The sequence below is a fragment of the Melioribacter sp. Ez-97 genome (genome assembly GCF_051488665.1).
In the GTDB taxonomy this organism is placed as follows: domain Bacteria; phylum Bacteroidota; class Ignavibacteria; order Ignavibacteriales; family Melioribacteraceae; genus Melioribacter.
On sequence record NZ_JBPSEG010000013.1, the window covers coordinates 57672 to 102925 of the forward strand.

Consider the following 45254-nt stretch of genomic DNA (forward strand, 5'->3'; position numbering starts at 1 on the left):
ACTTAAAAAGTATCGACATCACATTCGACTTCGAACCTTTCATCGCTCTGACTGCCCTGATACTGTTGATACTTTTTGCATTTTATACATATAAATACACGCTCCCGCCGTCGGGTAAATTTACAAGATATTTTCTTGCTTCGGTAAGAAGCGCAATCTTTATTTTGCTCGTTCTTCTATTAATCGATCCTGCAATAAAAGTTACTTATCAAAAAATAAACAAACCGTCGATAAAAGTGTTCGTCGATAATTCCAATTCGATGACAATGCCCGACAGCGCCGCAAACGTAAAAACAGTCCGCGATATAATTGAAAAAATCACGGACAGAATCGGAGCTTCGGCGCAACTTTATACGTTCGGAGAAAGAATAAAACCGTTGAATGCCGATTCTCTCGAGGCAATAGATTTTTCGGAATACACAACGGATTTTAAGCCGATAACGTCAAACCTCGATATCGATTCGACTGCGGCTTCCGTAATAATTAGCGACGGAATAATAACCGCCGGAACAGACAACATAAAATCGGAATCCGTTCCTCTTTTTACCGTAGGCATAGGCGATTCGGCAGCGCGCCCGGATATTTATATCGAAAACATTTATTATAACAATATCATTTACTCCGGAACGGAAACCGAAGCCGAAGCAATCGTAAGAAACAATAACGCAGCCGGCGTTTCAAAAGTCGTAGAGTTTTATATCGACAATGTTCCGGCGTCCCGTAAACAGATCGAGACGGATAACTCGGGAATCAACAGAGTTAAATTCGCTTTTACTCCCGCCGCTCCCGGTAAACATAAAATTACGATAAACGTTCCGCCCGAAGAAAACGAATTCAATAAAAACAATAATACGAAAACCGCATTCATCGACGTTCTCAAGAACAAGACGAAGATTTTTTTAGTAGCCGGCAAACCTTCGTCCGATTTTACAATCTTAAATCTGGTTCTGAACGGCAACGAGAATTTTGAAACGAAAAAAATAGTTTTCGTATCGCCCCGGAAAATTTACGGTTCGGAGAATATCTCCAAAATCGACAGCAGCGAACTTTTCATTCTTATTGACTTTCCTTTGAAATCGACACCTGAAAATTTTGTAAAGCAGGTTTATGAAACAATAAAGAAAAAGAACGTTCCCTTTTTGCAATTCATTACTACGAACACGGACATTACAATACTGAACAAATATCCGTATATAATGCCTTTTAAAGCGGAGAAATTGGATCCCGAGAAACTTGAGATAAACGCATTAAACAATAATTCTTTTTTCTTCGATTGGGACGAACTTCAATCTTTACCGCCGTTGATAACGAACGGGAATCTCTACCGGTTATCGCCGGATACGGAAACGCACCTTACATATTCGCTCAAGAACAAATCGTTCCCATTGTTTATTACGCGTTCAACATCGGGCGGCAAGAGCGCTTTCTTTCTTGCAGAAGGAATTTGGAGATGGCATCTTACTATTGCGGAACGTTCAAATGTTTTATTGCCGGGATTTATAAACAAACTTGTCAAGTGGCTGACGGCGGATAATTCTAAAAAACTTTTCAAGGTAATACCGCAAAAAGAATTGTTCTCTTCGGTTGAAGAAGTCGATTTCGTTGCCGAATTATACGATCCGACATTTATACCGGTCAATAACGCAAACATTAAAATGGAAATAAAGTCGGGGAACAGAATATCGGAATTTCAATTTCTTCCCGTTCAAAACGGCATTTATTCGGCAAAGGTTTCCGGACTCAATCCGGGTGATTATAAATTTACGGCTGACGCGGCATATGACAATATTACATTGTCAGACTCAGGACGCTTTACGGTAGTCAACGCCAATCCCGAAAAAATAACTACTCGAATGAACGCAGAACTGCTCAAGAGGATAGCTTACAATTCCCGCGGCAAGTATTATTCCCCCGAAAAGATTTCGGAATTACCGGATGAACTCGGCAAATTAATCGAGAATCACAAAAGCGAAGAACTGATTACCGACACCGTTGATTTAAAGTCGAATTACGTTGTCGTTTTATTGCTGATATTTTTATTCTCGATCGAATGGTTTTTGCGAAAAAGAATCGGTATGTTATAGTATAATTTGCCGGTTTATAAGAGGGCAAATTGATGCTCAAAAATTATATCGATTTTCTGCTTCCCCGATTTTGTTTGCACTGCAATATTAAACTGAACGCCGGCGAGGACTATCTTTGCAACGGTTGCGCGGAGTCTTTACGTAGAGCGGATAAACCATCTTCATACCGCCTTAAGAGAAACAAATCCTTATGCGACTTCCGCTCGCTCTATCTTTTCGAAAAAGAGACTCCAGTTCAATCCCTGATTCATAATTTGAAATACAACGGTAATTTCCGTATCGGAATTTATCTCGGCAGGCTATTAGGAAATGAATACAAAAATTTATTTCTCAATGAATGGAATATTGAAGGCATCGCGCCTGTGCCGCTCTATCATGCAAAACAAGCGGAACGCGGATACAATCAATCGTATTATATTGCAAAAGGAATTCACATCGCAACAAAAATAAAAATAATCGGAGCGCTAAGGCGAATCCGATACACGCAATCACAAACGGAATTAACTCTATCGGAACGGATGTTGAACGTTCGCGGCGCGTTTGAAATTAAACGTTTTAAGAAAGTCGACGGTAAAAAATTACTGCTCGTCGACGACGTCATCACGACAGGTTCAACGGTCGACGAGTGCGCCGCTGTTTTGCTTAAAGCGGGAGCTGCCGATATTTATGCCGCTTCTGTTGCAATTGCCGTATAACGATTACATTCTGTCGGGCGCGGAAACGCCGAGCAATGACAATCCGTTTTTAATTACTGTTTTTGTAGCGACGATCAGAGCGATTCGAGCTTCGGCTAAATCTTTCGGACTTCCGATAACCCTGCAAACAGTATAGAATTTATGAAAGAGCGCTGCGAGTTCTTCCAGATAAACGCAGATTCTGTGCGGCTCATAATTTTCCGCGCTCAGCATCACTTCGTCCGGATACTGATACAATTTTTTGAGCAAACGTTGTTCTTCGTCGGTTTCAAGCAGATGAAGATTTTCAGTCGACATTTCGAGCCCTTCATCGCGAGTCATCCTAAGAATTGAAGAAATTCGGGCGTGGGCGTATTGCAGATAAAAAACGGGATTTTCGTCTGATTGCTTTTTTGCAAGATCGATATCAAAATTAAGATGGCTCGTTATGCTTCTCATATTGAAAAAGTATCTTACCACGTCGGAGCCCACTTCGTCAATCAATTCATCGAGAGTAATATAATTAGCTTTACGCGTGGACATTTTTACAATTTCGCCGCCCTGCATAATCGTAACGAACTGATGAATCAGAACTTTTATTTTGTCCGTATCGTATCCCAAAGCTTTTAGAGCAGCCATTACGTCGGGATAAGTGGCATTGTGGTCGGAGCCGAACAAATCCACAATCAAATCGTATCCGCGCTCAAATTTTGTGATATGATAAGCAATGTCCGGAAGCCTGTACGTAGGCTCGCCTGTCGATTTGACTATTACTTTGTCCTGCTCGTTGCCCAGCTCGGAAAATTTGAACCAGACCGCGCCGTCTTTTTCATACGAAAGTCCTTTTCGATTAAACAAATCGAGCAAGTCTTTAATTCTTCCTTCTTCATAAAGACTGTGTTCGTTGTAATAATTGTCGAAAACGATATTGAGGCGTTTCAGAGTTTGATTAATTTCAACGAAAATTTCTTTTTCGGCTCTTTCTTTGAATATACCTTCCGCGCTTTCGTTTTTTAATTTGTCCCCGTACTCATCGTACAATTTTCTTGCAATCTCTTTTATATATTCACCCTGATAATACTCTTCGGGGAATTCAACTTTTTCGCCGAGCAGTTCCAGATACCGCAGTCGTACCGAATCGCCGAGCACGCGCATTTGTCTGCCGGCATTGTTGAAATAATATTCCCTGTCGACCTGATAACCGATTGCGTTGAGAAGATTCGCAACCGTATCCCCCGTAACCGCATTGCGTCCGTGCCCAACGGTCAAAGGACCTGTCGGATTTGCCGATACGAATTCGACCTGAGCTCTTTTGCCTTTATATTTATCCGACTTTCCGTAAGACCCGCCCGCTTCGATAACAGTTTTTACAAGATTACTGATATAGTTTTTTGCGAAGAAGAAATTGATAAAACCTGCGCCTGCGATTTCGGTCTTTTCAATTACGCTCTTATCTACTTCCAGAGCTGACAAAATTTCTGCTGCTATTTCCCTCGGATTCTTTTTAAGTTTTCTGGAAAGGAGCATTGCAATATTCGTCGAAAAATCGCCGTGACTTTCCTGTTGAGGCACTGTAAAAATTATATTAACGTCTTTTAAATATTCGAGCTTCCGAGCCGCTTTGTCGAATAACGAGTAAAGGTAGTTTCTCAATTTTTCTTCTCCTTAATTTTTTTTGCGGACGGTTTCGATTCCGGGATAATCGCCGGGGCGTCTCCCCACAATTTCTCGAGTCCGTAATAATCTCGCACGTCGTATTTGAAAACATGCACAATTACGTCGAAGTAGTCGAGTATAACCCACCTCAACGTTTCGTATCCTTCCCTGTGCAAACATTTAATGCCCTGTTCGGATAGCTTTTTGTCGATTTCGTCCGCAATTGCTTTAACCTGTTTGTCGGCTTCGGCGGAACATATAACGAAGAAATCCGCTATTCCCGATAACTTTCTCAAGTCGAGAATTTTAATGTCGTAACCTTTTTTCGATTCTATAATGGAAGCAATCTTTTTCGAAAACGTAAGCGAATTCACATTTACCTCTTTGTTTCTGTTGGTTTTAATGAATAATAATCGCGTCCGATTATTATCGATACATCGAGAAAATAATCTTCATTCAGCTGCTGTATTATATTTCCTTTTTTGACTCCGAGCGCGTCGGCGACTTTCAGTGCATTGGCTTTATTTCCGATGCGATCGATTACTATCGTTTCGTCGATGTCGAATCGAATATAATTGTCCACGTTGACAACGTCGAATCCGTTGTTCCTGAGATAATCTGTAAATCTTTCCCCTACTCCCGATATGCCGCACCCGTTCAGCACTTCCACCTGAATAATTTCCGAAGGCTCTCCTGTTGCCGCGCTTGAATTAAATCCGTCTCCGCCTTTGTGAATCTTAACGTAGATCGAATAAATCATCAGTATGATTATCGCAATCAGAAGAAAGTTGGCTATGTTCAGAAACAGATTCTTTACCGAAGATACCGTATTTTCTTTTTTTCCCGGCAATTTATTATTCTTCTTTATTTTTTTACCGCTTTAAGGAAATTTACTGAAGACGAAAAATAATAAAAATCATCAACTAATTCTTTACGTAAATAACCGGCGGGGAATATTACGGCATAATTTTAAACGTAATACTCTTGCCGTATTAGAAACGCGCTTGATGTTTTCCGAAGGTCAATAACCGTAATAATAAAAAGGCGAATAATAATTTCTGAAAGGCGAATAGTACGAATACGGTATATTCCTGTATTGCAGTATGACTGACATATTTTCGGTAGGTCTGTATGTAAGTTGAGCTCTGCTCAGATAAATTCCGTTGATGTTTTGAGTAAAGCCCGAACCGAATGTGTTATAAGGGGTATTTACAATGCTAATATCAGCGGAGACGTCCAATTTATCGTTGAATTTATAGAACATACTGTTTGTATAAGTCGTAAGAGCAAGATTGCCCGCCGAACCGAAAGAGCTGAAAGAAACATCGATAGTATGATTCATCTTAAAATTGTTCGGACTAAAAAAGCCGAATATATTCGATTGCGAGTTGTTCAATATGCCGCTTTTAATGTCGGGCGCCGGCTGATCTTTGAACTGCCCGAATAACGTGGAAGCAGCAAAAATCATTAAGATTACTATCGATCTTCTCATTTCCGCTCCGATTTTTGAATGTTAGACATCACGGCATTCAATTTGGTTTCAATTTTCAACGTAATATTAAGATTAGTTATCTCAATTGTCAAGTCAATTATACGGATATTTCCGCAATCATTTCGATTTCAACGGGCGCATTGATCGGTAATTCGTTGACGCCGACAGCGCTGCGCGCATGTTTGCCTTTATCGCCGAATAAATCAATTAAAAATTCCGACGCTCCGTTTGCCACTTTCGGCTGCCCGGTGAAATTATCGGAGGAATTAACGAACACAGTAATTTTGACAATCTTTTTGATTTTATCGAGACTCCCGATTTCCGCTTTGATTACGCTGAGACAATTTAGAGCCGCAATTTTCGCGCACTCGGCGGCTTTTTCTTCCGTTACATCCGCGCCTACCTTTCCTTCGGCTAATAATTTACCGTCGACTGTCGGAAGCTGACCCGCAGTAAAAATAAGGTTACCAGTTACTTGAGCCGGCACATAAGCCGCCAGTGGTTTTGCCGCCGCCGGCAAATCGCGCCCCGTAAGTTCTTTAATTTTTTCTTCTATCATTTTTTCCCCATTTTTTTTACCAAATATACGAAGTACGGATATTTTTTGGTAACCTCGACATTTCAATTTATTTTTGCGTAATCAATTTCAAAGGAAGCAGAATGACAAATTCCAAATTCGAAAAACTTTACGAAATAATGAAACGCCTGAGAAAAGAATGCCCCTGGGACAAAGAGCAAACCCACGATTCTATAAAAGGCGCAACCATAGAAGAAACATACGAATTGGTCGAAGCCATCGACGAAAAAAATTACGAAGAAATGAAATCGGAACTGGGCGATTTGCTTCTTCACATTGTTTTCCATTCGGCTATTGCAGAGGAAAACGGCAAATTCGATATTAACGACGTTATTGATACGATAACGGAAAAACTGATCAGACGGCATCCTCACGTTTTCGGGGAGGTAAAAGTTAACGGGACGGACGAAGTAGTAAAAAATTGGGAAGAAATAAAGCTCGCCGAAGGAAGGGATTCCGTATTGCAAGGCGTGCCCAAAAATTTGCCCGGATTAGCCAGAGCCTACCGCTTACAGGAAAAAGCCTCTAAAGTCGGTTTCGACTGGAACGATAAAGAAGACGTCTGGAAAAAGGTTCTGGAAGAAATCGAAGAATTAAGGGAATCCGAAAAAGAGGGAGACATCAAAAAAACGGAAGAAGAGCTCGGGGATTTGCTTTTTGCCATAACAAACTACGCGCGATTTTTAGGGGTAAATCCGGAAAACGCGCTCAGACTCACTAACGAAAAGTTTATCAAAAGATTCAATTACGTCGAGCGGAAGATAAAAGAATCAGGCAAATCGATAACCGATTCCGATTTAAATGAGATGGACAAATTCTGGGAAGAGAGTAAAAACAAAGAGTAGTTTCATTCTCCGTTCTTTTTGTTTTTGCCGTTATTCTCGCTGTAATGTTTTTCGTAAGCGTCGATAATATCTTTTACGAGTTTATGACGCACTACGTCGGCTTTGTCGAAATATACGAATGCCACTCCGTCCACATTCTTTAATATTTCCTTCACCTGCACCAAACCGCTCTGAGAATACGACGGCAAATCGATCTGAGTAATATCTCCGGTAATAATGGCTTTGGAATTTGGACCGAGTCGCGTGAGAAACATTTTCATCTGCATGGTCGTCGCGTTTTGAGCTTCGTCCAATATAACGTAAGCGTTATTCAACGTTCTGCCTCTCATATATGCCAGCGGCACGATTTCGATCACTCCCCTTTCGATATAATTACGGAGTTGTTCGGCGGGCAACATATCTTCGAGAGCGTCGTAAAGAGGACGCAGATACGGATCGATCTTTTCGCGAAAATCGCCTGGCAAAAATCCGAGGCTTTCGCCGGCTTCAACTGCCGGACGCGACAATATAATTTTCTTAACGCTTCCTTTTTTCAAAGAAGCCACCGCCGAAGCGACCGCAAGAAAAGTTTTTCCCGTGCCCGCGGGCCCAATTGCAAAACAGATATCGTTTTCTCTTACGGCTCTGATATAACTTATCTGATTCGGCGTTTTTGCTTTGATGGCGTCTTTTTTCGAATAGAGTACAATGTTGTCGTATTCATTGTCGTTTATAATTTCCTTGCCCTGGAGCGTAAGGTCAATAATAGTTTCAACGTCTTCGCTCGTAAGTCTGCCCGTCGTGTTCAATACAAAAACCATCTCTTTAACGATTCTTTCAATCGTATCGACTTCTTCGTCATTTCCTTTTAAAATTATGTTATCGCCTCTGACAATAACGTCGGAGGAAAACCTCGCTTCGATCGGTTTGATATTCTTATCGTTAAACCCGAAGAGGGATATTAAATCCACATTTTCCAGTTTCAAAGTTTTTTCTTTCAGAATTACCGCCTCCTTACTGATAAATAAAAAAAGCCCTCTTCATCTCAGAATGAAAAGGGCTTTATGAATTTTAAATAAACTTCACTTATACTTACAGACTCCGATTATTGAGCCGATTGAGCCGGCGGAGCCGGTTTGTAATTTCTTCTGATCTTGTCGTATTTGGCTTTTTCTTCTTCCGTCAGATTCGGAATTTTGAAAACTTGTTTCGGATAAATCAGATCCGGATTTTTGATCTGATCTCTGTTGGCTTTGTAAATCATCGGCCAAGCGAACGGATTGTCGTAATGTTCTTTTTTCTTGGCAATGTTCCAGAGGCAGTCGCCTTTAACAACAGTATAGTTGATTTCTTTCGGCGGCTCTACCCATGCATCGAGTTTGCGCTGCAATTGATTGTGAACTTTATCAAAGAATTGCGGCAATGCCGAAATTTTGTTCTTTTTGAGAGCGTCCAGCTCAGCCTGACGATCTGCTTTTGGGGATTCTTTAGCGTCAATCTTTTTTTCTAAAGCAGCGACCTGTTTTCCGAAATTATCTACGTCTGCTTTCGTAGCTCCGACCATTTCGTATAATTCCTTCATGCAGTCGTCGTAGCTCTGCAATTTTTCGCTTGTAGCTTTCAAGTTTGCTACTTCTTGTTTGAGAGAGTTCAATTCGGTTGTAAGAGCAGCTTTCTTTTCTGTCAGACGATTAATTTCGTTCTGCCACTCCTCTTTAGTCATTTCCTTTTCCTGCGCAAAAACCGTGGCAGAGAGGAGTAATACGGATAATACTACCATTAAAGTTTTGTGAATTTTCATCTATTCCTCCGATTTTATTTTTAAACTTTTGGGTTAAAAAAGAAATTACATGCCGAGTTTCTCGAGATTTTTCTTAGTTTCGGCTTTTGTTTTTGCGCATTCATCCAATTTAGCATTCTTTTCCGCAATTTCTTTTTCGAGCGCAGCTTTTTCACTCTTCAAGGAATTGACTTCTTTTTCGAGCGCTTTAACTTCGGAACGGAGCGCTTCGAGTTCTGCCATCTGTTCTTCGGATACGCCGCTGCAGGCAGTAATTCCAATTAAAGATGCAAACAGAACTACCATAATTCCTGCATTTAATGCTTTTTTGATTTTAATCATAGTCTTTACTCCTCAGTTTGTTGATTATATGAAACGTAATTTTCTATGTTAAATATAAGGAAAATTTTCCCTAAAAAATCAAGAATATTGATTAAACAAGTCTTTTTTCAACCAAACTTGTGTAATTGTTCCCCGCAATAATCAAGTGATCGAGCACCTTTATGTTGAGCAATTTGCCGGCGTCGATCATCCTTTTGGTCAGTTGAATATCCTCGCGACTCGGTTCAGAATTTCCGCTCGGGTGATTATGAACGAGTATTATACTGGCAGAATTGCTTTCTATTGCCACCTTGAAAACTTCTCTCGGGTGGACGACGCTCGAATTAAGACTTCCTTCCGATATCAAGTGATATTCTTTTATTATTTTATTAGAGCTGCTTAAACATACAACATAAAATTTTTCTTTGACTTCGTCGCGAAGCAAGGGAATCATATACTCCGCGATATCTGACGGAGAAACGATTTTTTTATCGGAACGCCATCTGCGTTTGGCGTCTATTCTTCTGCCCAGTTCAAAAGCCGCCAATAATGTAGCCGCTTTGTCTTTGCCTATTCCGTGTTGATTTTTCAATGAATCGAAAGTCTGGATTGACAATACGCTCAAATCCTTAAAATTTTTCAGCAGATTCCTCGCTATCTCTACCGCGTTTATTCCTTTGGTCCCGGTTCGAAGAAGTATAGCAAGCAATTCTGCGTCGGAAAGACTTTGAACGCCCTTGGTAATAAGTTTTTCTCTCGGGCGGTCGTCGGGCGGCAAATCTTTTAAATTAGCCATCCCTTTATCTCCTCTTTTTTACTTATTCCCACTCGATAGTGGAAGGAGGCTTGGAACTGATATCGTAAACTACGCGGTTGATTCCTTTGACCGAACGGATTATTCTGTTGGATACTTTTTCCAGGAAGCGGTGATCGAAGCGGTACCAATCCGCAGTCATACCGTCTGTCGAAGTGACTGCCCGTAATGCCAGAACGTTTTCGTACGTGCGGGCGTCGCCCATAACTCCGACGCTTTGAACCGGCAGTAAAACAGCAAAAGCCTGCCAGATATCGTCGTAGATCCCGTCTTCATGAAGGGCTTTGATAAAAATGTCGTCGGCTTCCCGAAGAATGTCGAGGCGTTCTTTTGTAATTTCTCCCAGCACCCGCACTGCCAGACCGGGACCCGGGAACGGGTGCCGTTTAATAAATATTTCCGGAATGCCGAGTTTCAAACCGATTTCCCGCACTTCGTCTTTGAAGAGTTCGCGGAACGGTTCGATCAGTTTAAAGTTCATCCTTTCTGGCAGTCCGCCAACGTTATGATGCGTTTTGATTGTTACGGATTTTCCTTTTACGGAGACCGATTCGATTACATCCGGGTAAAGCGTTCCCTGAACGAGAAATTCCGCGTCTTTGAATTTCTTTGCTTCCTTTTCGAAGACTTCAATAAAAGTATTTCCGATAATTTTTCTTTTTAATTCCGGGTCGGTCACGCCCTTAAGTCGTTCCAGAAAAAGCTCGGAAGCATCCACGTGAATCAATTCAATATCAAAATTTTCTTTGAACATCTTCACAACGTCGTTCGACTCGTTTTTGCGCATAAGTCCGGTATCGACGTGGATGTTAATCAAATTTTTACCGAGAGCTTTGTGCAACAGAACCGCCGCCACCGATGAATCGACGCCCCCGCTCAAGGCGCATATCGCCTTTTTATCGCCGACAAGTTTTTTTACTTCTTCAATCGTATTTTCTATAAAATTGCCCGGAGTCCAATCGGGTTTGCATTCGCATATATCGAATAAAAAATTGTCGATTATTTTTTTGCCTTCTTTGGTATGAACTACTTCCGGATGAAATTGGAGTCCGTATATTTTATTTGCGGGATTACTAACCGCGCAAATCGGCGAATTTTCCGTGCGTGCAATTATTTTGTAATCATTCGGCAGCTCGGTTATGTAGTCGCCGTGACTCATCCAGACCACCGAATTATTTTCCACACCCTTCAAAAGTTCGTCGTCCCCGATAACGTTAATCTCCGCTTTGCCGTATTCCCTGTTCGAAGCCGGTTCGACCTTACCTCCGTTATACTTGGCGATCAACTGCATTCCGTAACAGATTCCGAGGATTGGAATGCCGAGTTCGAAAATCTTTTTGTCGACAGCGGGAGCGTCTTCGTCGTAAACGCTCATCGGGCCTCCCGAAAGTATTATGCCTTTCGGTCGTTCTTCGATAATTTTATTCAGATCATAGTGATGCGGCTGAATTTCCGAATAGACTTTCGATTCCCTGATACGTCGAGCAATAAGCTGCGTATACTGCGACCCGAAGTCGAGTATGATTATTTTTTGAGGATGTTCCATTTGCAATCAGGCTATTTGATTTTTGTAAGCTTCGGCATCGAGAAGTTGATTTACCTGATCGGGATTAGTTAATTCAATTTTAATCAGCCAGCCTTCCCCGTAAGGATCGGAATTGACAAGCTGCGGCTCGTCCTGCAATTTGGGATTAATTTCGATTACTTTTCCGTCAACCGGCGCATAAAGCTCGCTAACGGTTTTAACCGCTTCAATGGTTCCGAATGATTCGGACATTTTAATTTCTTCCAGTCCCGGATTAATGTCGACGAAGACTATATCGCCCAATTCGCTCTGGGCGTAATCGGTTATGCCGATAATCCCGGTATTGCCTTCCACTTTAATCCATTCGTGGTCTTTGGTGTAATGTAATTCTGCTGGTACGTTCATGACATCCTCATTAATTTATTTAAGTTTTTGTCGAGAAATGAAGTATCGAAATTTCCGTTGACAAAATCGTCATTTTCCAGGATTCTCTGGTGAAAAGGGATTGTAGTTTTAATTCCCTCGACTGCAAATTCTTCGAAGGCTCTTCTGGCTCTTGCAATCGCATGTTTTCTGTCGGTTCCCCACACAATCAGTTTGGCAATTAACGAATCGTAATAAGGAGGTATTACATATTGATTATAAACGTGCGAATCGATTCTTACTCCGAATCCACCCGGAAAGTGTAAGTATTCAATTTTCCCCGGGCTCGGACGGAAATTGTGTTCCGGATCTTCGGCATTAATGCGAAATTCCATCGAATGACCTCTCGGCTCTAAGGGCGGAGAATCGAGTCTCTCTCCGGCTGCAACGAGTATCTGCTGCTTGATAAGGTCGGTATTTCTAACCATTTCGGTAACGGGATGTTCGACCTGTATTCTAGTATTCATTTCGATAAAATAGAAGTTCAGATATTTGTCGACAAGAAATTCAACCGTGCCGGCGCCTTCATAATTGACGGCATGCACGCCGAGCAAAGCTGCTTCGCACATTTTCTGACGCACTTCTGGAGTAATTAACGGAGAAGGCGATTCTTCAATCAATTTCTGGTGTCTGCGTTGAATCGAGCAGTCGCGCTCGCCGTAGTGATATGCGTTGCCGTATCGGTCGCTCATAATCTGAATTTCAACATGATGAGGATTTTCGATAAATTTTTCGATATAAAGGTCAGGCACGCCGAAAGCAGCTTCCGCCTCGGTGCTGGCGGTTTGAAACATCTTTTCGATTTCTTTTTCTTCCCAGACGATTCTCATGCCTTTGCCGCCTCCGCCTGCCGACGCTTTCAGCATTACGGGATAACCGATCCGAGCGGCGATTTCTTTTGCTGATTTTACGTCTTTAACTACGCCGTCGCTGCCGGGTACAACCGGCACGCCGACTCTTTTCATGGTTTCTTTGGCAAACGATTTATCGCCCATGTTTCTGATGGAATCGGGCGAAGGACCGATAAATTTAATATTCGATTCTTCGCATATTTCGCTGAATTCGGCATTCTCGGCAAGGAATCCGTAACCCGGATGAATCGCTTCGGCTCCGGTTATGGCTGCCGCCGACAAGATATTCGGAATTTTCAAATAGCTGTTGCCGCTTTGAGGTGGACCAATACAAACGGCTTCGTCCGCCAGATATGTATGTAAAGAATCGCGGTCGGCTTCGGAATAGACGGCAACAGTTTTAATTCCCATCTCCTTGCATGTACGAATAATACGTACGGCTATTTCGCCGCGATTTGCAATAAGGATTTTCTTAAACACTTTTTCCTCTTTTACGAAGTTTCGATTAAAAAGAGCGGCTGATTGTATTCAACCGGGGTTGCGTTCTCAACGAGAATCTTAACAATTTTACCGCTGACGTCGCTCTCGATTTCGTTCATCAGTTTCATCGCTTCCACTATGCACAATACCGTGCCGGGACTGACTTCGTCTCCTACTTTAACATACGGGTCGGCATCCGGAGCGGGAGCTCTGTAAAATGTGCCCACGATAGGCGATCTGATTTCGTGAAGATTAGACTTTGTGGTTTCTTTTTCGATTTGTTTATCGGCTGCCGGTTCCGCCGCCGACGGATTTTGAACAGGAACTGGAGCAGGAGCCGGAACGCTATGCGTGAATGCAACTTGAGCCTGCGAATCCGAATTTTTCGATATTTTTATTTTTACATCTCCCTCCTGAATCGAAATTTTCGATATATCGCTTTGCTCAACAATTTTTATTAGTTTTTTAACTAAGTTAATGTCCATTTTCGCCCACTGTTTAATTTTTGACTCTTTCGACGTATTCACCGGTGCGTGTATCTACTTTCAGTATATCCCCTTCGTTAATGAAAAGGGGCACGTTAATAGTAGCTCCGGTTTCAACTTTAGCCGGTTTAAGCGCAGTGTTTGTAGTATCGCCTTTGAATCCCGGCTCGGTTTCGACCACTTTAAGCGTAACAAATATCGGAATTTCGGCTGAAATAATCTTTTCGTCGTCGTCGACGAGAAGCTCTATTTCCTCGCCTTCCTTCAGGTAGAGGACTTTTTCTTCCAGCAATTCTTGTGGAATTGTGATTTGCTCGTATGTTTCGTTGTCCATCAATACGAGCCCGGCAGTTTCTTTATAGAGGAATTGATATTTTCTTCTTTCTACACGAACTACGTCGACGGATTCGCCCGAACGGAATGTATTGTCGAGCACTCTACCTGTTCGCAGATTCTTCAGTGTCGTTCTGACAAAAGCGCCGCCTTTGCCGGGTTTAACATGCTGAAATTCAACTATAACGTAGGGTTCTCCTTTGAACTTAATAATTAGGCCGTTTCTGAAATCTGATGTATCTGCCATTTATCGCACCTTCGTTTGTTAATTAATATTAACCTTTTTAATTCCAATATAGTTAATTTCCCGCAAGCGCCAAATATCTGTTTACTTCCTGCATTTGCGGGTAGTCTTTGTATTCTTCCTGAATTTTCAAAAACAATTTTTTGGCGTCTTCTTTTTGATTTGCATTCAAAAGAGCGATTCCGGCTTTCAACAAATATTCGGGATTCGAAGGATTCTCTTCTGTAACCGACGCGGCTTTTCTGTAAAATTCTGCGGCGTCTTCATATTCCCCTTTAGCTTCGTAATATGCGGCTTTGCCGGCTAAAGAAGTCGCCGTCAGCAAAGGATTGCTTCCGCTGTAATCGTCATACAATTCATAAGCTTCGTCAAGTTTGCCCGTCAGCAGATAACAATTAGCCAAATAAATTTTCGCGGTTTCCCCCTGCTCGGTGCCTTCGTATCTGTCGACTATCTCTTTCAATCCTGTTATATTTTGAGCTTTGTCTCCGGCTATAGCCTGCTCGTACTGCGCCGCATCGTAAAGCGGAACAACTTTAGTGAGAAGCGTAGCGGCCATTAAATTATCATTCTCTTTTTTATTCGAATAAAGCACTGCTGCCACAACTATCAGCGCCAATACCGCCGCGCCGATATAAATTTTCATCTGGTTTTCCTGGAAAAAAGTATTGAACTTATAAAAGGTTGTAACGAGTGTGTCTTGTTTAATTTCTTTTTTCGTTATTTTTTTCTTTTTCTGTAACACATTAACCTCACAATATTTTTTAAATCGAAGTAGAAATTTAGTAAATATTAGACTCCAATTCTAATATGATTTGAAAAAATCCATCCGTTATGTCCTGTAAAAACTTCGGCTCTGTAAACGCCCGGTTTGTCAACTTGTAATGACAATTCTTCCGTTTCCAGGGAGCGGTAAATCTCTCCGTTACGAATAATTTTTACCGGGGCAGGCTTTCCGGGTATCTTCAAATGTATTTTCACATCAGAATGGCTGTCGATCGAATCTCCCATAAAATATTTCTCATTTCCCTTTTCCGCATAGAATTCAAATCCTTTTGCGTCTCCTCTGTAAAAGTTGGAAACGAAACATCTTCCTTCTTTCAAAGCGTTAAGAACAATCTCTTTATTTTCAGAGACGCTTTTGGAGGGTTCGAGAGGTTCTTCGGTAAGAATATGCGTTCTGATAGATTTAAACAATACTTTGTAGGGGAATACCTCGACTTCGAAGAAACCGAGCAGGTTGACCTTGTGTGCGTGAGCGTCGACGCCGCCTATACCAACTACTTTTCTTTTCAAATTCAGTTTATCCCACAATTCGATAGTTTCTCGCGGAGGCACCGAAATAGACCTGAGCGGATGTACAAAATAATTGTATTTGTTTTCTTCGGTCAAACCTTCCATCCATTCGGACATATGATTCCAAATTTCGATGCCGTGAAAATCATCGGTATCCCATTCCGTCCACGGGTATGGAGGGTGTTTTTCCATCGAATTTCTTTTTTCGTGCGGATGAGCGATAATACCGATTCCGCCGGCGTCTTTGACAAGTTTAACGTATTCTTTAGCGTTCAACCGCGTGGAATAAGCTTCGTCAATTCCGATTGCCAGAAGATGGTTTTTATTTTCTTTGTCGTTTATTTCGCAGCCTACCAGAACAAGCGTTTTATCGTACCATCCTTCGTAGCCTTCGTGAAGAGCCCTGAGCGTATTATGATCGGTAATAATTATAAAGTCGAGTCCGGCTTCGCCGGCGAACGACGCAATTTCTTCGACAGTGCCCGATCCGTCCGAAAAATTCGAATGGATATGGATTGCGCCCGTGTATTCATACATAATACGCCCGGTAATTTTAACCTTCCACTTCGACGAGCGTGGTGTACTGAGTAGTTTGTTCTTTTATCAGGTCGGATAATTTAGTCATAAGCAGATCGATGCGTTCGTCCTGATTGTCGTCGAAATTTTCAAATGCTTCTTCGGAATTAAAAATATAAACTTCTTCAAAATAGTTCGATTTATTTTTTTGTTCATAAACCGAATAACTTTCCAGACCTTCCGCCTGAACAAGATTTTTTAATTCTTTTACAACGTTAAGATATTCGCTTCTTTTTTCGGGAATAATACTGTAACGGATTGAAAAAATAACTCTACTCATTTATTTCCTCTTTATAAGTTTAATAATTCGCCTTTATAAATAATTTTTGCAGGTCCGGTTAATGAGACGTCTGCAATTTTATCATCGGTTTTGAAATCTACTATAAATTCATCGCCGCTTCTGGGATGCAAAACTACCGGCGGATTGTAATTGAAAATTTTATGAGCCACAATAGCCGCCGCAGCGCTTCCCGTACCGCACGAAAGAGTTTCGTCCTCTACTCCTTTTTCGTATGTTCTTATTTTTAATCCGGAGTCTCTGAATTCGATGAAATTCACGTTAATTCCTTCCGGTTTGAACCTTTCGGAATATCTGAGATTTCTTCCGAGTTCAACTACCGGGAAATTATCGAAATCCTCAAGCGACGATTTTCTAACGTCATCAATATTTATTACGAGATGTCTGGCGCCCGTGTTTATTTCGTAAGCAACGATTTTATTACCGGCTATTTCCAGGTCTTCTATTATATTAATTTCACCGATATCCGAAAAATAAAATTTGATTGCGGTTTCGCTTATAATATTGCCTTTATACCGTTTTCCCCCAGACTCGAAAACAATATCGTCCTTTTTAACTTTGCCTGTAGAGCGGACGTATTTCAGAGCTGTTCTTGCGCCGTTTGCGCACAGCATACCTCCCGTTCCGTCGGCATTATAATAAAGCATTTCAAAGTCTGCATTGTCGGAATTCTTAATAAATATTATCCCGTCGGCGCCGACGCCTAATCGTCGGTCGCAAATTTTCCGGATAAAATATTCGTTTAAATTTAACTCCGGCGTAATATCAGCATCAAAAAGAACAAAGTCGTTTCCCGCAGCGGAACATTTAAAGAAATAAATTTGATACATAGCGATTTCAAATTTAATTCAATATGAAAATGAAAGCAATCAAAAAAGTTATTTTACCACACTCGAAGTATCGCTCCTAATTTTATCGAAAAATTTATTATCTTACCAGGTAATATAAATCGATAATTAAGATGAATTTATTGAATAACATACATAATAATAATTACAAATTAATTCTCGGCGATACATATAAAATTCTTTCCGAATTTGAAAAAAATAAGTTTGATCTCGTAATCACTTCTCCACCTTACAACATCGGTAAAGAATACGAAACAAAAAAATCGATAGAAAATTACTTAAGCGAACAAGAAGAAGTAATAAAAGAAATTATAAGAGTAACTTCTGAAAACGGAAGCATCTGCTGGCAAGTAGGGAATTATGTTGAAAAAGGAGAAGTTTACCCTCTTGATATTTACTATTATCAGATATTTAAAAAATTTGGACTAAAACTAAGGAACAGAATTATCTGGCATTTTGGACACGGTTTGCATGCCAGCAAAAGATTCTCGGGTCGCTATGAAACAATATTATGGTTTACTAAAGGTGATAATTACATATTTAATTTAGACAATGTGCGTATTCCATCCAAATATCCAGGCAAAAAACACTTCAAGGGACCACGTAAAGGACAATTATCAGGTAATCCTAAGGGAAAGAATCCCTCGGACGTCTGGGAAATTGTAAGTAACGATTGGATTAATGAAATATGGAATATACCAAACGTTAAATCAAATCATCCGGAAAAAACAGAACACCCCTGTCAATACCCAATTGAATTGGTAGAAAGGTGTATCCTCGCTTTAACAAATGAAAACAGCTGGGTGTTAGACCCTTATGTAGGCGTAGGTTCTACTATTATTGCAGCTATAAAGAATAACAGAAATGCTATCGGAATAGACAAAGAAAAAAAATATTTAAATATAGCAGAAGATAGGATTAAAATGTTGTTGGAAGGTTCATTAAAAATACGTCCCATTACCAAACCGATTCATGTACCTTCTCCAAACGATAAAGTAGCGCAATTGCCGGAAGAATGGAAAAACTCTAATTTATTTGGGGAATAAATTGTATGAAAATAACCCAAAAATATTCGCACCTAAACGGAGAAGAATTTCTTATAGTTCATCATAAAAAACTGTATAAAGAAATAAAAGAGTATATTTCAAGTATTGACGCCAGTGAATACTTAACAAAAATAAGTAAAGAAAGAAAAATGTACGGGAAAAAATTATATAGCCCGAAAGAAATAAATAAAGCATTGAAAGATAAATTCACATCGGGTAATTGGCGAGAAAGCCGATACCAATATTACATTACATTAAATAGAAATTTAATGGAAAGAAGCCTAACTATGCCTTTCGATAAACAAAAAGACTTTTTAGAAAAACAAGGCGAAAAAAATATAATTTATTCATATAATCAAACTGACTTTGTTAAAGATAATGTGGCTGTTGAAGTACAATTTGGGAAATATGCATTTGTAGCTTATGATATTTTCGTAAAACATATGCTTTTTTATTCAGGTGGACTCATTAACTTGGGAATAGAAATATTACCTACAAAGAAAATGCAATCTATGATGTCGTCAGGAATAGCTTATTATGAAGGAGAAGTATACAATATATTACGTCAAGGACGCAACAATCCACCAGTTCCTTTATTGATATTGGGTATTGAACCTTAGTAATCACTCGTATCTGAGCGCTTCGATCGGGTCTAAATTAGCCGCTTTGTACGCCGGGTATGTGCCGAACCCCACACCTATAAGCACGCATAAAAAGACGCCAATAAGCACCCAATCGACAGGAATTACAGCCGCCGCGTCGAGAAAGGATCCTGCAAAGTTGCCGACAATTATACCGAGAACAATACCAACGATACCGCCCAGCAAAGAAAGTGTTACTGCTTCGAAAATAAACTGTGTAAGTATATTAACTTTTTTTGCACCGATAGCTTTTCTGATACCGATTTCGCGCGTGCGTTCCGTAACCGAGACGAGCATAATATTCATAATGCCCACTCCGGCCGCAAGTAAAGCTATTGCTGCAACGACAATCGAACCGATTCTCACTCCCGACGTAATATCGTTGATTTGAGACAGAACCTGTTCGTTAGACCAGATCTCGAAATCGCTGTCCTCGCCCGGAGGCACTTTTCTTATTAACCGGAAATAACCCTCGGCAAGCTCAATGAGGCGGTTATACGACTCTTTATCGTGGGACATAACAGTAATATTAACGCTCCTCGAACGTTTGCCGTAGAACGATTGAAACGTTGTAATCGGCATAATTGCAAAGTTGTCCTGGCTCTGTCCGAAAACGTCGCCCTGCGATTCCAGAACTCCAATTACTCGTAATTTATGACCGTCGACCTTTACGTATTGGTCTATCGGGTCCGTATTGGGGAAAAGGCGTTTTGCAACGTCCGGTCCGAGCACAATATAATGTTCGTATCTCCGGACGTCGCGTTCATTAATAGCTCGCCCGGATTCAATTTCCCATTTATTGTTCGGAAAAGCTTCGGGAGTAACGCCCGCCACGGGCACATTCGGATTTGTTTCGAGATTTCCCGCTTTCAATTGTTTTCCGAATTGCCATTGTTCCGCGCCCACATATTTGGCTTCGGTCAATTTTTCTTTAAGACGATAATATTCCTCGAGAGTAATATCAGGCCGGTTTCGGTATTTCATTCTTTCGGCTCGTCCGCCGGTTTGAACCGCAGGCCACTTTTGAATCTGAAAAGTATTCTGACCCAATTGCGACACGCCTTTTTCGATGCTGGTCTGCAGCATTTCGATTATTGTACTGATTGCAATAATCGAAAAAATACCGACGATAATTCCGACTATTGTCAATATCGAGCGCAGTTTGTTAGCTTTCAATGAATTTAATGCCACTTTAATAATTTCGATAAATTCCATTATTCATACCTCAATGCTTCTACTGGATCCAGTTTAGCTGCAGTGTACGCGGGAGCAAACCCCGATATTACGCCCGTTGCAATCGATATAACAATTGCGAGAATTATTGTATCGACCTGAACGGAGGTGGGCAAAAATTGATTGACCACAAGGCTCAAAATCAACGCAATTATTAGTCCTAAAAAACCGCCAATCAGGCATATAATAGCGGATTCCGTAATAAATTGACTCAGTATGGTTCGTCTTTTTGCTCCGATTGCTTTTCTGATGCCGATTTCTTTTGTGCGTTCTTTTACAGAGACGAACATTATATTCATAATTCCGACGGCGCCTACAAATAGCGCAAGTCCCGTAATAAATAATCCGGCTATTTGAATTACTCCGACCGTCTGATTAATCGTGTTAAGAAGCCCCTCCTGCTGATTTATAGAAAAGTCGTCGGGTTCGTTATATTTAAGTCCTCTAATTCTGCGCATAATGCCGATGGCTTCTTCTTTAGTAGCTTCCACCATCATACTGTTTCGGGCTCTTACGTTTATCGTAAGACTTCTGAAATTCTGTCCCTGAAAATATTTGTAGATATTTTGCAGGGGCATAAAAATCTGTTTGTCCGGATTAAAGTTGCCCATAACCCAGCTTCCCTGTTCGTCTAGAACTCCGACTACCTTGAACTTATGTCCTTTTACTCTGACAAATTCTCCCACAGCGTAGCCGTTCGGAAAAAGATTCTTGGCAATTTCGTAACCGAGCACTACTACGTTTCTGCCACCTTTACTTTCGAATTCATTGAAAAACCTGCCTTCTCTAAAAGTTAAATTGGTAGTTTTAATATACTCGTCGTTGGTACCCTGAACGATTATCGATTCGACTACTCTGTCTTTGTATTTTACATTTTGATACGACCAAACGGTCGGAGCGGTAGCCAGAGGCAGCTTAGCCAATTCCTTAAATCTTTCATAATCCTCCAGCGTCAAATTTCTACGGTTCCGCAGCTCCCACCACGGCGTATCGTTGTTGAACCATTTCCATTTATCGATATAAAGATTATCGGAGCCTAACGAAGAGACGCCCTTTTGGAATGCGTTGTCAATGCCTTTGATAGCCGTCGACATAAGCACAACAGACGTAACGCCGATAATAATGCCGAGCGTCGTCAGTATGGAGCGCGCTTTGTTGGAAGCGATTGCTCTAAACGAAATAATCAATCCTTCTTTCAGTTCATATATAAACTCTTTCATGTCGCATCCTTTATAATTTAGAAGCCCCGTTCTTTTGAGGTACATAACGGTTAACGACTTTTTCGTCTTTCTCTATCAGACCGTCTCGAATTCTTATAATTCTTTCTGCGTGTTCCGCGATATATTCTTCATGAGTAACAAGAATAATAGTATTACCCTGTTCGTAGATTTCGTTGAAGAGAGCCATTATATCTTCGCCTGTTTTAGTATCGAGATTGCCGGTCGGTTCGTCGGCGAGAATAATTGCCGGGTCGGTTACAAGCGCTCTTGCAATTGCAACACGTTGACGCTGTCCGCCCGAAAGTTCGTTCGGTTTATGATGAATCCGGTCGGCAAGTCCGACATGCTCCAGAGCCATTCGGGCGCGTTCCTTCCTTTCATGAGCCGGAACTCCGGCATAAATCAAAGGCAGTTCCACATTGTGCAAAGCGTCCGACCGCGGCAGCAAATTAAAAGTCTGAAACACGAAACCGATTTCGCGATTTCTGATTGCCGCCAGTTCGTTGTCGCTCATTTCGCTTACGTTAACGCCTTTGAATTCGTACAAACCTTTCGTAGGCGTATCGAGGCAGCCGAGAATATTCATCAAAGTCGATTTACCGGAACCGGACGGACCCATAATTGCGACATATTCCCCTTTGTCGATTCGCAACGATACATCCCTTAGAGCGTGCACTTCTTCGCTGCCAACCTGATATATTTTTGCAATATGTTCAATATTGATTATGTTCATAACATTACCGCCTTATTTTTCGTTTTGCGCCAATTTTGATTTGCCAGAAGTTACCGTAACCGTTTTACCGTCTTCAAGTTCTTTCGAAATTGCGCGATAAGGTCCGCTGATAACTTCTTCGCCGCCTTTCAGCCCTTCGATAATTTCGATATAATTATCGTCGCTTATTCCCGTTTTCACTTTAACCATCTTGGCTTTTCCGTTTTCGACAATAAACACAACTTCCTGCGGTTTATTCTTCCTGTTGTTTTCTTTAGCGACTCCTTCCTCTCCTTCTTCCTGTTTTTCAGGTTTGGGCACTCTGGCTGTTACGCTTTGAATCGGCACGGCAAGAACGTTTTCTTTGGTTTCAGTTTCAATGTCTGCGTCGCACGACATTCCGGGTCGTATTTTATCGTCTTTATCCGTCAAACGGATTTTAACTTCGAAATTGACGACCTCATCCTGAGTGCCGAGTCCGGAAGTGATTGCGCTGTTGCCTATTTGCGTAACAATGCCTTTGAATACTTTGTCGCCGAAAGCGTCGATATTAATTTTAGCCGTATCCCCGATTGAAACCAGTACAACGTCGTTTTCATCCACTTCTACAGTAGCTTCCATATTATTCAAATCGGCAACAGTAAGCAGTTCCGTGCCCGTAAAGCCGCTGCCTATAACTCTTTCGCCCAGTTCGACGTTCAATTTGCTTATTGTGCCGTCCATAGGAGAATATACATAAGTTTTATTCAAAGTTTCGATGGCTTCTTTCAAGGCTGCTTCCGCCTGGGAGACCATCGATTTTTGGGATTCGTAGTTTCCCAGAGTTTGTAAATAATTTGAACGAGCCGCTTCGAGATCGGCGTCGCTTGCCAAACCTTTTTGAGTCAATTCCTGAACTCGTTTATAATCCGATTCAACTTTTTCGAGCAATGCTTTTGTGGAATTCAAAGAAGCCCTTGCCTGCTGAAGACGTGCTTCGGCGCTGTTTTTCTGAGCTTCGTAAATATCGGGCTTGATACGTAAAAGCAGCTGCCCCTTTTTGACGTTGTCGCCTTCTTTAACCAACAGACTTACAATTTCGCCCGTAGCTTCGGCGGCTATTTTAACCTGAAATTCGGGATTAATTTTTCCCGTTGCCGTTACCACCTGCGTAATTGTTCGCCGGGATACTTTTTCGGTTTGCACCGGAATTATTTCTTCTTTGTTACCTGCAAATGCAACCAGGAGAATTACAACAACAAGCAACAGTCCCAGTCCGCCGAAAACAAATAATTTTTTTCTGGATTTCTTATTCCCATTAGCCATTTTAATTAACTCCTTTTATTCAAATTTTTTGTAGTCTAATTTACCGAGAGAATTTTGAAGCTTGTCGTACTTCGTATAGAAGTCGTACAACGCGTTTATTTTGCTTCTGACCGCGTCGATATAATCCCTGTCAGCCTGGAGAACGTCGAGAATTGTGCCTGCGCCAAGATTGTAACGTTCCTGATTCAACTTGCGATTTTCTTCCGCAGCCAGAACGTTTTTAGTAGCCACGTCGAGGCTCTTTTTTGCGGCGGTAAGGTCTAAATAACCTTGTTTAATTTCGATCTTAATTTGTCGTTCGAGCGCGTTCAAATCTTCGTTGACGTTTTTAAGATTAACTTCCGCCAATTGGATTTGATTTTCCGTCGACCAATTGGAGAATATCGGAATGCTCAGAGTAGCTCCTACATAAAACACTTTTCTGTCGAATAATTTATTTACGTCGACAGAAGAAGTAGACCAGGAATAATTAGCCGAAAGCGTAGGGAACAATCCCGAACGCGCGATATTAAGACCTTTACGCGCCGAGCTCAAATTGAATTCCAGGCTTTTATAATCGTACCTGTTCTCAAGCGCATAATTGACCATTGTTTCTATATCGTCGAAATCTTTCATATAAAAATCCGTATCGATACTTTTCATCCCTTCGAACGGATCGACCAGGTCATAATCTTCAAGCACGTCGAGCCCAAGATAATTCAGAAAATTGCTTAAAGCCGTTTCGTAAGTGTTGCGAGCCTGTATCAATTGAAGTTCGGCATTCCCGAGCTGCACCTGAGCCGTATAGACGTCGGCTTTCGCGACTGAACCCAACTTGTTTTTTTCATTGACCGTTTCGTATAACTTCTCGTAATATTTAACGTTTTCTTCGCGTACCTTCATCAGTTCGCGGGCGTTCAGCACCTGATAAAAATAATCGGTTGTTTCGTAAACCACATTTTGCTTAACTTTTTCGAGATTATACTCGGCCGCTTTCAAATTGTATTTCTTCTGATAAATGTTGGACACATTGGCGAGACCGTCAAACAGCACCAGATTTCCGCCCATGCCGACAGAGTAATAACGGCTGTCGGTTTGAGACGGGGGAATTTCAACAACATTGCCAAAGAAGTCTCTTTGAGTTCCGCCTACGTCGTTAACGCGCTGCCAGTTCCACTGAGCCTGCAAACCGAAAGAAGGCAGAAGTTCGCCGTATGCGTTTTTGAGTTGAGAATAATTTGATTCGAGATTATTCCGCGTTTTAATAAGCGCCGTGTTTCGATCGAGCGCTATCGATATTGCCTTATCGAGAGTTAATTTCTTCTGAGCCGTTATAGGGATGGCGGTCAGAATAATTAATAATGGCAGAATTACTTTTTTCATTATCACTCCTTTTTGTGCTCTTTATTTGCACCGAATTTACATTGATTACGACGCAATATTAAAAAGAAAGTTTCAACATGTTTAAAATTATTTTACTTTCTTTAAATATTCGTCCTTTATTTCCAAAAAATAATTATATGCGTCTTCATAAGTATTTTGAATTTTGCCGTCGAGAATAGCTTCTTCGATAGCCTTCTTTATTTCGCCTACGGTTTTAGACGGCGGTATACCGCAGACTCTCATAATTTCGTCTCCGCGTACCGGCGACTGAAAGGCTCTCAGCCTGTCCTTCTCCTGGACTTCTTTAACTTTTTCCATCACGCGGTCATAATTCGATAGATATTTACTTACCTTTTCGGGATTTTTACTTGTAACGTCGGCGCGGCATAATGTAATCAAATCGTCGAGGTCTTCGCCCGCCGCCGCGGCAAGTCTTCTTAAAGCGGAATCGGTAACGTGTTCTTCCGCAAGAGCTATGGGACGCAGGTGAAGCCGAACGAGCTTTTCGACGTAATGGAGTTTATTCATCGGCAATTTTAACTGATGAAAAATTTTTTTCATCATTCTGGCGCCTATTTCTTCGTGACCGTGAAATGTCCATCCGATTCCTTCAACAAATTTTTTTGTCCTCGGTTTGGCTATATCGTGCACCAAACCGGCAAACCTGAGCCAAATATTATCCGTTGCTTTTGCGAGATTATCGACGACTATACATGTATGATAAAAAACATCTTTATGATGAAAATCCTTGCGTTGTTCCACTCCGCCCAATTCAGCTATTTCGGGAAATACAACTTCCATAATGCCGTTTTCATACATCAATTTAAGTCCGATCGAAGGAACGGGAGCCGCAAGAATCTTAAAAAATTCTTCGGTAATTCTCTCCTGAGAAACAATTTTAAGACGTTCCGCCATCTGGGAGGCAGCCTTCAAAGTGTTATCTTCTACATTAAATTGCAGTTGCGCGGCAAATCGTACTGCGCGCATAATGCGAAGCGGATCGTCGTTGAAAGTGGTCTCCGGATCCAACGGCGTTTTGATTATCTTGTTTTCAATATCGTTCAGACCGCCGAATTTATCGATCAATTCTCCGAAAGAATCTTTATTTAATGATAAAGCCAGTGTATTGATTGTAAAATCCCTGCGATTCAAATCGTCTTCCAGAGTTCCGGGAGTTACTTTCGGATTTCTGCTGTGTCTGTTATACGATTCTTTACGCGCCCCGACAAATTCGAAAGAGACGCCCTGATAATTAAAATGCGCTGTACCGAAATTCTTATAAATGGTGACCTTACCCACGTTAAATTCATTTGCGAGTTCTTTGGCAAATTCGGGACCGTCGCCGACGACCAAAAAATCCATTTCCTCCCTGCTCCTTTTCAAGATAATATCTCTTACAAATCCTCCGACGAGATATACTTTCTCGTTTCTCTTATCGGCCAATTCAGTAAATTTTGTCAAAAATTCGTATTTGGATAATTCTTTTTTGAAATCAATCATAATCCGGAATATTTGTTTTGAATTTTGTTTCGCTTGAAAAATTAACGAACCAATTAATCATCCTGAGATTCTCGGATGTCATTTCCCTCCAATAAATGTTTTGGATTCCTTTAGCGGCTTTAACCGCAATTTCCTTGGCAATTTTCAAATAACCGTGTTTTAATGCGCTGCGGGACAATTTCATTAACAGAAAAATATTATTTTCATTCGAGTTATCCATATTGTCGGCGCACTTTAATACAAGAATAAAGTCGTCTTTTTTGTTCATCAAATCGCATAATTCGTATAAAGCTTCGTAAACTCCGTTTTGCAGCGCATCGAATAATATTTTTTTCTTTATAATTTTATCGCCTTTCAAGTACTCGCCGATACTATTTTGTTCGACCAAATAGATTTTCAACGAAGAGTTGAAATAGTATCCGGGATTGATCTTTCTATTTTTAATTTCCTTGTACAAACCGAGGGCGCCCTCAAAATCATTTTCCAATGCAGAAACATCCGCATAAAATATTTTCAATGCGTAAATATAAGGAGATTCCTTAAAGTATTTAATTTCTTTTGAAAGAATTTTTCCTGCCTCCGAATATTTTTCGAGCGCTATGTAAGATCTGACAATTCCCAACAGCGACGCATACGATTTAGTCCCGGAATAAACGTTTTCGAATATTTGCGCCGATTTTAAAAAATCTCCCTGATTATAGTATCGGTATCCCCTGTTTGTTTCACGCGCCGCATAACGGACGCAAGTTTTCTTGAAAATCGGTTTGCCGCCGAAATAAAGTTGCGCCGCTTCTTTATTTTTCGCACCGGGAAGACTTTGAAGAAACTCATAATATTCTTCGATTGCTTGGTCGAGCGGCTTGCCGAACGTTTTTATAAAATCGTTCGCGCCGTAATATTCAATCGCGCTTTTAATGCCGTATTTGTCCATTAAATATTTAACGAAAGAACCGGCATAGACGTAAGAAACGCCGGCGTAATTTGAATAAAAAGAAAAATCGGTAAATAATTTTTTTATATCCGCGCGAAATCCGTTATCGTATGCGGTCTTTGCCATATAATGCACAGGATAACCGTAATAATTATTATCGAGAGCGGAGGCGACGCCTTCCAGAAGAGCCGGATTCAACGGAATATAAAAAGGCGGATTTGAATATTTCGCCGTCAATGCGTGCACTATTTCATGTTTCAGCGTCGATTCGAAACTGTTTATATCGGTAAATATCTGATTAGCCCACGGTTTTGTTACGTCCGCATTCCCGCTCCCGAACAATTCTTTTTTCTGCTTGTTGTCCTTGAATATATAAACCTGAATCCGTTCATCTTTAGATTCGAAAATGTCATTGAGTCGTTCGTAATAATATTCGAAAAGAAGCGCGGCATACTTCCCGTATCGGTAATCCGCCGGCGCATATATTCGAGCATGCTGCGTTTCTATCCGCAAGCCCAATTCTTTTTGCAATAAATACCGGCTGGTTGCAAAACCGAAAATCGGTTTGAACATCCAAATCGTAAACAACAAGCCTACAATTACAATCGCCAGAATCTTATTGTTTAGTAATCTCCGCTTCTTTGCTTGCACCGCCGTCAATAGAATTACAAAACCCGTTAATAAATTGAACGCCCTGTAATAAATAAGTTTATTTGTGACCGTAATACTCTCGTCGTAAATTGTGCCGGAGAAGTATCCGAAAAGCGGATTATAAAAGTAAATTTGAGGGTAGAAGTAAAACTCAATTAACGGTAATGAGAGTAACATTATCGAAAATAAAATGAAGATAAGAATTCGATATTTTTTAAATATTAATTTAATTACATATGCCGAGGTTGCGCCAAGTAAAAGAGAAGGCGCGGTGATAATTAAATAAAAAGCAATCCCGTATTCTACGGGACACCTGTTGACAAACAGATAGAGCATAAAGCCGGAAATCAGAACAAGAAGCGCAATGCTCGACAATTTGATTGCTGCGCGGCGGTATGCGGCAATAACGTTGTCTGATTCCCCGGAATATTTCAGAAAAATAAAACCGCCGGCAAAAAATAATATAATGCCGTTCAACGCCGAGAATTCATAATCAAAAGTATTGAAAAGCGGGAACCGGGAAAGGAGCGCTTCACAGAGAGCAAGCAATGTAAATATGACAATAAAAAACCGATTGCCGTAAAAACTCTTTTTAAAACTCATCTGTTTTTACTCTTTCGATGTCTGCTCCGAGCGCTCTTAATTTTTCTTCGATTCTTTGATATCCTCTGTCGATATGATAAATACGCAAAATTTCTGTCGTGCCTTCGGCAGCCAGACCCGCAATTACCAAAGACGCGCTGGCTCTCAAATCAGTGGACATTACTTTAGCGCCTGTCAATTTTTGCACGCCTTTAACTACGGCGCTGTTATTGACCACTTCGATATCGGCGCCCAGTCGTATTAATTCCGGCACGTGATTGAAACGATCGGGATAAATCGTATCCGTAATAGTAGAAGTTCCATATGCTTTCGACATTAACGCAATCCATTGAGCCTGCATATCCGTCGGAAATCCGGGATATACGTCTGTCGTTACATCCACATTTGAAATCGAACCGGTCGACAGGAGCGTTATTTCATTTTCATTGCTTTCGATACGGAAGCCGGCTTCTTCCAATTTAATTAAAATAGTATCCACATGATTGGGTATAACGTTGCCGATAGTAATATTTCCGCCGGTAATTCCTGCTGCAATCAATAAAGTTCCTGCTTCAATCCGGTCCGGTATGTTATAATAATCTGCCGGATTTAGCGTATCGACGCCTTCAATTTCAATCATTTTGGTGCCGACGCCGTTAATCTTAGCGCCCATTCTAAGCAGATATTCGGCTAACGATACAATCTCCGGTTCGGTAGCGGCATTGGAGATAAGAGTAGTTCCTTTTGCCAGCGCGGCAGCCATAAGAGTATTTCCTGTGGCGCCAACGGACGGTACGTCAAAATGAATTTTTGCTCCGTGAAGTCGTTTTGACTTTGCGATTATATAACCGAGTTCGAGTTCAATCTCAGCTCCTAATTTTTTCATCGACTCCAGATGCAGATTTATCGGGCGCGGACCCCAGGCGCACCCGCCCGGCATCGATACTTTGGCGTAACCGAAACGCGTCAGTAAAGGACCCAGCACATAAATAGAAGCTCTCATCTTCTTTACCAATTCATAGGGAGCCACTTGACTGTTTATATTCGAATTGTCGATTGTAAGCCTGTAATTGTCGAAGACAATGCCCGAGCCCAATTCTGTCATTAACTTAATCATTGTATAGATGTCGTTAACTTCGGGCGTGTTTTCTATTTCATTAATACCGTCGTTCAAAAGAGTGGCTGGCATAAGAGCCAGGGCAGAATTTTTTGCGCCGCTTACATCGACTTTCCCCTCGAGTCTTTTTCCGCCTCTTATTATAAACTTTTCCACATTTCCTCTAAAATATTTTAAAAATCATTCCGTTAACGCCGACGATAAATAACTCTCTCTCCGGACTCAGTTCCAGATCGTTCATATTGGAATAGATTCTGCTGTCGAGCTGATTCCAAGTATTGCCCCTGTCTTTCGAAAAGATTATCATACCCTTGCTTCCCGTTGCCACTGCGTAATTATCCGAAATGAAGAGAACTTTTTGCAAGCCTCCCAATTCCGCAACTTTTTCCATTGTCCAATCTTTACCGTAATTGACCGATCGCAGAATGGTAGCGTCGCCGCCGGCTGCCAGACAATATCCTTGTTTTGTAATATCGACCGATTTAATGTAATTGTCGAATTTTACGTTTTCAATCGGCTTCCAGCTTTCGCCGCCGTTTTCGGTTTCCAGCATAAGCCCGTTCCAGCCGACGGCAATCCCTTTTTTGTCGTCGGCAAAATCGAGGTCGAAGATCAAATCTTTTGTATTGGTAACGACTTTATACCAGCTTATACCGCCGTTGACAGTTTTTAGAATGAGTCCGTTGTTTCCCGTAATAAATCCGGTTTCTTCGTCGATAAATTTAACTCTGAAAAAAGTATGACCGCCTCGCACCTGGACTGTGCGAATCGAATCGAGGAAATTTGAGCTGTATAAAATCGTAGAGGAATCGCCCACAATTATGGTCTTACCGAGAGGAGAACAGTATACATCGCTCAAATTTACTTTCATATCGTAGTCGACAAGTTTCCAGTTTTGCCCGTTATCATTCGAGGTCAGTATAGTCCCCGAATCCCCCACGGCAACGGCAAAGGTGTTCCCCGAAAATGAAATCGCGTTTAAATTTACGTCGACGGGCGACTTGATTCTTACAATTTCCTTGAAACTAAATTCGTCTTCGGGCGACGAAAAGAGAGCCTCTATATTGTATTTTTTCAATTCTTCCAGCGCGTTGCTTTTAAGCAGTTCGTCCACCTGGGTATAAACGAAATATGAGATTCCGATCAGCGCGATAAAAAAGAGAGCGAAAGCCGAAGCTGACATAAATTTATAAGTGGCTGAACGCGCTTCGGTTTTTCTGAAATAATTCGTATAAAGCTTAGCCACCTGCTGGTCAACGCGTTGAACTTCGTCATACATCTCTTCGCATGTAGCATACCTGTCATTCGGATTTTTAGCCATTGCTCTCAAAATCAATTCGTCGACAATTTCAGGTATTCCCGCTATTGCAGTCGAAATTTTCGGCGGCGATTTTTTGAGGTGGCTGTCCATAATTTCGTATTCGCTTTCGTAATCGAAAGGCGGTCGTCCGACAATCATTTCGTATGCAGTGCATCCCAATGAATAGATATCGCTCCTGTTAGTTACGTCGTAACCTTTAATCTGTTCCGGGCTCATATAATAAACCGTGCCTATTTTGGCGCCGGTTTTCGTTACTGCGGAATCGTCGAATAACGATTTCGATATGCCGAAATCCATCACCTTGGCAACGCCTTCTTTGTTCAGAACTATATTTGAAGGCTTGATGTCGCGGTGCACAAATCCTTTCGAGTGAGCATAACCGAGTCCGAGCAATATCTGTTTAAGAATATAAAACACGTCGTAAAGATTGAATCTGCCCTGTCTTCTTATAATTTTATCCAGGCTTTCGCCTTCGACGTATTCCATTACGATACCGAGCAGATTGTCGTATTCGATAAAACCGTAAACAGTAACGATATTCGGATGCGACAATTTTGCCTGGTTCTTCGCTTCCCTTTTGAAACGTTCGATAAACTTAAGTCGGTCGTACATATCGGAATTCAACATTTTAATGGCTACAAAGCGGTCGAGTTTCGTATCATAAGCTTTGTACACAATGCCCATGCCGCCCTTTCCCAGAACGGAGACGATTCTGTAATTATCAATCTGAATTCCGATAAGATTTTGCATAAGCCCGTTAAAATTGACTAATTAATATAAAAAATTATTGACATAACATTCCTTTTCATCTTTTTGCAAGCCGAAGATTTTTCGAGAAGTATTTAGAATTTCAACAAACAAGAGGGCTGAATTCTCTTTTATTTTTAACTTTATTTGCATATTTTTGCAAGTCATTGCGAGAGTGGCGGAATTGGTAGACGCGCTAGACTTAGGATCTAGTGTCGCTTAGACGTGGGGGTTCGAGTCCCCCCTCTCGCACTATTTTATAACAAAAGATCAGAGGTATATTTGGACTTCAAAGTAAATCAATTATCCGATTCGTTACAGGAACTCGAAGTAAATTTAACTTACGACGAAATTAAGCCCGAAATCGAAAAGGCTTACGAGGAAGAAAGAAAACATATTGCAATCGACGGTTTCAGAAAGGGTAAAGCTCCCCTTTCGATCATAAAAAAACTCTACGGAGAAGCTATCGAATATAAAGCTTCCGAAAAAATTGCCACTAAAAAATTCTGGGATATCGTTGACCGGGAAAAACTTCAACCTATTAGCGCTCCTCAACTTACCGATATCGATTTTAATATAGGCGAAAAGCTTTCTTTCAAAATTCAATACGAGATTATGCCCAAAGTCGACGTTAAAGACTATAAAGGGCTCGAAATCGAAAAACCCGTATTCAAAGTAAAAGAAGAAGAAATCGAAAAAGAAATCGAATATCTGCTGAAACCGCACTTCAAATACGAAGAAGCCGATACGGTTGAATCGAAAGAATACAGAATTACAGTCGATCTGCAACAGCTCGACGAATCAAAGAATCCCGTTCCAAATCAAAGGAGCGAAAACGTAACTATCGATCTGAACGACGAAAAAGTTAATCCCCAGATTTTCGAAAACGCAAAAGGTAAAAAGGCAGGCGATAAATTCAATTTCAGTTTCGTAGACGAACATTATCACGGCGAAGAACTTCATCGCCAGGAATATAACTACGAAGTCGAAATCAAGAAGATTGAGAAACTGGTAAAACCTGAACTCAACGAGGAATTAATCAAGAAAATCTCAAACGACAAAGCTTCTACTATCGAAGAATTGCGCAATTTGATGAGAGACAATTTCAGAAAATATTACGATAATCAATCCGAACAAATCTTCACTAATTCACTGCTGAACAAAGTAGTGGGAAATAACGACTTCACTCCACCTTCGGGCTTGGTTGAATCGCTGCATAAACGCTTTATCGAAATGGAAAAAGAGAACGCGCGTCGTTACGGTCAAAAAAATGTAGACGAGAAACAACTTGCCGAATACCTAAAACCAAGGGCAGAATGGACCGCAAAATGGCAAATAATTATGACCAACATAGCCGAAAAAGAAAATATTAAAGTTGAAGACTCTGAATTGGAACAGCTTGCAAAAGAGGAATCCGAAAAGACGGGCATCAGCGTCGAAAAACTTGTTAAGTATTATAAAGACACAAACAGAGCCGACTACCTGCTCGAAGACAAAGTAATTAAATTCCTGAAAGATAATGCGGTAGTCAAAGAAGTTGACCCTGAAGAAAAGAAGAAAAAAGAAGAAGGGGAAAAAGCAAATGAAAAATGATTTTTTCACTGATATCGAAGCGGTAAAAAAACACGAAATATTTAATCAATTGGTGCCTTATGTAATCGAACAGACCGGACGCGGCGAAAGAGGTATGGACATCTTTTCCCGCCTCTTGCGCGAACGGATCGTATTTCTCGGAACCGCCATAGACGACCATATTGCGAGTCTTATAATCGCCCAGTTGTTATTCCTCGAAGCAGAAGACCCCGACAAAGACATCTATCTCTATATAAATTCGCCGGGCGGCAGCGTATCGGCAGGATTGGCAATTTACGATACTATGAAATATATCCGCTCGAAAGTATCGACAATTTGCGTAGGACTTGCGGCAAGTATGGGAGCGGTTCTGCTGGCAGGCGGCGAAGCCGGCAAACGTTCCGCGCTTCCCCACTCGAAAATTATGATCCATCAACCCTGGGTCGGAGGTCTGCAAGGTCAAACCACAGACATCGAAATTCACGCCAAGGAAATGATTAAAACGCGCGATACCATCTATAAAATACTTGCTGAACACACAGGCAAATCGTATGAACAGATTGCCAAGGACTGCGACAGGGATTATTTTATGACTGCAGAAGAAGCCAAAGAATATAATCTGATAGACAATATTTTAACTCACCGTGTTAATCCATCGGACAATAAATCTAAAAAATAAAAAAAGGGGTTTTATAACCCCTTTTTTGTTATCCAAACATTAAGAGGTGACTATGTCCCGCTTTAAATTAATTGCAATCTATCTTCTTTTAATTCCCGCATTCATTTTTTCGCAGAAGAAAAATTTTACCGTCGAGGACGTTATAATTAACGCATATTCCAAACTGATGCCGGAGAATCTGAGACAGCTTCAATGGATTCCCGACGGCAGCTATTTCTCGTTTGTGAAAGATAACTTTATTATCCGGGGCTCCGTCGAATCGGAAAAATACGACACGGTTGTGTCTCTGGACAATATTAACGCTCTCCTTTCCGGGAAAAGTATCGATCGAATTAACTATTTACCGTCCGTCTCCTGGATTAACGAAAACGAATTCAATTTTATCTACGACAATAAACTAATACGCGTAAACACGGCGGCTAACAGCGCTGAGGTTATTAACAGCGCTCCCGAAGAGGCGGAGAATCTGACGATTGCGCCAAATAACCGCTATCTGGCTTTTACCGTTAAAAATAATTTATACGTTAGTCTCGACGGCAAAGAGTATAAGGCAATTACGAACGAACAGGACAGCAACATCATTTGCGGGCAATCGGTGCACAGAAACGAATTCGGTATTAACGGCGGTATTTTCTGGTCGCCTAATTCGGATTTTATAGCATTCTATCGTATGGATCAGACAATGGTTACAGACTTTCCATTGCTCGACATTTCATACAAGCCGGCGCGGGTAAAAAACATCAAATATCCGATGGCAGGTCAGGCAAGCCACCACGTTACCGTCGGAATCTATAGGCTAAACGACGAATCGATTACGTGGTTAAACACGGGCGAACCGAAAGACCAGTACCTTACGTCGTTGACATGGTCGCCCGATCAAAAAAATTTTTTCATAGCGCATCTCAACAGAGATCAGAATCATCTTCAGTTAATTAAGTATGACGTCAGTTCCGGGGAAGCCGTAAAAACACTCTTCGAAGAAAAGAACGATAAATACGTAGAGCCGGAGACTCCTCTTTATTTTATTCCCGGTTCGCCGAATAAATTCGTCTGGTTATCCGAACGCGACGGTTACAAACACGCTTATCTTTACGATACAGACGGCAATTTGATAAAACAATTGACAAAAGGCGAATGGGTTATTACCGATTTCGACGGATTCGACAAAGACGGAAAATTTTTATTCTTCACAGCCACTAAAGAATCGCCGCTCGAAAGACATTATTATCGTCTCGAATTAAAGAGCGCCAAACTCGAAAAGATAACCGGAGAGCCCGGCTCCCATTACGTTCTGCACAGCGACGACGGCGTCTATTTTATCGACAATTATTCAAATTACGACACTCCGAGAAAAATTTTATTGACCGATTCAAAAAAATCTTTAAGAAATTTGCTGACCGCAGATAATCCGTTGTCGGGATACAATCTGGGCAAAACGGAAGTATTTTCGATAAAAAACAAGGAAGGAGTCGATTTGTACTGCAGGATGATTCTTCCCCCCGATTTTGACCCGGCGAAAAAATATCCGGTAATCTTTTACGTATACGGCGGACCGCATGCTCAGTTGGTTACAAATTCCTTCGGTTACGGCAGATATTTTATCTGGTTTTATCTGATGGCTCAAAAAGGTTATATTGTATTTACCTTAGACAATCGCGGGTCGGACAATCGCGGACTCGAATTCGAACAAGCCACTTTCAGACGGTTGGGGACTGTTGAAATCGAAGACCAATTATGCGGCGTAGAATATCTGAAAAAATTGTCGTACGTCGACACTTCCAGATTCGGAGTGTTCGGATGGAGTTACGGCGGATTCATGGCAGCTTCTTTGATGCTGAGAACGGGCAATCAATTCAAAGTGGGAGTAGGCGGCGGAGCGGTTATCGACTGGAGCCTCTACGAAGTAATGTACACCGAGAGATATATGGATACTCCGGAAACGAATCCAGAAGGCTATAAAGAATCTTCCCTTCTGAATTACGTTGAAAATTTGAATGGCAAATTGCTCCTTGTTCACGGCACGTTCGATCCAGTGGTCGTTTGGCAGCATACGCTCCTCTTTGCCGAAAAAGCGATGCATTTGAATAAGCCGCTCGACTATTTCCCATATTTAAAACACGAACACGGAGTCAGAGGCAGAGACGCTCTTCATCTTTATACTAAAATTACCGGTTATTTCGTCGATAATTTATAGAGGAACTCTCTTCGGGATGTTCTTAAAAGATAATTTTGTTATTTTTATTAAAACTTTTCGGACAGTATAGATGAATCAGCTTATCAACGGTATTAACGAATTGGTTGAATTTGCAATTTCGGGCGACGAATCTTTTTACAACGAAATATGTCGTTTTTTTGTTCGTAATTTTAATCTGCATTCGGTTTCATTGTTCAGTATTTCGGATAAAACAAATCTAAAGCTAATCGGTAAATCCGATAATGTAGCGCTTGACGGAAACGGAAATTATTCGTGTACGAATTGCCGCGTAATCAACAACAATCTTATTAATACGCTCAATTTCGACAGCAACTGCGGAATTCCCGCCGACACTTCGAAATTCAACGCCTGTCTGATGGCGAACGATAATTCGGGAAACCGTTTTATATTATCGATTTCGAAAAAATCACCCATCGATAAAAATGATAAGCTGAATATCGAATCAGCGTCGGCATTAATCAGTCGTCTGCTGTCGCTCAGAGCGCCGGCAAACAATTTCAAACCGTCGAACGCGGAGATGTACGAATTAATAAACAATTTCTCGGACGACATAAGAAATATTACAAACACCATTATCGGCAGCGTTACTCTGTTGTCGGAAAAGTCGGACGCGGGATTGAAGCCAGAAAATTTTTCTCCCATAAGGCGATCGGCTCAAAGCATTCTCCTCTATTTAAATGACCTGAAAGAATCGACAAGAATTTTATCCGGCGATTTTTCCGTGAATAAAAAAGAGGTCGACGTAACTTCGATACTGGAAGATTTAATTAAATTGTTCCGGCATCGTTCGAACAATAAATTCACCTTCGATACGAGCCTGAAAATAGAGGGAAAAATTAAGTCCGACGAATTCAAGTTGAGATACGTATTCAGTAATTTGATATATACCGCTTCCCTTCTCTCCACATCAGGAAATTTTACAGTCAAAGGATTCAACAAACAATCCGGCGGTATTGAAATTACTTTAACGGCTAACGACGCTGTCGATATTCCGGTTGATATAATAAAGAATTTCTTCAAACCTTTTGTAATTAAAAAAATAAATGAAATTAAGAATTCCAACTTAACGGGATTAAGCTTATATTTAGCAAAAAAATATCTGAATCTCTTGAACGGAGATATAAGCATTGTTCATTTTAACAATCAACTTATATTCAAATTAACAATCGATGGAGCAATAATGTCTGAAATCGACAAAACATTGAGCAGTCTTCCCAAACCCGATACGGAAAATAAAGTTCTGGTTATCGAAGACGATTATGCCACCTCCAAATTGTTGAGCAATTATTTGAATAAATGGGGGTACAAGCCGATAATTGTCAGTACGGAACAGGAAGCGTTCGATTTCATCAATTCCGAATCGCTGCTTGCAGTCATTTTGGACATCGAACTGCCGAATACCAACGGTCTCGAGTTATTGCGTAAAATCCGCGAGCACGAAAAAACGAAAAACGTGCCTGTGATTGTCTGCTCTATCGAACATGAACAACAGAAAGCTTTTATGATGGGAGCGGTGGAATATTTCGTAAAGCCGATTAATTACAACTATCTCGTGGAAGTTCTGACAAGCTATAAACTGAGAAAAGATTCGAATATATTGTGCGTAGACGACGACGTTCCGACGCTCAATTTGGTCAAGCAAGCAATTGAGTCTGCCGGATTTAAACCGGTAGCCGAAAACGTTTCGGCTAATGTAATGGATTTGATTAAAGACAAGGATATCGATCTGGCAATAATCGACCTCGACATGCCTCATCCGAACGGTTTCGAATTGATAAAAATGATTAAATCGGAACCGAAATTCGCTCATCTTCCGATTATAATTTATACGGGCAAAGAGAACTACCAGGAAGACCTCAAAAATATCGAAGGACTTTTCGACGACCTGCTCGAAAAGAGATCGACTAACATAGAAGACCTTGCAGATACAATCAGCAAGATGATAAATCAATACGAAGTTCCTCCTCCGGAAGAAGAGGTGCTGACCAAAAAAGGCGTTAAGAAAATATTGCTGGCGGAAGACTACAAACATTCTCAAATAATCGTAACGCGTTTACTGAAGAAAAACAACTTCGAAGATATAGTCGTTGTCGAAAACGGCGAAGACGCAGTCAATATGGCTAAAAAGGAAAAGTTCGATTTGATTCTGATGGATATGCAAATGCCGATTATGAACGGATTCGAAGCCACTGAAAAAATAAGGCAGATGCCGGAATATAAGAACGTACCGATAATCGCTTTGACGGCATTTGCAATGAAAGGCGATAAAGAAAAATGCCTCGAAGCCGGCGCGACCGATTATATCCCAAAACCGATCGACAGCAAGGAATTTATCGACAAAATTAAATACTACACGAACAGTTAATCTAATCGCCAATTTTTTAGGGGTACGTTATGAATATCAGGGTACGATTTGCTCCGAGCCCTACGGGATATTTACACGTGGGCGGACTAAGAACCGCATTGTATAATTTTTTATTTGCTCGCAAAAACAACGGCAAATTTATTCTGCGCATTGAAGATACCGACCGCAACAGGTATGTCGAAGGAGCCGTCGAAAATTTGATAAATTCTCTTAAATGGTGCGGACTCGACTATGACGAAGGACCGGATGCGGGAGGAGATTTCGGTCCTTATATGCAATCTCAGAGGCTCGACATTTATAAAAAATACGCCGACGAATTGATTTCGAAAGGTCACGCTTATTATTGTTTCTGTACGCCCGAACGCCTCGAAGAACTGCGCAAAGAACAGATGGCTAAAAAACTGCCTCAGGCAAAATACGACAAACATTGTCTCCGTCTTTCCAAAGAAGAAATCGAACGTAAGCTTAGCGAAAATATTCCGCATGTAGTGCGGCTTAACGTTGAACCCGGGAAAAAAATAATATTCAACGACGTTATTAGAGGCGCCGTAGAATTCGATTCCGACAATATCGACGATCAGGTATTGATAAAGAGCGACGGCTTTCCTACTTACCACATGGCGAATGTAGTGGACGACCATTTAATGCAGATAAGCCACGTAATCCGCGGAGAAGAGTGGCTTTCCTCAACGCCCAAACACGTTTTGCTCTATAATTTTTTGGGATGGGAGCTCCCGGTTTTTGCGCATCTTCCCCTTTTACTAAATCCCGACCGTTCAAAACTAAGCAAACGCCAAGGCGACGTGGCGGTGGAAGATTACAGAGCCAAAGGCTACCTTAAAGAAGCGCTGATCAACTTTGTCGCCCTGCTCGGATGGAACGCCGGCGACGACAAGGAATTTTATTACATCGACGAATTAATCGAAAAATTTTCACTCGATCGCGTCAATAAATCGGGCGCAGTTTTCGATATAGAAAAATTGAATTGGCTTAATGCGGAACACCTGCGCGCAAAGCCGGACGACGAACTGCTTGTAATGTTGAAAGAAGAATTGAGCAAAAGCAAATATGCGGAATTGAATTTAACCGACGATTATCTGCTGCTCGTTATTCACGCCATGAAAGAACGCGTTTCCTTTGTGCATGAATTTATAACGAAATCCCCTTACTTCTTCGAGGCGCCGTCTTCGTACGAGGAAAAAGCAGTCGAAAAAAACTGGAAACCCGAAACGCCCGGATACATGTCGAAATTGAGGGACAAATTTGAGGCTTTAGAAAATCCTTCGAAAGAAGATTACGAAAGAGCTCTCAAAGAGACTGCGTCGGAATTGGGAATCGGCGCGGGCAAATTAATTCATCCTCTCAGATTAGCAGTATCGGGAATGAGCGCAGGACCCGGAATTTACGACATTTTATTTATCATCGGCAAAGAAGAAACGATTAAAAGAATTAACCGCGCGCTCGAAACTCTTAAATAAAAACGCCGGGCAATCCCAATTAAAGATTGCCCGGTTTATTACAACAAATTGTTATTGCCCTTTCTTTTTAGCCCAGCTGTCTTTCAATGTTACGGTTCTGTTGAAAACAAGTTTTTCCGGAGTGGAATATTTGGAATCGACGCAGAAATATCCCTGGCGTTCGAATTGGAAAATCTCTCCCGGTTTAGAATCTTTTAGCGACGGTTCTATAAAAGCGTTTTCAATTACTTTGAGCGAATCAGGATTAATGTAATCGAGCCAATTTTCTTCAGCCGCAGGGTCTTCGATTGTAAACAGTCTGTCGTATAGCCTTACTTCAGCTTTGGCGGCGTACTTTGCCGATACCCAATGAATTGTGCCCTTAACTTTTTTATTGCTTGTTCCCGAGCCGCTTTTCGTATCAGGATCATAAGTGCATCTCAACTCTACAATATTTCCGTTTTCGTCTTTTACTACTTCCTCGCATTTAATTATATACGCGTATCTTAATCTTACCTCGCCGCCGGGAATTAATCTTCTGAAACCTTTGGGAGGCTCTTCCATGAAATCGGCTCTGTCAATGTAAAGTTCTTTGGTAAATTTAATTTTTCTTGTTCCGGCGGAAGGGTCTTCGGGATTGTTGACAGCTTCTACGTCTTCTTCGCCTTCGTAGTTAGTAAGGACTACTTTAATCGGGTCGAGAACAGCCATTGCCCTTGTTGCGCGTTTGTTCAAATCGTCGCGAATTGCAAATTCGAGCAGCGCAATGTCTGTCATTGCGTCGCGTTTTGCGACGCCTACTAATTCGGCAAAATTCCAGAGGGATTCCGGAGTAAAGCCGCGTCTTCTCAAACCCGAAATTGTAGGCATACGGGGGTCGTCCCATCCGTCCACATAACCGTCTTTTACCAATTGAAGCAAACGTCTTTTGCTCATTACGGTATAACTCAAATTCAAACGCGCGAATTCGATTTGCTGCGGATGATAAATTTCCAACTCGTCGAGGAACCAATCGTACAGAGGTCTGTGGTTTTCGAATTCCAAAGTGCAGATCGAGTGAGTAATTCCTTCGATCGAATCTTCCAGACCGTGCGCCCAATCGTAGGTGGGATATATGCACCATTTTTTGCCCTGCCTGTGATGCTCGGCGTGCACTATCCTGTACATTACGGGGTCGCGCAAATTCAGGTTCGGCGAAGCCATATCGATTTTTGCCCTCAATGTTTTTGAACCCGTCGGGAACTCCCCTTTTCTCATTCTTTCGAATAAGTCGAGATTTTCTTCCACCGTCCTGTTGCGGTACGGACTTTCAATGCCCGGTTCGGTTAAAGTGCCTCTGGTTTTACGAATCTCATCCGCGGATAAATCGCAAACGTAGGCTTTACCCTTTTTAATCAATTCAACCGCGTATTGATACATCTGCTCGAAATAATCCGAGGCGTAAAAAATTCTGTCTTCGAAATCGGCGCCAAGCCATTTGACGTCTTCGATAATCGATTCGACATATTCGGTTTCTTCTTTTTCGGGATTTGTGTCGTCAAAACGGAGATTGAATTTGCCGTTATAATCGCGCGCTATTCCGTAATTCAAGCAAATCGATTTAGCGTGCCCTATATGGAGATAGCCGTTGGGTTCGGGAGGAAAACGCGTATGCACCCGACCTCCCCATTTATTGGTTCTAATATCCTCGTCAATTATCTCGTAAATAAAATTTTTGGGTTTTTCCTTTTCCATATACGTCCCCGGGTTTTAATCAAAATATGGTCTGTAAAATGATTTTAAATCAGGATTATTTTTTTCCAATAAGATTAGTATTGATTTTAAAATACCGATAAGCTTACCGGTTCCTTCATTATCCGTTTTCTTGAAAATAATATACCATGCCGATACAGAGCGCATAACCGCTACTTCGGCAAGCTTAAGGTGGATTAATCGTTCTTCGCCGTCGGTTTCGAATGATTTTTTAATTTTCAACGAAATGAAATACTGATAATAACGAATAACTTCCAGCGCTTCCGTAATATCCGTACTTTTGTGATTATTTTTATTAAGCGGCAATTCGTTTTTATCAAGCCAGTTGTTGCATTCCGTTCCGTAAAGATCGGGAAGTTCTTCTATGCTTTGCTTAAGATAATCGCCGGCTTCAAAAGTTTCATAAGCCTGAACATACAAATCCCGAAGGACATTAAAAAATCCTTCGGGATTAAAAACCGCTTTTCTTTTTTCGTTCTTATAAATTGTTTCGATGAAAAGCTCGCATCTGGTGGAATAGATGCATCTGTCGCACCAGTTATCGCAATACTTATGTATATCAGTTATTAAATCGAGTTCCATGAATACCGTAAAAATTTAAGTACAAATATAGAAATTAATACGGTATTCTTCCTCAATAATCAAGCACTGTTACAAGCTAAATTTCGGAAGTACAGTTCGGGCATCTCGTCGCTTTTACCGGAATCAAAGTAAAACATTTGGGACATTCTTTAGTAGTCGGAGCGGCTTTCGGTTCTTCCTCTTTCTTTTTAAGCCGATTGATTTGTTTGATTACTATGAAAATCGCAAACGCAATTATCAAAAAATCCACAACGGTATTTAAGAAAATTCCGTAACGAATAGTTACGGCTTCCGCTGCGTCGGTTTTCTCTTTCAACGTCAGAGCCAAATCGGAGAAATCGACATTGCCAATAAGCCATCCGATCGGCGGCATTATTACGTCGTTAACGAAAGAGCTGACTATTTTTCCGAATGCAGTGCCGATGATTATGCCGACAGCCATATCGATTACATTGCCGCGTATGGCAAATTTTTTGAATTCGTCGATTATTTTCATAGATGTCCCCTGAAATTAGTTTTTATTGTTCGTATCTGCTTTTAAAACTAAACAGGTCTGTACTGATACTGATTCCTGTAGCGAGCTGTCCGCCGGTTACTCCGTTAACATGGTCGCCGATAAAATAATAAAATTGAAGCGAAGCGATTAAACTATTTACCCTAATAGTCATGCCGCCTTCCAGACCTCCGAAGACAGAATTTTTGGTGTTCAAGAATCGCATCCTCTTCTCCTCGTTCGAAGCCAGCTCTCCCATTAAAGATCGAACGCTGAGCCCCAACTCATAGCTTAAAGTTACTTCATTTTCCTCATTTTTGCTAATGAGAGCTTTTTCAATCAGTATCCCTATTCCGCCTACGGTAACGTCTTTAATTTCATTTTCAATTTTCCATGTGCTGGTGGAAACGGTAGCGTACAAATGAAGGTCAAAATTATTGAATATTTTTTTCTTTCTAAAATCGAGCAAACCGGATCTAAGCCCGCTTCCGTTTGAAGGATTCAATAAAATATTGCTAAAAGTATTGTTTAAAGTATCCATTGTAGTCGCAACGTTTATGGATGCGGTAATTAAAATATCGTGAATAGCCATGCTAACGCCTAAGGCTCCGTTAGTGGCAAGCTCTTCTTTATTATCGCCTGCGGCAAGCCCTTTAACGTCGCCCGACGCAAAAACGGTTGTAACAATTGTGTCGGCAGTATCGCTTATTGAAAGAAAATTGAAACCTTTTCTGACAGTTTGCCCCTCCGTAATGTCTGCCAGCAGGATTATAACGGTTACAAGAAAGATATAATTTTTCATCTTGTTACTCCTAAAAATTATTTATTATAAATGAGGAGAAATTAATGCCTTCGCGGTGACTGCCCTGATTAAGACTATTAATAGGATAATGTATCTTAAGATATAGAATTAATATTACAATGCCAATTAATTTACCTGTTCATTGGAATTAGTTCGGCAATTTCAATAACGCCTTCGGCATCAAGCAACGGGAATTCTTTAGCAATTTCTTCAGTTTTATGAATATTATCCGAATCCTTTTTAGGATCGCCCGATTTACCGTCGCCTATATACAACAAAATAAATTTCGACATTATCAGTCCTTTCTGATTTTTTATTCCAGATAATTTTTAAGACTGTCGTTAATAAAATAATTCCATCCGCCGATGCAGCTTTCTCTTTTGAATTCTTCGATATCTTCGGGAAAATCTTCCTGAACGGTAACGGTAAGAATTAATCTGACCCGCTCTCCTTCTTCTTTAATGTAAAAATCCGTAGTCGACAATCCGCTGTAACCTTCGAACCGCCAGCCGTATGCAATTCGTTCGCCGGGAACAACTTCGGTCACTTCCCATTTATGCAAGAAATTTCTTCCGTTGCTTACAACATTAAAGCTTGTTTTAAATCCTTTAACAGGTTTGAAATCCGGTATATTTTCGAAATACCATTTTTTCATTTCGTTAATATCCGTAAGGGCTTTCCATAAATCTGTTTTACTTGTATTAAAAACCTGTTCGACAATAATCGGTTTATCGCTTTTTTTCATAAGGTTCTCCGTTTTTTAATTTAAGCTAAGAAGTAATTCGTTAATTGCCAAATTTGTTTATTGACAAATTGCAAGATTACAAAATTACAAGATTGCAAAATTGCAAGATTACAAGATTGCAAGATTACAAAATTGCAAGATTGCCAAATTACAAGATTGCAAGATTGCCAAATTGTTCAGAAAGCTTTTTTATATCCAATTTTGGGAGTGGAGTTTGCAGATTATCGCTTCGACAGGCTCAGCGACCACTGAGATGCAATAAAACTATTCTCGAATTATAGAATGATTTTGCCTTACATCTTTTTTTACAATCTTGTAAACTTTTACGGGACACAATCTTCGCTTCGACAAGCTCAGCGACCACGTGAACCTAGTGGAATCTTCGCTTCGACAAGCTCGGCGACCGCTTGCACCCGCCAGGATTATCGCTTCGACAGGCTCAGCGTCCGCTAAAACAATTCTACCCGTCGGAGTCGGGTGCGATTAAGACGTAACAGTATAACAATTTTATTGTCCGGATTTTCGGAGTGAGTCCGTCGACTGACGGACGAACGGAGTCGCTTCGACAGGCTCAGCGACCGCTTGAACCTAGTGGAATCTTCGCTTCGACAGGCTCAGCGACCGCTTGAACCCGCCAGGATTA

43 protein-coding genes and 1 tRNA gene (1 of these 44 only partly in view) are annotated in these 45254 nt (G+C 41.1%); 11 read left to right on the forward strand and 33 right to left on the reverse strand.

Annotated features, from left to right (window positions below):
* Window positions 1–2084 carry the 3' portion of a hypothetical protein gene (locus ACSSWA_RS12870; RefSeq protein ID WP_437356959.1) on the forward strand. 4 nt of this gene lie to the left of the window's left edge, so 2084 of the gene's 2088 nt are visible here — the last part of the coding sequence; its start codon lies beyond the left edge, outside the window; the stop codon is at window positions 2082–2084.
* 32 nt (window positions 2085–2116) lie between these two features.
* Complete coding sequence (locus ACSSWA_RS12875) at window positions 2117–2779, forward strand: ComF family protein (RefSeq protein ID WP_437357000.1); 663 nt, start codon at window positions 2117–2119, stop codon at window positions 2777–2779.
* A gap of 3 nt (window positions 2780–2782) precedes the next feature.
* On the opposite strand, the gene argS is transcribed toward ACSSWA_RS12875, so the two are convergent.
* From argS to ACSSWA_RS12900, 5 genes are all read right to left on the reverse strand, one after another.
* A complete protein-coding gene (gene argS / locus ACSSWA_RS12880) occupies window positions 2783–4411 on the reverse strand; it encodes an arginine--tRNA ligase (protein WP_437356960.1) in 1629 nt (542 codons plus the stop codon).
* Window positions 4408–4788 carry a ribosome silencing factor gene (gene rsfS / locus ACSSWA_RS12885; protein WP_437356961.1) on the reverse strand — a complete coding sequence of 127 codons (381 nt, stop codon included), beginning with the start codon at window positions 4786–4788 and terminating at the stop codon, window positions 4408–4410. Before rsfS ends, argS begins: the two co-directional genes overlap by 4 nt.
* A gap of 2 nt (window positions 4789–4790) precedes the next feature.
* Complete coding sequence (locus ACSSWA_RS12890; protein WP_437356962.1) at window positions 4791–5264, reverse strand: LytR C-terminal domain-containing protein; 474 nt, start codon at window positions 5262–5264, stop codon at window positions 4791–4793.
* Window positions 5265–5435: 171 nt separating this feature from the next.
* Window positions 5436–5906, reverse strand: a complete 471-nt coding sequence (locus ACSSWA_RS12895) for a hypothetical protein (protein WP_437356963.1) — start codon at window positions 5904–5906, stop codon at window positions 5436–5438.
* A 97-nt stretch (window positions 5907–6003) separates the two neighbouring features.
* Window positions 6004–6465: a RidA family protein gene (locus ACSSWA_RS12900; RefSeq protein ID WP_437356964.1), complete on the reverse strand. Its 462-nt coding sequence runs from the start codon at window positions 6463–6465 to the stop codon at window positions 6004–6006.
* Between the two features lie 101 nt (window positions 6466–6566).
* Between ACSSWA_RS12900 and mazG the strand changes: the two genes are divergently transcribed.
* Complete coding sequence (gene mazG, locus ACSSWA_RS12905) at window positions 6567–7328, forward strand: nucleoside triphosphate pyrophosphohydrolase (protein WP_437356965.1); 762 nt, start codon at window positions 6567–6569, stop codon at window positions 7326–7328.
* Window positions 7329–7330: 2 nt separating this feature from the next.
* Here the strand turns inward: mazG and ACSSWA_RS12910 are convergent, their stop codons facing one another.
* The 13 genes from ACSSWA_RS12910 to dapF form a co-directional block, all read right to left on the reverse strand.
* Window positions 7331–8308, reverse strand: a complete 978-nt coding sequence (locus ACSSWA_RS12910; protein ID WP_437357001.1) for a PhoH family protein — start codon at window positions 8306–8308, stop codon at window positions 7331–7333.
* Window positions 8309–8412: 104 nt separating this feature from the next.
* Entirely contained in the window at window positions 8413–9108 is a 696-nt protein-coding gene (locus tag ACSSWA_RS12915; protein WP_437356966.1) for a LysM peptidoglycan-binding domain-containing protein, read from the reverse strand.
* Window positions 9109–9153: 45 nt separating this feature from the next.
* A complete protein-coding gene (locus ACSSWA_RS12920) occupies window positions 9154–9429 on the reverse strand; it encodes a hypothetical protein (protein WP_437356967.1) in 276 nt (91 codons plus the stop codon).
* A 91-nt stretch (window positions 9430–9520) separates the two neighbouring features.
* The gene (gene radC / locus ACSSWA_RS12925; protein ID WP_437356968.1) at window positions 9521–10204 is read right to left on the reverse strand and encodes a RadC family protein; all 684 of its coding nucleotides are present in this window, start codon (window positions 10202–10204) and stop codon (window positions 9521–9523) included.
* A 22-nt stretch (window positions 10205–10226) separates the two neighbouring features.
* The gene (gene guaA, locus ACSSWA_RS12930; protein WP_437356969.1) at window positions 10227–11768 is read right to left on the reverse strand and encodes a glutamine-hydrolyzing GMP synthase; all 1542 of its coding nucleotides are present in this window, start codon (window positions 11766–11768) and stop codon (window positions 10227–10229) included.
* 6 nt (window positions 11769–11774) lie between these two features.
* On the reverse strand, window positions 11775–12152 hold the full coding sequence (gcvH, locus tag ACSSWA_RS12935) for a glycine cleavage system protein GcvH (RefSeq protein WP_437356970.1): 378 nt from the start codon (window positions 12150–12152) through the stop codon (window positions 11775–11777).
* Window positions 12149–13501 carry an acetyl-CoA carboxylase biotin carboxylase subunit gene (gene accC, locus ACSSWA_RS12940; protein WP_437356971.1) on the reverse strand — a complete coding sequence of 451 codons (1353 nt, stop codon included), beginning with the start codon at window positions 13499–13501 and terminating at the stop codon, window positions 12149–12151. The genes gcvH and accC overlap by 4 nt, the downstream gene beginning before the upstream one ends.
* A gap of 11 nt (window positions 13502–13512) precedes the next feature.
* Window positions 13513–13986, reverse strand: coding sequence for an acetyl-CoA carboxylase biotin carboxyl carrier protein (gene accB / locus ACSSWA_RS12945; RefSeq protein WP_437356972.1), 474 nt, complete (start codon window positions 13984–13986; stop codon window positions 13513–13515).
* Window positions 13987–13999: 13 nt separating this feature from the next.
* Window positions 14000–14566: an elongation factor P gene (efp, locus tag ACSSWA_RS12950; protein ID WP_437356973.1), complete on the reverse strand. Its 567-nt coding sequence runs from the start codon at window positions 14564–14566 to the stop codon at window positions 14000–14002.
* Window positions 14567–14618: 52 nt separating this feature from the next.
* Window positions 14619–15209 carry a tetratricopeptide repeat protein gene (locus ACSSWA_RS12955; protein WP_437356974.1) on the reverse strand — a complete coding sequence of 197 codons (591 nt, stop codon included), beginning with the start codon at window positions 15207–15209 and terminating at the stop codon, window positions 14619–14621.
* Window positions 15210–15355: 146 nt separating this feature from the next.
* Complete coding sequence (locus ACSSWA_RS12960) at window positions 15356–16396, reverse strand: PHP domain-containing protein (protein WP_437356975.1); 1041 nt, start codon at window positions 16394–16396, stop codon at window positions 15356–15358.
* Between the two features lie 16 nt (window positions 16397–16412).
* Window positions 16413–16715, reverse strand: a complete 303-nt coding sequence (locus ACSSWA_RS12965) for an antibiotic biosynthesis monooxygenase (protein WP_437356976.1) — start codon at window positions 16713–16715, stop codon at window positions 16413–16415.
* 11 nt (window positions 16716–16726) lie between these two features.
* On the reverse strand, window positions 16727–17563 hold the full coding sequence (dapF, locus tag ACSSWA_RS12970) for a diaminopimelate epimerase (RefSeq protein WP_437356977.1): 837 nt from the start codon (window positions 17561–17563) through the stop codon (window positions 16727–16729).
* Window positions 17564–17694: 131 nt separating this feature from the next.
* Between dapF and ACSSWA_RS12975 the strand changes: the two genes are divergently transcribed.
* Entirely contained in the window at window positions 17695–18627 is a 933-nt protein-coding gene (locus tag ACSSWA_RS12975; RefSeq protein ID WP_437356978.1) for a DNA-methyltransferase, read from the forward strand.
* 5 nt (window positions 18628–18632) lie between these two features.
* A complete protein-coding gene (locus ACSSWA_RS12980) occupies window positions 18633–19247 on the forward strand; it encodes a BglII/BstYI family type II restriction endonuclease (RefSeq protein ID WP_437356979.1) in 615 nt (204 codons plus the stop codon).
* A gap of 3 nt (window positions 19248–19250) precedes the next feature.
* On the opposite strand, the gene ACSSWA_RS12985 is transcribed toward ACSSWA_RS12980, so the two are convergent.
* The 9 genes from ACSSWA_RS12985 to ACSSWA_RS13025 all read right to left on the reverse strand — a co-directional run bounded on the left by ACSSWA_RS12985 (window position 19251) and on the right by ACSSWA_RS13025 (window position 31952).
* On the reverse strand, window positions 19251–20483 hold the full coding sequence (locus ACSSWA_RS12985; protein WP_437356980.1) for an ABC transporter permease: 1233 nt from the start codon (window positions 20481–20483) through the stop codon (window positions 19251–19253).
* Window positions 20483–21721 carry an ABC transporter permease gene (locus ACSSWA_RS12990; protein WP_437356981.1) on the reverse strand — a complete coding sequence of 413 codons (1239 nt, stop codon included), beginning with the start codon at window positions 21719–21721 and terminating at the stop codon, window positions 20483–20485. The genes ACSSWA_RS12985 and ACSSWA_RS12990 overlap by 1 nt, the downstream gene beginning before the upstream one ends.
* A gap of 10 nt (window positions 21722–21731) precedes the next feature.
* The gene (locus ACSSWA_RS12995; protein WP_437356982.1) at window positions 21732–22454 is read right to left on the reverse strand and encodes an ABC transporter ATP-binding protein; all 723 of its coding nucleotides are present in this window, start codon (window positions 22452–22454) and stop codon (window positions 21732–21734) included.
* A 12-nt stretch (window positions 22455–22466) separates the two neighbouring features.
* Entirely contained in the window at window positions 22467–23738 is a 1272-nt protein-coding gene (locus tag ACSSWA_RS13000) for an efflux RND transporter periplasmic adaptor subunit (protein ID WP_437356983.1), read from the reverse strand.
* A 15-nt stretch (window positions 23739–23753) separates the two neighbouring features.
* Window positions 23754–25100, reverse strand: a complete 1347-nt coding sequence (locus ACSSWA_RS13005; protein ID WP_437356984.1) for a TolC family protein — start codon at window positions 25098–25100, stop codon at window positions 23754–23756.
* Window positions 25101–25187: 87 nt separating this feature from the next.
* Complete coding sequence (locus ACSSWA_RS13010; RefSeq protein WP_437356985.1) at window positions 25188–26600, reverse strand: CCA tRNA nucleotidyltransferase; 1413 nt, start codon at window positions 26598–26600, stop codon at window positions 25188–25190.
* Window positions 26593–28785, reverse strand: a complete 2193-nt coding sequence (locus ACSSWA_RS13015) for a tetratricopeptide repeat protein (protein ID WP_437356986.1) — start codon at window positions 28783–28785, stop codon at window positions 26593–26595. Before ACSSWA_RS13015 ends, ACSSWA_RS13010 begins: the two co-directional genes overlap by 8 nt.
* Window positions 28775–30037 (reverse strand): UDP-N-acetylglucosamine 1-carboxyvinyltransferase, encoded by a 1263-nt coding sequence (gene murA, locus ACSSWA_RS13020; RefSeq protein WP_437356987.1) that lies wholly within the window; start codon window positions 30035–30037, stop codon window positions 28775–28777. Before murA ends, ACSSWA_RS13015 begins: the two co-directional genes overlap by 11 nt.
* Window positions 30038–30044: 7 nt before the next feature.
* The gene (locus ACSSWA_RS13025) at window positions 30045–31952 is read right to left on the reverse strand and encodes a protein kinase domain-containing protein (protein WP_437356988.1); all 1908 of its coding nucleotides are present in this window, start codon (window positions 31950–31952) and stop codon (window positions 30045–30047) included.
* Between the two features lie 166 nt (window positions 31953–32118).
* Here ACSSWA_RS13025 and ACSSWA_RS13030 point away from each other — a divergent pair.
* The 6 genes from ACSSWA_RS13030 (at window position 32119) to gltX (ending at window position 40258) form a co-directional block, all read left to right on the forward strand.
* A tRNA-Leu gene (locus ACSSWA_RS13030) sits at window positions 32119–32201 on the forward strand.
* A 30-nt stretch (window positions 32202–32231) separates the two neighbouring features.
* Complete coding sequence (gene tig / locus ACSSWA_RS13035; protein WP_437356989.1) at window positions 32232–33542, forward strand: trigger factor; 1311 nt, start codon at window positions 32232–32234, stop codon at window positions 33540–33542.
* Complete coding sequence (gene clpP / locus ACSSWA_RS13040) at window positions 33532–34200, forward strand: ATP-dependent Clp endopeptidase proteolytic subunit ClpP (protein WP_437356990.1); 669 nt, start codon at window positions 33532–33534, stop codon at window positions 34198–34200. Before tig ends, clpP begins: the two co-directional genes overlap by 11 nt.
* 52 nt (window positions 34201–34252) lie before the next feature.
* The gene (locus ACSSWA_RS13045) at window positions 34253–36394 is read left to right on the forward strand and encodes a DPP IV N-terminal domain-containing protein (protein ID WP_437356991.1); all 2142 of its coding nucleotides are present in this window, start codon (window positions 34253–34255) and stop codon (window positions 36392–36394) included.
* Window positions 36395–36464: 70 nt separating this feature from the next.
* Entirely contained in the window at window positions 36465–38780 is a 2316-nt protein-coding gene (locus ACSSWA_RS13050) for an ATP-binding response regulator (protein ID WP_437356992.1), read from the forward strand.
* A gap of 29 nt (window positions 38781–38809) precedes the next feature.
* The gene (gltX, locus tag ACSSWA_RS13055; protein WP_437356993.1) at window positions 38810–40258 is read left to right on the forward strand and encodes a glutamate--tRNA ligase; all 1449 of its coding nucleotides are present in this window, start codon (window positions 38810–38812) and stop codon (window positions 40256–40258) included.
* Window positions 40259–40309: 51 nt separating this feature from the next.
* On the opposite strand, the gene ACSSWA_RS13060 is transcribed toward gltX, so the two are convergent.
* The 6 genes from ACSSWA_RS13060 to ACSSWA_RS13085 all read right to left on the reverse strand — a co-directional run bounded on the left by ACSSWA_RS13060 (window position 40310) and on the right by ACSSWA_RS13085 (window position 44611).
* Window positions 40310–41971, reverse strand: a complete 1662-nt coding sequence (locus ACSSWA_RS13060) for a glutamine--tRNA ligase/YqeY domain fusion protein (protein WP_437356994.1) — start codon at window positions 41969–41971, stop codon at window positions 40310–40312.
* A gap of 15 nt (window positions 41972–41986) precedes the next feature.
* Window positions 41987–42571, reverse strand: a complete 585-nt coding sequence (locus tag ACSSWA_RS13065) for a hypothetical protein (protein WP_437356995.1) — start codon at window positions 42569–42571, stop codon at window positions 41987–41989.
* Between the two features lie 76 nt (window positions 42572–42647).
* Window positions 42648–43061: a large-conductance mechanosensitive channel protein MscL gene (gene mscL, locus ACSSWA_RS13070; protein WP_437357002.1), complete on the reverse strand. Its 414-nt coding sequence runs from the start codon at window positions 43059–43061 to the stop codon at window positions 42648–42650.
* Between the two features lie 28 nt (window positions 43062–43089).
* Entirely contained in the window at window positions 43090–43866 is a 777-nt protein-coding gene (locus ACSSWA_RS13075) for a hypothetical protein (RefSeq protein ID WP_437356996.1), read from the reverse strand.
* A 131-nt stretch (window positions 43867–43997) separates the two neighbouring features.
* Window positions 43998–44159 (reverse strand): hypothetical protein, encoded by a 162-nt coding sequence (locus tag ACSSWA_RS13080; RefSeq protein WP_437356997.1) that lies wholly within the window; start codon window positions 44157–44159, stop codon window positions 43998–44000.
* Window positions 44160–44179: 20 nt separating this feature from the next.
* Window positions 44180–44611 (reverse strand): SRPBCC family protein, encoded by a 432-nt coding sequence (locus ACSSWA_RS13085; RefSeq protein WP_437356998.1) that lies wholly within the window; start codon window positions 44609–44611, stop codon window positions 44180–44182.
* Window positions 44612–45254 lie beyond the last annotated feature (643 nt).

What these genes read in the sequence shown, in the direction of transcription:
- ACSSWA_RS13015 (WP_437356986.1), bottom strand. Translation starts at nt 28,785, where the DNA reads ATGAGTTTTAAAAAGAGTTTTTACGGCAATCGGTTTTTTATTGTCATA.
- efp (WP_437356973.1), bottom strand. Translation starts at nt 14,566, where the DNA reads ATGGCAGATACATCAGATTTCAGAAACGGCCTAATTATTAAGTTCAAA.
- ACSSWA_RS13050 (WP_437356992.1), top strand. Translation starts at nt 36,465, where the DNA reads ATGAATCAGCTTATCAACGGTATTAACGAATTGGTTGAATTTGCAATT.
- ACSSWA_RS12995 (WP_437356982.1), bottom strand. Translation starts at nt 22,454, where the DNA reads ATGAACATAATCAATATTGAACATATTGCAAAAATATATCAGGTTGGC.
- ACSSWA_RS12975 (WP_437356978.1), top strand. Translation starts at nt 17,695, where the DNA reads ATGAATTTATTGAATAACATACATAATAATAATTACAAATTAATTCTC.
- ACSSWA_RS13075 (WP_437356996.1), bottom strand. Translation starts at nt 43,866, where the DNA reads ATGAAAAATTATATCTTTCTTGTAACCGTTATAATCCTGCTGGCAGAC.
- guaA (WP_437356969.1), bottom strand. Translation starts at nt 11,768, where the DNA reads ATGGAACATCCTCAAAAAATAATCATACTCGACTTCGGGTCGCAGTAT.
- ACSSWA_RS13060 (WP_437356994.1), bottom strand. Translation starts at nt 41,971, where the DNA reads ATGGAAAAGGAAAAACCCAAAAATTTTATTTACGAGATAATTGACGAG.
- gcvH (WP_437356970.1), bottom strand. Translation starts at nt 12,152, where the DNA reads ATGAACGTACCAGCAGAATTACATTACACCAAAGACCACGAATGGATT.
- ACSSWA_RS12915 (WP_437356966.1), bottom strand. Translation starts at nt 9,108, where the DNA reads ATGAAAATTCACAAAACTTTAATGGTAGTATTATCCGTATTACTCCTC.
- ACSSWA_RS13085 (WP_437356998.1), bottom strand. Translation starts at nt 44,611, where the DNA reads ATGAAAAAAAGCGATAAACCGATTATTGTCGAACAGGTTTTTAATACA.
- gltX (WP_437356993.1), top strand. Translation starts at nt 38,810, where the DNA reads ATGAATATCAGGGTACGATTTGCTCCGAGCCCTACGGGATATTTACAC.
- dapF (WP_437356977.1), bottom strand. Translation starts at nt 17,563, where the DNA reads ATGTATCAAATTTATTTCTTTAAATGTTCCGCTGCGGGAAACGACTTT.
- ACSSWA_RS12980 (WP_437356979.1), top strand. Translation starts at nt 18,633, where the DNA reads ATGAAAATAACCCAAAAATATTCGCACCTAAACGGAGAAGAATTTCTT.
- ACSSWA_RS13005 (WP_437356984.1), bottom strand. Translation starts at nt 25,100, where the DNA reads ATGAAAAAAGTAATTCTGCCATTATTAATTATTCTGACCGCCATCCCT.
- ACSSWA_RS13000 (WP_437356983.1), bottom strand. Translation starts at nt 23,738, where the DNA reads ATGGCTAATGGGAATAAGAAATCCAGAAAAAAATTATTTGTTTTCGGC.
- ACSSWA_RS13045 (WP_437356991.1), top strand. Translation starts at nt 34,253, where the DNA reads ATGTCCCGCTTTAAATTAATTGCAATCTATCTTCTTTTAATTCCCGCA.
- ACSSWA_RS13010 (WP_437356985.1), bottom strand. Translation starts at nt 26,600, where the DNA reads ATGATTGATTTCAAAAAAGAATTATCCAAATACGAATTTTTGACAAAA.
- ACSSWA_RS12965 (WP_437356976.1), bottom strand. Translation starts at nt 16,715, where the DNA reads ATGAGTAGAGTTATTTTTTCAATCCGTTACAGTATTATTCCCGAAAAA.
- accB (WP_437356972.1), bottom strand. Translation starts at nt 13,986, where the DNA reads ATGGACATTAACTTAGTTAAAAAACTAATAAAAATTGTTGAGCAAAGC.
- ACSSWA_RS12900 (WP_437356964.1), bottom strand. Translation starts at nt 6,465, where the DNA reads ATGATAGAAGAAAAAATTAAAGAACTTACGGGGCGCGATTTGCCGGCG.
- ACSSWA_RS12960 (WP_437356975.1), bottom strand. Translation starts at nt 16,396, where the DNA reads ATGTATGAATACACGGGCGCAATCCATATCCATTCGAATTTTTCGGAC.
- ACSSWA_RS12920 (WP_437356967.1), bottom strand. Translation starts at nt 9,429, where the DNA reads ATGATTAAAATCAAAAAAGCATTAAATGCAGGAATTATGGTAGTTCTG.
- ACSSWA_RS12895 (WP_437356963.1), bottom strand. Translation starts at nt 5,906, where the DNA reads ATGAGAAGATCGATAGTAATCTTAATGATTTTTGCTGCTTCCACGTTA.
- ACSSWA_RS12875 (WP_437357000.1), top strand. Translation starts at nt 2,117, where the DNA reads ATGCTCAAAAATTATATCGATTTTCTGCTTCCCCGATTTTGTTTGCAC.
- radC (WP_437356968.1), bottom strand. Translation starts at nt 10,204, where the DNA reads ATGGCTAATTTAAAAGATTTGCCGCCCGACGACCGCCCGAGAGAAAAA.
- ACSSWA_RS13025 (WP_437356988.1), bottom strand. Translation starts at nt 31,952, where the DNA reads ATGCAAAATCTTATCGGAATTCAGATTGATAATTACAGAATCGTCTCC.
- ACSSWA_RS12990 (WP_437356981.1), bottom strand. Translation starts at nt 21,721, where the DNA reads ATGAAAGAGTTTATATATGAACTGAAAGAAGGATTGATTATTTCGTTT.
- ACSSWA_RS12955 (WP_437356974.1), bottom strand. Translation starts at nt 15,209, where the DNA reads ATGAAAATTTATATCGGCGCGGCGGTATTGGCGCTGATAGTTGTGGCA.
- clpP (WP_437356990.1), top strand. Translation starts at nt 33,532, where the DNA reads ATGAAAAATGATTTTTTCACTGATATCGAAGCGGTAAAAAAACACGAA.
- mazG (WP_437356965.1), top strand. Translation starts at nt 6,567, where the DNA reads ATGACAAATTCCAAATTCGAAAAACTTTACGAAATAATGAAACGCCTG.
- ACSSWA_RS13065 (WP_437356995.1), bottom strand. Translation starts at nt 42,571, where the DNA reads ATGGAACTCGATTTAATAACTGATATACATAAGTATTGCGATAACTGG.
- ACSSWA_RS13080 (WP_437356997.1), bottom strand. Translation starts at nt 44,159, where the DNA reads ATGTCGAAATTTATTTTGTTGTATATAGGCGACGGTAAATCGGGCGAT.
- ACSSWA_RS12985 (WP_437356980.1), bottom strand. Translation starts at nt 20,483, where the DNA reads ATGGAATTTATCGAAATTATTAAAGTGGCATTAAATTCATTGAAAGCT.